Source organism: Mariniradius saccharolyticus AK6, from assembly GCF_000330725.2.
In the GTDB taxonomy this organism is placed as follows: Bacteria; Bacteroidota; Bacteroidia; order Cytophagales; family Cyclobacteriaceae; genus Mariniradius; species Mariniradius saccharolyticus.
On record NZ_AMZY02000006.1, the window covers coordinates 1 to 56,166 of the forward strand.

61 protein-coding genes and 2 tRNA genes (1 of these 63 only partly in view) are annotated in these 56,166 nt (G+C 46.8%); 33 read left to right on the plus strand and 30 right to left on the minus strand.

What is annotated here, in order from left to right; translation table 11 throughout:
* Positions 1-72 precede the first annotated feature (72 nt).
* The 9 genes from C943_RS04065 to C943_RS04105 all read right to left on the minus strand — a co-directional run bounded on the left by C943_RS04065 (position 73) and on the right by C943_RS04105 (position 7,536).
* Positions 73-726, minus strand: coding sequence for a fatty acid desaturase (locus C943_RS04065; protein WP_081610447.1), 654 nt, complete (start codon positions 724-726; stop codon positions 73-75).
* A gap of 83 nt (positions 727-809) precedes the next feature.
* The gene (locus C943_RS04070) at positions 810-1,655 is read right to left on the minus strand and encodes a 4-hydroxy-3-methylbut-2-enyl diphosphate reductase (RefSeq protein WP_008624539.1); all 846 of its coding nucleotides are present in this window, start codon (positions 1,653-1,655) and stop codon (positions 810-812) included.
* 3 nt (positions 1,656-1,658) lie between these two features.
* Complete coding sequence (locus C943_RS04075; RefSeq protein WP_008624540.1) at positions 1,659-2,369, minus strand: lycopene cyclase domain-containing protein; 711 nt, start codon at positions 2,367-2,369, stop codon at positions 1,659-1,661.
* Entirely contained in the window at positions 2,369-3,211 is an 843-nt protein-coding gene (locus C943_RS04080; protein WP_008624541.1) for a phytoene/squalene synthase family protein, read from the minus strand. The genes C943_RS04075 and C943_RS04080 overlap by 1 nt, the downstream gene beginning before the upstream one ends.
* Before the next feature lie 21 nt (positions 3,212-3,232).
* Complete coding sequence (locus tag C943_RS04085) at positions 3,233-4,714, minus strand: phytoene desaturase family protein (RefSeq protein WP_040478966.1); 1,482 nt, start codon at positions 4,712-4,714, stop codon at positions 3,233-3,235.
* A gap of 5 nt (positions 4,715-4,719) precedes the next feature.
* The gene (locus C943_RS04090) at positions 4,720-5,232 is read right to left on the minus strand and encodes an RNA polymerase sigma factor (protein WP_008624543.1); all 513 of its coding nucleotides are present in this window, start codon (positions 5,230-5,232) and stop codon (positions 4,720-4,722) included.
* Between the two features lie 217 nt (positions 5,233-5,449).
* On the minus strand, positions 5,450-6,346 hold the full coding sequence (locus C943_RS04095) for a MerR family transcriptional regulator (protein WP_008624544.1): 897 nt from the start codon (positions 6,344-6,346) through the stop codon (positions 5,450-5,452).
* Positions 6,343-6,789: a sterol desaturase family protein gene (locus C943_RS04100; RefSeq protein ID WP_040479108.1), complete on the minus strand. Its 447-nt coding sequence runs from the start codon at positions 6,787-6,789 to the stop codon at positions 6,343-6,345. The genes C943_RS04095 and C943_RS04100 overlap by 4 nt, the downstream gene beginning before the upstream one ends.
* 54 nt (positions 6,790-6,843) lie before the next feature.
* Complete coding sequence (locus C943_RS04105; protein ID WP_008624548.1) at positions 6,844-7,536, minus strand: carotenoid biosynthesis protein; 693 nt, start codon at positions 7,534-7,536, stop codon at positions 6,844-6,846.
* A 99-nt stretch (positions 7,537-7,635) separates the two neighbouring features.
* Here C943_RS04105 and C943_RS04110 point away from each other — a divergent pair, with 99 nt between their 5' ends.
* From C943_RS04110 to C943_RS04140, 7 genes are all read left to right on the plus strand, one after another.
* Positions 7,636-7,941, plus strand: a complete 306-nt coding sequence (locus tag C943_RS04110) for a DUF4286 family protein (protein ID WP_008624553.1) — start codon at positions 7,636-7,638, stop codon at positions 7,939-7,941.
* 49 nt (positions 7,942-7,990) lie between these two features.
* On the plus strand, positions 7,991-8,581 hold the full coding sequence (locus C943_RS04115) for a DNA-3-methyladenine glycosylase I (protein WP_008624555.1): 591 nt from the start codon (positions 7,991-7,993) through the stop codon (positions 8,579-8,581).
* A gap of 137 nt (positions 8,582-8,718) precedes the next feature.
* The gene (locus C943_RS04120; RefSeq protein WP_040478968.1) at positions 8,719-8,913 is read left to right on the plus strand and encodes a hypothetical protein; all 195 of its coding nucleotides are present in this window, start codon (positions 8,719-8,721) and stop codon (positions 8,911-8,913) included.
* A 95-nt stretch (positions 8,914-9,008) separates the two neighbouring features.
* Positions 9,009-9,554, plus strand: a complete 546-nt coding sequence (locus C943_RS04125; RefSeq protein WP_040479112.1) for a hypothetical protein — start codon at positions 9,009-9,011, stop codon at positions 9,552-9,554.
* Positions 9,555-9,768: 214 nt separating this feature from the next.
* Positions 9,769-10,689, plus strand: coding sequence for a transporter family protein (locus C943_RS04130; protein WP_008624560.1), 921 nt, complete (start codon positions 9,769-9,771; stop codon positions 10,687-10,689).
* Positions 10,690-10,700: 11 nt separating this feature from the next.
* Positions 10,701-12,242, plus strand: a complete 1,542-nt coding sequence (locus C943_RS04135; protein ID WP_040478970.1) for a vanadium-dependent haloperoxidase — start codon at positions 10,701-10,703, stop codon at positions 12,240-12,242.
* Positions 12,243-13,394: a DUF3179 domain-containing (seleno)protein gene (locus tag C943_RS04140; protein ID WP_040478972.1), complete on the plus strand. Its 1,152-nt coding sequence runs from the start codon at positions 12,243-12,245 to the stop codon at positions 13,392-13,394.
* Positions 13,395-13,427: 33 nt separating this feature from the next.
* Here C943_RS04140 and C943_RS04145 read toward each other — a convergent pair whose 3' ends face one another.
* The gene (locus C943_RS04145) at positions 13,428-15,059 is read right to left on the minus strand and encodes a carbon starvation CstA family protein (RefSeq protein WP_008624564.1); all 1,632 of its coding nucleotides are present in this window, start codon (positions 15,057-15,059) and stop codon (positions 13,428-13,430) included.
* A 227-nt stretch (positions 15,060-15,286) separates the two neighbouring features.
* On the opposite strand from C943_RS04145, the gene accD reads away from it, so the two are divergent.
* The 7 genes from accD to C943_RS04180 all read left to right on the plus strand — a co-directional run bounded on the left by accD (position 15,287) and on the right by C943_RS04180 (position 22,627).
* Positions 15,287-16,129 carry an acetyl-CoA carboxylase, carboxyltransferase subunit beta gene (gene accD, locus C943_RS04150; RefSeq protein WP_008624567.1) on the plus strand — a complete coding sequence of 281 codons (843 nt, stop codon included), beginning with the start codon at positions 15,287-15,289 and terminating at the stop codon, positions 16,127-16,129.
* Positions 16,130-16,266: 137 nt separating this feature from the next.
* On the plus strand, positions 16,267-17,568 hold the full coding sequence (nqrF, locus tag C943_RS04155; protein WP_008624570.1) for an NADH:ubiquinone reductase (Na(+)-transporting) subunit F: 1,302 nt from the start codon (positions 16,267-16,269) through the stop codon (positions 17,566-17,568).
* A 91-nt stretch (positions 17,569-17,659) separates the two neighbouring features.
* Positions 17,660-18,811, plus strand: coding sequence for a formimidoylglutamase (locus tag C943_RS04160; protein ID WP_008624573.1), 1,152 nt, complete (start codon positions 17,660-17,662; stop codon positions 18,809-18,811).
* Positions 18,812-19,045 carry a cytochrome b5 domain-containing protein gene (locus C943_RS04165; RefSeq protein WP_008624574.1) on the plus strand — a complete coding sequence of 78 codons (234 nt, stop codon included), beginning with the start codon at positions 18,812-18,814 and terminating at the stop codon, positions 19,043-19,045.
* On the plus strand, positions 19,042-19,884 hold the full coding sequence (locus tag C943_RS04170) for a hypothetical protein (RefSeq protein ID WP_008624587.1): 843 nt from the start codon (positions 19,042-19,044) through the stop codon (positions 19,882-19,884). The genes C943_RS04165 and C943_RS04170 overlap by 4 nt, the downstream gene beginning before the upstream one ends.
* Positions 19,881-20,696: an N-acetylmuramic acid 6-phosphate etherase gene (murQ, locus tag C943_RS04175; protein WP_008624588.1), complete on the plus strand. Its 816-nt coding sequence runs from the start codon at positions 19,881-19,883 to the stop codon at positions 20,694-20,696. Before C943_RS04170 ends, murQ begins: the two co-directional genes overlap by 4 nt.
* Before the next feature lie 92 nt (positions 20,697-20,788).
* Positions 20,789-22,627: a pseudouridine synthase gene (locus tag C943_RS04180; RefSeq protein ID WP_008624589.1), complete on the plus strand. Its 1,839-nt coding sequence runs from the start codon at positions 20,789-20,791 to the stop codon at positions 22,625-22,627.
* Positions 22,628-22,687: 60 nt separating this feature from the next.
* Here C943_RS04180 and C943_RS04185 read toward each other — a convergent pair whose 3' ends face one another.
* The 9 genes from C943_RS04185 to C943_RS04225 form a co-directional block, all read right to left on the minus strand.
* Entirely contained in the window at positions 22,688-23,278 is a 591-nt protein-coding gene (locus C943_RS04185) for a hypothetical protein (protein ID WP_008624590.1), read from the minus strand.
* A gap of 428 nt (positions 23,279-23,706) precedes the next feature.
* Complete coding sequence (locus C943_RS04190; RefSeq protein WP_008624592.1) at positions 23,707-24,186, minus strand: DUF4252 domain-containing protein; 480 nt, start codon at positions 24,184-24,186, stop codon at positions 23,707-23,709.
* Between the two features lie 15 nt (positions 24,187-24,201).
* Positions 24,202-24,732: a DUF4252 domain-containing protein gene (locus tag C943_RS04195; protein WP_008624593.1), complete on the minus strand. Its 531-nt coding sequence runs from the start codon at positions 24,730-24,732 to the stop codon at positions 24,202-24,204.
* Positions 24,729-25,166: a hypothetical protein gene (locus tag C943_RS04200; protein WP_008624594.1), complete on the minus strand. Its 438-nt coding sequence runs from the start codon at positions 25,164-25,166 to the stop codon at positions 24,729-24,731. Before C943_RS04200 ends, C943_RS04195 begins: the two co-directional genes overlap by 4 nt.
* Positions 25,156-25,644, minus strand: a complete 489-nt coding sequence (locus C943_RS04205) for an RNA polymerase sigma factor (RefSeq protein ID WP_008624595.1) — start codon at positions 25,642-25,644, stop codon at positions 25,156-25,158. Before C943_RS04205 ends, C943_RS04200 begins: the two co-directional genes overlap by 11 nt.
* Before the next feature lie 229 nt (positions 25,645-25,873).
* Complete coding sequence (locus C943_RS04210) at positions 25,874-26,086, minus strand: hypothetical protein (RefSeq protein ID WP_008624610.1); 213 nt, start codon at positions 26,084-26,086, stop codon at positions 25,874-25,876.
* A gap of 98 nt (positions 26,087-26,184) precedes the next feature.
* Positions 26,185-26,616 (minus strand): type II toxin-antitoxin system VapC family toxin, encoded by a 432-nt coding sequence (locus tag C943_RS04215; protein WP_008624611.1) that lies wholly within the window; start codon positions 26,614-26,616, stop codon positions 26,185-26,187.
* Complete coding sequence (locus tag C943_RS04220; RefSeq protein WP_040478975.1) at positions 26,613-26,861, minus strand: DUF6364 family protein; 249 nt, start codon at positions 26,859-26,861, stop codon at positions 26,613-26,615. Before C943_RS04220 ends, C943_RS04215 begins: the two co-directional genes overlap by 4 nt.
* A gap of 359 nt (positions 26,862-27,220) precedes the next feature.
* Positions 27,221-27,293 (minus strand) — tRNA-Phe (locus tag C943_RS04225).
* A gap of 106 nt (positions 27,294-27,399) precedes the next feature.
* Between C943_RS04225 and C943_RS04230 the strand changes: the two genes are divergently transcribed.
* The 4 genes from C943_RS04230 (at position 27,400) to C943_RS04245 (ending at position 32,259) form a co-directional block, all read left to right on the plus strand.
* Positions 27,400-28,734 (plus strand): 4Fe-4S dicluster domain-containing protein, encoded by a 1,335-nt coding sequence (locus C943_RS04230; protein ID WP_008624613.1) that lies wholly within the window; start codon positions 27,400-27,402, stop codon positions 28,732-28,734.
* Positions 28,735-28,835: 101 nt separating this feature from the next.
* Positions 28,836-29,627 carry a (Fe-S)-binding protein gene (locus tag C943_RS04235; protein WP_008624614.1) on the plus strand — a complete coding sequence of 264 codons (792 nt, stop codon included), beginning with the start codon at positions 28,836-28,838 and terminating at the stop codon, positions 29,625-29,627.
* Between the two features lie 171 nt (positions 29,628-29,798).
* Positions 29,799-30,290: a hypothetical protein gene (locus tag C943_RS04240; protein ID WP_008624615.1), complete on the plus strand. Its 492-nt coding sequence runs from the start codon at positions 29,799-29,801 to the stop codon at positions 30,288-30,290.
* 43 nt (positions 30,291-30,333) lie between these two features.
* On the plus strand, positions 30,334-32,259 hold the full coding sequence (locus tag C943_RS04245; RefSeq protein WP_008624616.1) for a CHU_0125 family OmpA-like outer membrane integrity protein: 1,926 nt from the start codon (positions 30,334-30,336) through the stop codon (positions 32,257-32,259).
* A gap of 109 nt (positions 32,260-32,368) precedes the next feature.
* Here C943_RS04245 and C943_RS04250 read toward each other — a convergent pair whose 3' ends face one another.
* The 3 genes from C943_RS04250 to C943_RS04260 are packed head-to-tail and all read right to left on the minus strand — an operon-like array spanning position 32,369 to position 34,203.
* Positions 32,369-32,827 carry a nuclear transport factor 2 family protein gene (locus tag C943_RS04250; protein WP_008624617.1) on the minus strand — a complete coding sequence of 153 codons (459 nt, stop codon included), beginning with the start codon at positions 32,825-32,827 and terminating at the stop codon, positions 32,369-32,371.
* Complete coding sequence (locus C943_RS04255; RefSeq protein WP_008624618.1) at positions 32,824-33,513, minus strand: head GIN domain-containing protein; 690 nt, start codon at positions 33,511-33,513, stop codon at positions 32,824-32,826. The genes C943_RS04250 and C943_RS04255 overlap by 4 nt, the downstream gene beginning before the upstream one ends.
* 12 nt (positions 33,514-33,525) lie before the next feature.
* Complete coding sequence (locus C943_RS04260) at positions 33,526-34,203, minus strand: SDR family NAD(P)-dependent oxidoreductase (protein WP_008624619.1); 678 nt, start codon at positions 34,201-34,203, stop codon at positions 33,526-33,528.
* A 60-nt stretch (positions 34,204-34,263) separates the two neighbouring features.
* Between C943_RS04260 and C943_RS04265 the strand changes: the two genes are divergently transcribed.
* The 3 genes from C943_RS04265 to C943_RS04275 all read left to right on the plus strand — a co-directional run bounded on the left by C943_RS04265 (position 34,264) and on the right by C943_RS04275 (position 35,952).
* Positions 34,264-35,142 (plus strand): mechanosensitive ion channel family protein, encoded by an 879-nt coding sequence (locus C943_RS04265; RefSeq protein WP_008624620.1) that lies wholly within the window; start codon positions 34,264-34,266, stop codon positions 35,140-35,142.
* Positions 35,129-35,467 (plus strand): MGMT family protein, encoded by a 339-nt coding sequence (locus C943_RS04270; protein ID WP_008624621.1) that lies wholly within the window; start codon positions 35,129-35,131, stop codon positions 35,465-35,467. The genes C943_RS04265 and C943_RS04270 overlap by 14 nt, the downstream gene beginning before the upstream one ends.
* Before the next feature lie 116 nt (positions 35,468-35,583).
* Positions 35,584-35,952: a helix-turn-helix domain-containing protein gene (locus tag C943_RS04275; RefSeq protein ID WP_008624622.1), complete on the plus strand. Its 369-nt coding sequence runs from the start codon at positions 35,584-35,586 to the stop codon at positions 35,950-35,952.
* Between the two features lie 35 nt (positions 35,953-35,987).
* Here the strand turns inward: C943_RS04275 and C943_RS04280 are convergent, their stop codons facing one another.
* A complete protein-coding gene (locus tag C943_RS04280) occupies positions 35,988-37,430 on the minus strand; it encodes a sodium:solute symporter (RefSeq protein WP_008624623.1) in 1,443 nt (480 codons plus the stop codon).
* Positions 37,431-37,483: 53 nt separating this feature from the next.
* On the opposite strand from C943_RS04280, the gene C943_RS04285 reads away from it, so the two are divergent.
* The 3 genes from C943_RS04285 to C943_RS04295 all read left to right on the plus strand — a co-directional run bounded on the left by C943_RS04285 (position 37,484) and on the right by C943_RS04295 (position 38,681).
* Positions 37,484-37,777: an ATP-dependent Clp protease adaptor ClpS gene (locus C943_RS04285; protein ID WP_040478978.1), complete on the plus strand. Its 294-nt coding sequence runs from the start codon at positions 37,484-37,486 to the stop codon at positions 37,775-37,777.
* 12 nt (positions 37,778-37,789) lie between these two features.
* The gene (recR, locus tag C943_RS04290; RefSeq protein ID WP_008624625.1) at positions 37,790-38,413 is read left to right on the plus strand and encodes a recombination mediator RecR; all 624 of its coding nucleotides are present in this window, start codon (positions 37,790-37,792) and stop codon (positions 38,411-38,413) included.
* A 193-nt stretch (positions 38,414-38,606) separates the two neighbouring features.
* Positions 38,607-38,681 (plus strand) — tRNA-Val (locus C943_RS04295).
* An 839-nt stretch (positions 38,682-39,520) separates the two neighbouring features.
* Here C943_RS04295 and C943_RS04305 read toward each other — a convergent pair.
* A complete protein-coding gene (locus C943_RS04305; RefSeq protein ID WP_008624626.1) occupies positions 39,521-40,462 on the minus strand; it encodes a DUF4097 family beta strand repeat-containing protein in 942 nt (313 codons plus the stop codon).
* Between the two features lie 423 nt (positions 40,463-40,885).
* Between C943_RS04305 and C943_RS21270 the strand changes: the two genes are divergently transcribed.
* From C943_RS21270 to C943_RS21275, 5 genes are all read left to right on the plus strand, one after another.
* Positions 40,886-41,623 (plus strand): hypothetical protein, encoded by a 738-nt coding sequence (locus tag C943_RS21270; protein ID WP_008624629.1) that lies wholly within the window; start codon positions 40,886-40,888, stop codon positions 41,621-41,623.
* A 286-nt stretch (positions 41,624-41,909) separates the two neighbouring features.
* Positions 41,910-42,527, plus strand: a complete 618-nt coding sequence (locus tag C943_RS04320) for a hypothetical protein (protein WP_040478984.1) — start codon at positions 41,910-41,912, stop codon at positions 42,525-42,527.
* 83 nt (positions 42,528-42,610) lie between these two features.
* On the plus strand, positions 42,611-43,039 hold the full coding sequence (locus C943_RS04325) for an SRPBCC domain-containing protein (protein WP_008624632.1): 429 nt from the start codon (positions 42,611-42,613) through the stop codon (positions 43,037-43,039).
* A 38-nt stretch (positions 43,040-43,077) separates the two neighbouring features.
* Positions 43,078-43,575 (plus strand): GNAT family N-acetyltransferase, encoded by a 498-nt coding sequence (locus C943_RS04330; RefSeq protein ID WP_008624633.1) that lies wholly within the window; start codon positions 43,078-43,080, stop codon positions 43,573-43,575.
* Positions 43,576-43,702: 127 nt separating this feature from the next.
* Positions 43,703-44,221 (plus strand): GNAT family N-acetyltransferase, encoded by a 519-nt coding sequence (locus tag C943_RS21275; protein ID WP_008624634.1) that lies wholly within the window; start codon positions 43,703-43,705, stop codon positions 44,219-44,221.
* 216 nt (positions 44,222-44,437) lie between these two features.
* Here the strand turns inward: C943_RS21275 and C943_RS04340 are convergent, their stop codons facing one another.
* The 4 genes from C943_RS04340 to C943_RS04355 all read right to left on the minus strand — a co-directional run bounded on the left by C943_RS04340 (position 44,438) and on the right by C943_RS04355 (position 50,261).
* The gene (locus C943_RS04340) at positions 44,438-46,126 is read right to left on the minus strand and encodes a serine hydrolase domain-containing protein (protein ID WP_008624635.1); all 1,689 of its coding nucleotides are present in this window, start codon (positions 46,124-46,126) and stop codon (positions 44,438-44,440) included.
* A gap of 13 nt (positions 46,127-46,139) precedes the next feature.
* Entirely contained in the window at positions 46,140-46,871 is a 732-nt protein-coding gene (locus tag C943_RS21280) for a CPBP family intramembrane glutamic endopeptidase (RefSeq protein WP_008624636.1), read from the minus strand.
* Between the two features lie 115 nt (positions 46,872-46,986).
* Positions 46,987-49,320: a histidine kinase gene (locus C943_RS21285; protein ID WP_008624638.1), complete on the minus strand. Its 2,334-nt coding sequence runs from the start codon at positions 49,318-49,320 to the stop codon at positions 46,987-46,989.
* Between the two features lie 104 nt (positions 49,321-49,424).
* Positions 49,425-50,261: an alpha/beta fold hydrolase gene (locus tag C943_RS04355; RefSeq protein WP_008624639.1), complete on the minus strand. Its 837-nt coding sequence runs from the start codon at positions 50,259-50,261 to the stop codon at positions 49,425-49,427.
* 170 nt (positions 50,262-50,431) lie between these two features.
* Here C943_RS04355 and C943_RS04360 point away from each other — a divergent pair, with 170 nt between their 5' ends.
* The 3 genes from C943_RS04360 (at position 50,432) to C943_RS04370 (ending at position 53,663) form a co-directional block, all read left to right on the plus strand.
* Entirely contained in the window at positions 50,432-51,196 is a 765-nt protein-coding gene (locus C943_RS04360; RefSeq protein ID WP_008624640.1) for a LytR/AlgR family response regulator transcription factor, read from the plus strand.
* A 12-nt stretch (positions 51,197-51,208) separates the two neighbouring features.
* A complete protein-coding gene (locus C943_RS04365; protein ID WP_008624641.1) occupies positions 51,209-52,381 on the plus strand; it encodes a helix-turn-helix domain-containing protein in 1,173 nt (390 codons plus the stop codon).
* A 97-nt stretch (positions 52,382-52,478) separates the two neighbouring features.
* Entirely contained in the window at positions 52,479-53,663 is a 1,185-nt protein-coding gene (locus C943_RS04370; protein WP_008624642.1) for an acyltransferase family protein, read from the plus strand.
* Between the two features lie 193 nt (positions 53,664-53,856).
* Here C943_RS04370 and C943_RS04375 read toward each other — a convergent pair whose 3' ends face one another.
* Together C943_RS04375 and C943_RS04380 are read right to left on the minus strand one after the other, a co-directional pair.
* A complete protein-coding gene (locus C943_RS04375; RefSeq protein WP_008624643.1) occupies positions 53,857-55,818 on the minus strand; it encodes a DUF2075 domain-containing protein in 1,962 nt (653 codons plus the stop codon).
* A gap of 7 nt (positions 55,819-55,825) precedes the next feature.
* A complete protein-coding gene (locus C943_RS04380) occupies positions 55,826-56,035 on the minus strand; it encodes a helix-turn-helix domain-containing protein (RefSeq protein WP_008624645.1) in 210 nt (69 codons plus the stop codon).
* A 94-nt stretch (positions 56,036-56,129) separates the two neighbouring features.
* Between C943_RS04380 and C943_RS04385 the strand changes: the two genes are divergently transcribed.
* Positions 56,130-56,166, plus strand: the beginning of a protein-coding gene (locus C943_RS04385; protein WP_008624647.1) for a hypothetical protein. 206 nt of this gene lie beyond the right edge of the window; the window shows 37 of its 243 coding nt (coding positions 1-37); its start codon is at positions 56,130-56,132; its stop codon lies off the right edge, out of view.

Below are 56,166 nucleotides of genomic sequence, written 5' to 3' on the forward strand. Positions count from 1 at the left end.
GTCAGCATCGAATGTTATGAATTATTTCCAAAAATGTCACCAACTATTTTTCAGTACATTGCCTTTTTGGAATTAACCCTTCTGATAAGCCTCTTTTACCTTCCACAGCCGCCACCAGGGTGTACCGGGGGAGTCGTGGTGCTCGTAGTGATAGCCAAAGAAATAACAGGAGATAAACGCCCAAAGGTGGTTTTTTGCTTGGGAATGTGAATGGTGCTTGTTGTCCGACTCACCCATATGGGGCAGGTAGGTCCCGAAATAAAACAACTGCAGCGTGGAGAGCACTGCCGGCAGCATCCAAAAAAGGATCAGATTTTCGGTCGGAATAAAAAGCTTCAGGATATTGAAGGTCACCGCCATCAGCAGAATCTGCCAAATACTGACATACTGCCGGATAAAACTCAGGTACCAAACCAAGAATTTTCCGGAAGCGTGGTAGTCGGGGTCTTTGTCCGTCGCCACAAACCTGTGGTGCTCGTGGTGCTTTGGGTACAATTTCCAGTAGAAATTAAAGGAGAATAGCACCGCCGAAAACCAGCCAATCGCGTGATTGAGGCGCTTGTTTTCGGAAACAATCCCATGCATCGCGTCGTGGGCAGTGATGAACAAACCCGTGTAGAGGTGCATCTGTACCAAAATGGCCACATAAGTCAGGGGGTGGGTCCATGAAAACTCCCAAGTCAGCAAAAAAAACAAACCCACAAACCAAAGGATAATGATCGTCATGCCGATCAAGACTCCCTTGATGCCAATGGGTTCGTAGGGTATTTTCAACGCTTTCACTTCGTAAAGATACGGGAATGCCGGAATCAGAAGGATTCGATTTTGGCTTTCACTTCTTCCATCAGCCACATAGGTGTGGAGGTTGCGCCGCAGATTCCCACCGTGTCGTTATTGGAAAACCAAGATGGATCCACTTGCTCGGGGTTGGAGACAAAGTACGTGTTGGGGTTTTTGTCCTTGCAGACGTTGTAGAGGACCTTTCCGTTGGAGGATTTGGTACCGCTTACAAACACGATCTTGTCAAATTTGTCCGCAAACTCCCGCAGTTCCTTGTCCCGGTTGGAGACTTGGCGGCAGATGGTATCATTGGTGTTGACGGATATGCCGTTTTCTTGCAGGATTTTATTGATTTCGTAAAACTTGTCGGTACTCTTGGTTGTCTGACTGTACAGGGTCAGATTTTTGGGCAAACTGGGGATATCAAGCTCACTGATGTCCTGGAACACGACCGCTTTGTTGTTGGTTTGTCCCAAAAGCCCAACCACCTCGGCATGTCCATGCTTTCCGTAGATGTAGATCTGCTCGTCTTTGTCAAAGGAATTTTTGATGCGATTCTGCAGCTTTAGCACGACGGGACAGCTCGCGTCGATCAGCGTCAGATTGTTTTTGATCGCCAATTCGTAGGTAGAAGGTGGCTCGCCATGCGCACGGATCAGGACCTTTTCGTCGTGAATCATCTGAAGTTGGGCATGGTCAATGATCTTCAGGCCCTTTTGCGTCAGTCGGTTGACCTCCTCGTCATTGTGTACGATATCACCCAAACAGTACAAATAGCCTTGTTTGTCGAGGATTTCCTCAGCCATTTCTATGGCATAAACTACACCGAAACAAAACCCTGAGTGTTGGTCGATATGTACTTTCAGATTTAGCATATGCTATAAACTTTTGACGGTTTGAATTGTTTTGCGTTGCCTAAACTTTTCATAGAAACTGATGTTCATCAGCAGCAGGATCATCGAGTAGACAGTATCCTCGATCGGAATGGTAAATATTCTGATGCCGAGGTTTTCAGCGTTGTTGTAAATGACCACAGGCTCCTCCGTAAATCCTCCCGTGAGTACACCATTGACCAACAGGAAAGGAATCAAGTGGACCAGATAGGCCAAGTAAAACCGACCCAGGTACTTTGTCTGAAAGAAAATATAATGCATTGCCAAAGTTCCAGAACCCAACAGCAAATTGACCGAGGTATACCATTTATCGAGGTTGAGCATCCCAACCACAAAAAGGAAAGGGATGAGAAACAAGGTTGTCGCCTTGGCGATAGGCTGCAAGACATCCTTTTTCACGAAGTAATTCAATACCTCGTAGATGAATATGCTGGCAAATGGCACCGCGATAAAGAACATCCATTCCTCGATTGGCAGTTCCAAAAAAAACAATCCTAAGACATACCTCGGATTAAATTCCCAAACGCCGATCACTGTGAACCAATGGTCCCACACGATGAACACAAAAGCCGTGATGGCGATTGCGGGGAAAAGGTACCTCCACTGTCTGTAATAGGTAATCCGATGCTCAAAAGACTGAGCCAGGGGATAAGAAATGGAAAACAACATCAGTGCGAGGTATAGGTACTTTTCCATCAGTTGAAGCCAAGTTTGGTTTCCACATAGGTGCCGAGCAGCAAGGATAATTTCTTCGCATTCGGGATGCGAATCCTCTGATTGGTAATAACCTTAGGGTCTAGACCCTTGATCTTGTCAAACAGCTTCTGGTAGTACAAATAAGCAACCTTTACGCCCATCTTCGCGCCGCTAGGAAGCCTTCTGATCCCATCCAACGCTTCATCAAAATCCTTCTGGATATCTTCTTCGATGAGCTGTTTGACTGATTTATCAAAACTGTTGAAATCCACACCTGGGAAATAGACTCGCCCTCTTTCCTCGTAATCGCTCTTGATATCCCGCAGGAAGTTCACTTTTTGGAAGGCCGAACCGAGTTTGCAGGCAGGGCTTTTGAGGCTTTCGTAGAGTTTTTGATCACCTTCACAAAATACCTTCAAGCACATCAGGCCTACCACCTCGGCAGAGCCATAAATATACTCATGGTATCTCGAGTCGTTGTAGGTCTTGAAATCCAAGTCCATTTCCATGCTTTTCAAGAAGGCTTCAATGAGATCCTTGTCAATCTGATAAGCATTGACGATCAATTGGAAGGCATGCAGGACAGGATTTAGGCTGATCTTGTTGTCGATCGCGGTATAGGTGTCTTCTTTGAATTGCGCTAACAGCGTCTTTTTGTCTTGGTCGTGGAAGGTATCCACGATTTCGTCCGCATACCTCACAAAACCATAGATCGCGTAAATCGGCAAATGGAATTTCTTGGCAAGGGTTTTAATGCCCAATGTAAAACTGGTACTGTAGCGCTGAGTGATCAGCTTGCTACATTCCAATGTGGTTTCGTCAAATAGGGCCCTAGCATCCATGCCTATGAATTTAGCAAAATTTTAAATTCTATGTTCTTTCATTACCTCTTTTGCAACCACATGACCTGAAATAAGGCTTGGTGGCACACCTGGTCCGGGCACGGTAAGTTGACCCGTGTAATACAAGTTGCCCACTTTCTTGTTTTTCAAAGAAGGTTTCAAGATGGCCGTCTGAAGTAACGTATTGGCCAAACCATAGGCGTTTCCCTTAAATGCATTGTAGTCAGCCTTGAAGTCGGTGTGTGCGTAGGACCTCTTATAGACAATATGGCTTCGGATTTCCTGTCCGGTGAGCATTTCCAAGCGATCCATGACGATGTTGAAATACTTCTCGCGCACTTCTTCGCCATCGGCAAGATCTGGAGCAAGTGGGATCAAGATGACGAGGTTTTCGGTTCCTTCCTTTGCCACGCTTGGATCCGTCTTGGATGCAGCGGAAAGGTAAAATAACGGTCTCTCCGGCCAGCGAGGGTTCTTGTAGATCGCGTCCGCGTGGGGACCCATTTGCTCGTCAAAAAACAGACAATGATGGGTTATATTTTCCAATTTTCTGTCGACCCCAAGGTAAAACAACAGACTCGAAGGAGCCATCACCCTTTTGTCCCAATAATTGTCGCTGTAGTTGCGGTACTCGGGCGCAAGCAAAGCGGAATCGACATGGTGGTAATCAGCACCCGCGACGACTACGTCAGCTTCAAAGGATCTTCCGTCTTTCAGGACTACATTTTTGGCGTGTCCGTTCTTCACGTTGATATGGGAAACATCGGCGTTGTATTGGAATTTGACTCCTTTTTCTTCAGCCAACAGCACCATGCCTTCTACAATCTTGAACATTCCTCCCATTGGGTACCAGGTACCAAGGGAAATATCTGCATAATTCATCAAACTGTAAAGTGCAGGGATATTTTCCGCCGTCTCCCCGAGAAACAACACGGGGAATTCCATCAGACGGATAATCTTCTCGTGTTTAAAAAACTTCCTGATATGCTTGGACATCGATTGGAATACATCCATCCTAATGACATCCGCCAACAATCCAGGACTGGCAAACTCCATCAAAGACCGACTTGGTTTATGGACCAAATCGTTGATCCCAACTTGGTATTTATAGGCTGCCTGTTTTAGGAATTCGTCCAATTTCGGACCGACACCAGGCTCTAGGGATTCCAAAAGTGCTTTGAATCGACCGTAGTCCGCTGGAATCTCCATAAACTCGTCCTTACCAAAAACGACGGTGTAGGACGGATCTAACCTGATCAATTCATAGTAGTCCGAGGGCTTTTTGCCAAAATGAGCAAAATAGTTTTCAAAAACATCCGGCATCCAATACCAACTTGGACCCATGTCATATACAAACCCTTCAGCTTCGAATTGCCGAGCCCGGCCACCGGGTCCAGCGTTTTTTTCCAATAATATTACGTCGTATCCCGATGCCGCCAGATGAGTCGCCGCGGAGATTCCAGCGAATCCAGCGCCTATCACCACTACATTTTTTTTCGGCATTTTGATCAGTTTCTATGTTGATACATATACAAATCGCCCTTCAGGAGCTTTCTGGCAATATGGATACGATTCTTCACAGTTCCAATCGGAATATTTAATTTTTCGGCGATCTCGTGGTATTTGAATCCTCTGAAGTGCATCATAAAAGGTACCTTGTATACTTCTTCGAGCTTCTCGATCGCGTTGTTGATATCGTCAATAGCAAAATCGCCAAACGCACCATTCTCCACAAGGATATCTCCAGAGTTGATATAGTGAAGATTATCTGTGGTATCCACGAAAGTGCCTCTACGTACCATCCTTTGATAGTTGGTGATGAAGGTATTTTTCATGATGGTGTAAAGCCATGCTTTCAGGTTGGTTCCTTCAGTGAATTTATCCTTGTTCGTGAAGGCTTTTACCATCGTGTCCTGCAATAGATCATTTGCATCGTCCATGTCCCTGGTGAGCTTCAACGCAAATGGCTTGAGGGAACTGGACAACTTGTTGAGGGAATAACTGAATTCTAGAGTCGTCATGGCGTTTAGCATTTTTGTTTAATCAAAGGTAGCAATCGTTAAACAAAACGCAAGCAATTTGTGGAAATATTTTTCAAAAAGATTAAACAAAATAATTCAAACTGATGCGGCCACATCGCCTATTCTGTGAGAAAAGGCAAAATTAGCCGCATTTTTGCACAAAAAAAGGTGAGAGCGGTAAGCCTCACCTTGTTTAAGATTTTGTTAAAAACGTTCATTATTTCTCAACCATCACTTCATTGATCTCTTCCACAAAATCCCTGAGTTGGCGGATATAGTGAAGGGCTCTCACATTTTTGGGGAAATTCAGATCCTGACCGACAATCTGGTATCCTGATACCACAATTTCCGAATCTTGGAAGTTTTGTGACAACTCATCCAAATATTCCTGTACGTTATCCTGGGAAGGTGAAGTCGTGATTACAGTCACGAGATACTTTGGCCTGTGCAAACGGTAAACGGCCTTTAGGTCTTCCCTCGGCGTATTTTGCCCGAGGTAAAGTACTTGATGCCCCTTTGCCTTTATTATATAGGCCGCAAACAGCAGGGAGATTTCGTGCATTTCGCCCTCCGGCAAGAAAAGTAGGAACTTCTTCCCAGTGTATTTGGAAACCTGACCGTCAATTGCGACGATAAGTTTCTGACGGATTAGGTTGCTGATAAAGTGCTCCTGCCCTGGATTGATAGCCCCTGTTTGCCAAAGGACACCAATTTTGGACAGAAATGGATAGATGATGTTGAGCATGGTCTGCTCGAATCCGAATTTGAGGATATTGGTCGAAAGTACCTTTTCCAATCTTTCCTCGTCCATTTCGACCATACAGATCGTCAACGCGTGGATTTGGTCATCATGGGTAAGGTTGCGGTCGGTCAGCCGAATGACCTCATCGCGCATTTCGCTAGGGGACATTTTGCTGATTTTACTGATTTTGAAGCCGTTGTCGTTCAACAGGGCGACATTCAGGATTAGCTTCAAATCGTCGTCATCGTAGTAACGGATATTGGTATCAGTCCTTTTCGGCTGTAGCAAATCATAACGCTGCTCCCAAATACGCAGCGTATGGGCTTTGATACCTGACAATTGTTCGAGGTCTTTGATGGAATAGGTACTCATTTGGGTGTATTTTTAAAATACTTTTTAGGAACAAAGAACAATCCAAAGGATACTGCGTCGTCTTTTTGATTGGTCGCATGGTGGGCTTGGTGTGCCCTGAATATGCCCAATAGAAAGTTGTTTTGTGGCCTGGAGAACCATTTGGCCCGGCGATGTACCATGACATCGTGGATCAAAAAGTACAAGAGACCGTACAAGCTGATGCCAACCCCCATCCAAAACCTGTAATCCAAGCTTCTGACGCCGAGAACAATCAACACAATGGCCACACTCCCGAACAACAGGGAAAAGAGGTCATTGAGCTCGAACGGTCCCTTGGAAGGCTGATGATGTGTTTTATGGATACTCCAAAGCGGGCCATGCATCAGGTATTTGTGTATGAACCACCCGGAGATTTCCATTGCAACAAAACCAAGCGCGGTGAACAATACAGCAGTTATCATATTCATTGACGTAACTCGTTCAAATTAAGATTGTTTGAAATATTTTATTTTCAATCACAAAATCAAATTTAAAATCGCAAAAAACAGGATCAGATTCAACAGGAGGAAGTCCGAAACCGCATTTGGTTTTGAAAAGCTTGTTTTCCGGTAGATGATTTGGATGATAAAGGCAACCCCAAGCCATCCCAAGTAATTTTGAACCGGAACGATGTTCCCCTCCCAAGACCAAAAGTCCAAGGAAATTGCCACGGGCTCGATGATGAAGTCAATCCCAACCATCAGTGCCGCCGCCACCAAAGCAGCGAGGATGTCATTTTGAATTTTTGTATGAAAAAAATGACCTGCCATATAGCTCAAAAGCAGCCAGTTCACCCCGATCATCAGCGGCACTTCAAATACCTGCACACCGAGAACAGGCCCGTACCAATAGCTGCCAAATGGAAATCCCGTGTGGACGCCAGAAACCTCCGAACCATAACCGATAAGAGCAGCCGCAAGGCAGAAAATACCAAAAGGCACATTCCACTCCATGTGAAACCAAAACAACACGCCCAAACTCAATAACAGGTGAAAGGGCGTCAACTGCTGGAAAAAAGGCCGAATTTCAGGAATCGACATCCCTACGATCCCAACCAAATAAAAAAGGGAGATGAGTATCTTAAACCAAGTTGTAGAACTGATACCTCGCCCTTCTTTGGCTGGTTTTTGGTTTTCCTGCTGTTTCGTTTCTACAATTGATGTATTCATTTACGCTTTACAAGGATTGGAATAATTCAGGTTGTTAAACAAGCGGGTCGTATATTTGTTGGCAATCGAAGTCCAAAAGTACAGATAAATAGACAGAATATGATCTTATACAACGTGACGGTCAATGTCGACAAGGACGCCGAAACAGAATGGCTGAATTGGATGCGGGAGACACACATTCCCGACGTGTTGGCGACGGGTATGTTTTTGGAAAACAAACTCTATCGCATCCTCCACGATTCTGAGGACGGTAGCATCAACTACTCGGTGCAGTATTTTGCTGAAAATATGGACAAGCTCAATGAATACATGCAAGTACACTCCAAAAAGCTACAGCAGGATGTCCAAATCAAGTTTCAGGACAGGGTGGTTTCCTTTAGGACATTGTTGCAGGCGGTCGAATAATCTGGCCGCTTAAATTCTCCAAATCCCAAAAAACAATCCAAAAATCATGATGCATACACACGATGCTTTCCGCTGCCCTTGGTGCCGAGGTTTTGAAGCTTATGTCCAGTACCATGACAAAGAGTGGGGAGTTCCCGTATGGGAGGATGGAAAGCAGTTTGAGTTTTTGGTTTTGGAAAGCGCGCAGGCGGGCCTGAGTTGGTCGACGATATTGAAGAAAAGAGAGGGTTACCGTGATGCCTTTGCCAACTTTGACTATAAGATTGTAGCTGAGTTTCCCGAAGGCTACGTACTCGAACTGCTACAGAATCCAGCCATCATTAGAAACGGCGCAAAGATCCGCTCTGCCATCCACAATGCGCGCTTGTTTATGGATGTACAGGCCAAACATGGGAGTTTTGTCAACTACATTTGGGATTTTGTGGGAGGACAGCCGATTCAGAACTCGTGGAGTGAATTGTCACAAGTGCCTGCCACCACGCCAGTTTCCGATCGCCTTGCAAAGGATCTCAAACAAAAAGGCTTCAAATTCCTAGGTAGCACGGTAATATATGCCCACATGCAGGCCACAGGCTTGGTCAATGACCATTTGGTCGGATGCTTCCGGCACGAGCAAGTCAGGCAATTGGCGCAAAAATAATCGAGATTCCCCAGGAGTTTCGTTAAGGCCAACCTGTTGACCTTCCCTCAGGGATCTTTTCAACATCTATCTCAAACTATGAGCTTTCGATACATCAGCAGTTTGCTGGATAGCCTTTCTTTTAAAATTTCATCGGCATGTTACATGCGCTAGTAGCCTTATTCCAGGGAATGTTTTTACTCTCCGCTGCCTTAATGCTGCTCGGGCTAATTAGGCCGGTTTGGGTGCTGTGGTTTTTGGATCGCTCCAACCGCTTGATGGTGATTAGAATCTACGGCAGTATTGGTTTGGCGTTTTTTATCCTGTGGAAAGCCTGTAGCCTACTGCCCTAATCCCTCCAAAAACCATTCTATTTCGAAAGAAATTTTCCAACTCTTTGACTTACGAGTTGATTTTCTTTACATTTCGAAAAAGTGTCAACCGAACTTTGAGGAAACCAATCGCCATATTGCTGCTTTGCTGCTTTGCATTGTACCATTTTGGGTACTATGTGGCGTATTTTTCTTTTCGCCTTCAGGTTGAAAAACACTGGGTTGACAAAATTTACAGTGACAGCTCAGCCGCCTTGGAAGAGAAAATGATGGAGATACCGCTTTCCATTCCTTACATGGTCTCAGAGGAGGAATTTCGGGTAGCCAATACGAGTTTCGAAAAAGATGGGCAGTTTTTCCGTATCATCAAACAACGCTACGTCAATGATACACTTCAGGTGGTCTATGTCCCTGATACCGCAAAACGGACCATGAACGAGACTATCAAGTTATGGGTCACATCCTTGGTCCATGATGATTTGCCAAATGGTGCTAACAACACGCTGCTCTCCAAAATCTTTGTGAAAGACTACACCCAACCGGTCAATGACTTTCAATTCAGGTCTTTCATTCCGGTCCAAAAGCATTACATAGGGTTTATTTTTTTACCTTTTGATCAATTGACCATCAACATTCATACACCACCCCCAGAGTTGGGTTGATCTTTTTTTGTGGCTTCATTTCATTTCCGAATCAATTCTGATTAGGTTCCTGTCGGCTGTTATCAACAGTGTTTGCTGGATCTATCAGGACACAGTCTTTCCTGTCGAAGGATTCAATCTCCATTCGCGATGTGGATTTTCGAGATGTTATGTAGCCTTCCCATGGCTCGGCCTTGGGATTTAGGTATAACTCATTCAACCCAACTTAATTACAATGGAAAAAATATTTCGCCTTGCTGCCCTTTTGGCAGTGTGGATAAGTTTATCCCTGCATTCCTTTGCCCAAACTCCATGGGACGAGGTCATGATGGGGAAGGGAGAAATTTGCGCGGCTTTGATGTATGAACATTCCTCTTGGGACCAGTACTGGGAAGGGACGTATCTCCGCCAAAACGCCAATATCGGTACTTTTACCCGACAGATGGGAATGCCCATGATCGCCATGGGCGTATCAAAGAAGGTAAACATCATCGCCAGCCTACCCTTCGTCCACACGAAGGCCTCCGGTGGCACACAGGCCGGGCAGTCCGGGCTGCAGGATTTGAGCATTTCGGCCAAAGTTGACTGGCTCCAAAAGCAAGTTGGTCCTGGTAGGTTGCTGTTCCTCACCAATGCCCATTTTTCCACGCCAATCGGTAACTATCTCTCGGATTATATGCCTTTCAGCATCGGTGTCGGTGCCCCCGAGCTTGGTTTGCGTGGAATCGGAGGATACAAAATGGACAACGGTTTGGTATTCCGCGCGGCGCTCGCCTACATCTGGCGGGGACAGACAGAAATCGAGCGGGATTATTACTATGAAAATGGCAGCGTCTACTCCGCGTTTATGAATGTGCCCAACGTGCTCAATTTTCACGGAGCGATCGGCTACTGGGCCTTTGACAACAGACTGAGGGTCGAGGCAACCTATCAGAATTTCAACTGCCTGACAGGTGATGACATCCGTGCCTACAATCGGCCGCAGCCGACCAACAAGATGGATTTCGGTCAGGTCGGTGCTTGGGTACAATATTTTGTCAAAGCGGACCGCGGACTTGGAGCATTGGCCTATTTCAACCAAACTGTCAGTGGAAGAAATGTCGGCAAAGCCACCACCATCGGTCTCGGCCTCACTTACCAATTCAAAGTCTATTGATTCCCATTGCCATGAAAAAAATCTACAACAATTGTATAAAGCTGTTTTTACTGGTCTTGATCGCAAGCTCCTGTATCGAAGAAACCCCGAATTACTATGAATTTGAGGGTTATGATTTCTCCAATTTGGATCCAAACGGTGGAACTTGGAAAACAATCCTTGTGACTTCACCGACACAGATAACGGTACCAGCGCCAAACGCGACCAGTTCGGCACAATACCAAGCCGAACTATCGGAGATGAAGCAAAAAATGTCTAGCCTAACGCCCGATGAGCAGGCAGCGGTGAAGTATTGGACCAACAATCCGGTCCTTAGGTGGAACGAAATCGCCCTAGAACTAGCAGCAAAGTACAACCTGATTCCTGGACCAAATGCGGATGGCACCTACACACTCCCCAATCCAGCAAATCCCCAGGGACCTCCTGCATTTCCGTTTGCCCACCCCCCTTATACCAGCAGGATGCTCGCCTACTTGAGTGTGGCGCAGTTTGATGCATTGGTGGTTGCTTGGCATTACAAATATGAGTTCAACCGGCCAGCACCTTACCAGGTGGATACGGCTATCGAACCAGCTTATGCAAAAAGTCAGCTTCCGTCTTATCCATCGGATGGTGCGACACTCGCCTTGGTTTCAAAAGAGATCTTGGTTGCCATGTTTCCCTTGGAAACCATTTACCTGGAAAGGAAATACCAGGAACACATCGCCAGTTTGATGCATGCCGGCATCAACGTCCAAAGTGATATCGCTGCTGGGGTTACAATTGCCACGGAAGTAGTCAAATTGGCTAAACAGCGTGCGTCAACTGATGGCATGGCAAAAGCCCAAACGCCAAAACCCGTTTCTGATTCCATTGCAAACGCTGCATTTGAGCGCTTTGGATGGAAATGGCAAAACATGGAAACTCCCCAAAGGCCGGTCGGACTGACGCCCCTGTTTGGAAAAGTCAAAATGTGGAATGTGCCAACTGTGGAGGAAGTAAGGCCAGGGCCTCCACCAGCACCGGGTTCCGCCGATTTCAACCGGGACGCCGAGGAACTCAAGAAATTCGCTTCCCACATGACCATCCAGCAGCGGCGGATTGCCAATTGGTGGGAGGATGGCTTGGGCTCCTACACACCGCCGGGGCATTGGAACAAGTTTGCAAAAGAGGCTATCGTGCGACATAAGCTGAATCCCCTACGTTCAGCAAGGGTTTTCGCCTATATGAACACCGCCATCATGGATGCTGGCGTCGCCTGTTGGGATACCAAGTACTATTACCATTATCCACGACCAATTGAGACTATTCCAGGATTCAAGACGATTCTGGGAACACCTAATTTCCCGGCCTACACTTCTGGACACAGCACATTCTCGGCAGCTGGAGCGGAAGTACTTGCCTACTTCTTCCCAAGTGAGGCAGCACAGTTTAGGGCTTGGGCGGAAGAAGCGGCTGTTTCAAGGCTTTATGGCGGGATCCACTACCGATTTGACGCGGAAGTGGGAACCACGCAAGGCAGAAATGTAGGTAGCTATGCAGTAAACAGGGCTAAAGCCGACGGCGCACAGTAAGTGGCAAAATATTTCTTCATAGGATTGATTGGACTGGCTTTGCTGGAGATAGCAAGAGTGTACCTCATCATGCCAATGCCGGGGAGTCAACATTGGGATTCCTTGGCATTGGCCTACTTTCTCCATTCGTACCGATGGGTGGGACGAATCGTTTTCCTTGGATTCATCTTACTCGGTGCAAAGCCGGCATTTTCTTCTTCCAAATGGCCTTCTTTGATTTTGTCTTTGGTCGTCCTTGGGGTTGTGTACCTGTTCAACTTCCGCATGACAGCGGAGAGGATGTTTCTGGAACCCAGCCAACTCAACTTCTCTTCCCTAAACTCAAAATCCCTCTCCGACAGCAGCTTGGTGATTGCAGTCGCCCATGGGGGAGAAGCGAAGGCATATCCCATCCGCTTTATTGCTTATCACCATCAAGTGCGGGACCAGATTGCAGGAAAGGAGATCATGGTTACCTACTGCAGTGTTTGTCGGACAGGAAGGGTTTTTGACCCGATTGTCGATGGACATCCGGAAACCTTTAGACTAGTCGGAATGGACCATTTCAACGCAATGTTTGAAGACAGTCGTACGGGTTCTTGGTGGCAGCAAGCCAATGGGGAAGCAATTGCAGGCCCATCCAAGGGTTCCCAATTGCCAGAGCTAGACTCCTATCAACTTACTTTGGGGAAGTTCTTTGAGCTTTTTCCGCAAGGGAAAGTGATGGATGCCGACCCAAGTTTTCTATCGAAATATGACAGTCTTGGCAAGTATGAGTTTGGAAAAAGCAAAAGCAAACTCACGGGAACAGATAGTCTATCTTGGAAAGAAAAGTCTTGGGTGGTAGGAATAAGGGTACGGGAAAAATCCAAAGCCTATGACTGGAATGACCTGAAGTCTATCGGAACCATTCACGATGTAGTCGCTGGACAACCCGTGGCGTTAATCCTATCTGAAGACCAACAAAGCTTCAAGGCTTTCCTAAGAATCGATGTGACTCAATCCATTGAAAGACTACCGGGAGACTTCCTGTCGGTCGGAAAGGACACGCTTGACTTTCGAGGCGCCAGCATCCATACTGGCGAGCAGGTCCTTTATCCCATCTACGCCTACCAAGAATTTTGGCACAGCTGGAGGACCTTCAATCCACAAACAGAAATATATGTTCCTTGAATTTAAAAAGCTTGACTACATGTTGAGCTTTTTTCAAACCCTTACTGGGCTTTCGATTTCCTTTTTCAAGCTCTTTGAAGCCAATACAATCAATGCAATCGAAAGCGCAAAAAGCAGCGCTGCGATGATGGAAAGTACATAAACTTCCTGTTGGAAATTTTTCCAGGCAAAAAGTCCCAGCGAACTCAGTGTGACTGCAAACATGAAGAACATCGGAATCGTCACAAAGGTGTTTTTGATATTTTGTTTGCTCAACCAAACCGCGATCGCCAGCAAGGCCAAGGCTGCCAACAACTGATTCGCCGATCCAAATATGGGCCATAAGGTCGCAAAGCTTCCGGAAGCCAAAAGCAAGATCGAAAGAATGACGACCACCGTGGTAGATACATACCTGTTTTGGGAAATCTTGATGCCAACGGGGCTCTTTACATCCTCAAAATATTCCTGCAAAGTAAATCTTGCCAAACGCGTGCAAGTGTCCAAGGTCGTCAGCGCAAAAGCGGAAACCGTCAGTGCGACAAAGCCAACGGCGAATTGTTCCGAAATACCGGTTGAGGCAATCATATTCCCCAAGCCTGTGGAAAATAACGCCACGGGCCCCTCGACCGATAACCTGCTCACATATTCAGACCTTGTCAAAATAACCACTGCGCCGACTGAAATGATGGCCAAGAAAGATTCGATAAGCATTCCCCCAAATCCCACAATTTTTGCATCGCCCTCCTTGTCCAATTGCTTCGAAGTTGTACCTGAGGCCACCAAGGAATGAAATCCGGATATCGCTCCACAGGCGATGGTCACGAACAATACCGGAAACAGGTATCCCAAATTATCAGCGCTGATATGGACGGTCGTTTCCATTTTGATTTCTGGGTTGGAAATGAAAATACCGACTACCGCAAAAATGATCAGACCATACAATAGGAAGCTGTTGAGGTAGTCCCTGGGCTGAAGCAAAAACGAAACCGGCGTCACGGATGCAAAAAACGCATAGCCCAACAACAGGTACACCCAAACTTGGTAATCCAAGGCGAAAGGAAGTTGCATACCGAGGTAAACGAAATAGTACATCAGTACAACTCCAACAACGGAATTGATCACAAAGGCTGTTTTGTTGCTGCCGGTAATCTTGCTTACAAAGCCAAATGCGATTGCCAAAAACATGAATAATATCGAGGCAGATGCCACGCCCGCGTTGGTCACAAAAGTCTTGGCGATAATGTCTGTGAAGACACCGATCACCAGTATTAGCGTGGAAAAGCTAAAAAGAATAAACAACTGCTTTCCCCGGTAGCCGATATTTCTTTGGATAATGACCCCGATGGACTTCCCTTGGTTTCTCAACGAAGCCGCCATACTGCCCAAGTCATGCACCGCGCCGAAGAATATACCCCCGACCAAAATCCATATTACCGCCGGAATCCACCCAAACGTCACTGCAATGATTGGCCCCACGATCGGACCGGCGCCCGCTATAGATGCAAAGTGATGGCCAAGCACAACGATGGGCCTGCTTGGAACATAATCCACCCCATCCGAAAACTCATGGGAGGGCGCTTTTCTAGCATTGTTGAGGCCAAACCTTTTGTAGACCAGATTGCCGTAGCTGAAATAAGCGCCAATCAGGATGATACCAGCAAGTATAAGTAGCGTAGTTAATGCCATGCCATTGGATATTTTGGAACCTGAATTTCCTGCTAATCTTCCAATTTGCAAATGAATATTTCAATAATCCCAAAAATGGACGAATAAGGGGCAATCTTGGGGCTGAAGTCTAAGTCTAGGCGACTCTTTGTCGGCAAAGCGCAAGTTTTTCCGTAGATTTTATTTAATGGAGAATACCTCTAAATTTGTACTCCCCGAAAGAAACCTTTCAGCAAAAACAACTTACTATGGCTTGGTTCAAAAGGACTGATAAAGGAATCAAAACCTCCACGCAGGAAAAAAAGGATACCCCGGATGGGCTTTGGTTCAAGACACCACAAGGAAACATCATCCATACCCGCGAGCTCAAAAACAACGCCTTTGTATGTCCTGACGACGACTATCATGTAAAGATTGGGTCCAAGGAATATTTTGAATTACTTTTTGACGATAACCAGTTTGAGGAATTGGATGCCAACGTGAAGTCTGGTGACCCGTTGAATTTTTACGATACCAAATCCTATAAAAGCAGAATTGCTGATACCATCAAGAAGACTGAACTCAACGATGCGGTAAGAACAGCGGTTGGGAAAATGAACAAGATCGATTTGGTGGTGGCCTGTATGGATTTCAACTTTATCGGAGGATCGATGGGTTCTGTTGTTGGGGAAAAAATTGCCCGGGCGATCGACCATTCGCTAAAGTACAATATTCCCTTCCTGATGATTTCCAAGTCTGGGGGTGCGCGGATGATGGAGGCAGGATTCAGCTTGATGCAGATGGCCAAGACTTCCGCCAAGTTGGCGCTGTTGGACAAGGCGGGTATTCCTTATATATCCTTACTCACAGATCCTACGACTGGGGGAGTCACTGCCTCCTATGCCATGTTGGGCGATTTCAACATTGCTGAACCAGGATCGTTGATCGGGTTTGCGGGGCCACGGGTAATACGTGAAACAATTGGCAAAGACCTGCCCAAGGGCTTCCAAAGTGCCGAGTTTGTATTGGAACACGGTTTCCTTGATTTTATCATCGACAGACGTCAGTTGAAAAACAGATTGACAACCTTGCTAAACCTTCTGAAGAATTAGAAGTTATCCTTTTCTATATACATCCACGCCCTTTGTCAAAATTCAAGTTTGCTTTGGCCGTTTGTATGGATTAATAAATATATTTGTGAGCCCAAGCGGGCACCTGTACCGAAAATCAAAAGTAAATTTATCATTAAATGGGTTCAGTAATTATTACATCGATAGTAGCGTTTACGGTGATTATCCTGCTACTCGTTTTTATCCTGTTGTTTGCCCAGTCCAAGTTGGTGGCTTCAGGTGATGTAAAAATCATCATCAACGGCGACGAAAGCAATCCAATTGTCACTTCTGCAGGATCATCCCTGCTGAGCACGCTTGGCAACAAAAAAATCTTCCTCCCTTCTGCATGTGGTGGTGGGGGTACCTGTGCCATGTGCAAGTGCGTGATCGAAGAAGGTGGCGGTGAAGTACTTCCAACCGAAGAAGGTCACTTGAGCCGGGCAGAAAAACAAGGGAACGTGAGACTATCCTGCCAGGTTAAAGTGAAGCAGGATATGAAGATCAGAATTCCAGAGGAAATCTTCGGTATCAAGAAATGGGAATGCGAAGTCGTTTCCAACTACAACGTTTCTACTTTCATCAAGGAATTTAAGGTAAAACTCCCAGAAGGCGAGACTCTTCATTTCGAGTCCGGCGGCTATATCCAAATCGACGTTCCTGCCATCACGGTCAACTTCAAGGATATGGACATTACACCACATCCTGAGTTGGGCCACCCTGCAGATGTTTATAAGAGTGATTGGGACAAGTTTGGCCTTTGGTCCTTAGTGATGAAAAATGACGAGGAGCTCTTCAGGGCTTACTCCATGGCAAACCACCCTGCGGAAGGAAACATCATCATGTTGACCATCAGAATTGCTACTCCGCCATGGGACAGAGCAAACAACAAGTGGATGGATGTAAATCCTGGGGTTTGTTCTTCTTACGTTTTCTCCCGAAAACCAGGCGACAAAGTAACCATTTCGGGTCCTTATGGTGAATTCCACATCAACCCAACACAAAGAGAAATGATCTACATCGGTGGTGGTGCCGGCATGGCTCCATTGAGATCACACATCTTCCACCTTTTCCATACAGAGAAATCCTCCAGAAAGGTCTCCTATTGGTATGGTGGTAGATCCAAAAAAGAACTCTTCTATGTGCCTCATTTCAGGAACATCGAAAAAGACTTCCCGAACTTCAAGTTCTACATCGGTTTGTCCGAGCCGCTTCCTGAAGACAATTGGAAAATCAAGCAGTCATTGGACGGCGAAGGCGACGGCTACGTAGGCTTTATCCACCAGGTATTGTATGACAACTACTTGAAAAACCATCCCGAGCCAGACGAAATCGAGTACTACCTTTGCGGTCCTCCATTGATGAACGCGGCAGTTCTGAAGCTGCTTGATGATATGGGAATTCCAAAAGAAAACATCAGATTTGACGACTTCGGTGGTTGATCCACCCTAAAAAGAGTCCCGCCAACTGCGGGACTTTTTTATTTCCCTCTGGATTTTTTGACTATTTTTGGATAGCATTTGCCTATCCTCTATGAATATCAAATCCTATTTTGAGCCTGTCCCGGATTTTCTTTTTCAACAAACCTTCAGCCACAACTCATTTTTCAACTTTATCCACTACTATGGAGAGACATTCCCAGACTTGAAGGGCGTGCAGATTGCTCTGATCGGTTTGACAGAAACTAGGGGTATGAAGCGGCCGGAGAGCATGGAACGGGCTGCCTTGGAGATCAGGGAAAAACTCTACCACCTCAAGAAAGGGCACGGACTTTATAAGATCGTCGACCTAGGTGATCTCAAACGTGGCGAGAGCTATGAGGATTCCATTCGTTTGATTCAAGAGGTGGGTGAGGCCTTGCTGAAGAGGCAAATTCTTCCAATTTTCTTCGGTGGATCCCATGACCTTGACTTGGGGCAATACCTGGCCTACGAAAACATAGAGAAACTTGTATCCTTGGTTACTGTCGATGCTAAGATCGATATGGAAGAAGAAGGTCTGCCCTTTGAGAAACATTCCCAAGACATCATTCTCCATCAGCCAAATTTCCTTTTCAATTACAGCCATTTAGCCTATCAAAGCTTTCTCGTGGATAAAGACCTAATGGGGGCTTTGGAAAAGCTTTATTTCGAACACGTCAGGCTCGGACAGACCAAGGGCCATTTCAAGGAAATCGAGCCCATAGTCCGCAATGCCGATTTGATGAGTTTCGACGTGTGCGCTATCCAATCCTCGGATGCACCCGGTGCCGCAGATGCGCAGCCGTTTGGCTTGACTGGAGAGGAAGCCTGCCAGATTTGTAGGTTTGCCGGTTTGAATGAAAAACTGTCCTCGATGGGCATTTATGGCTATCAACCTTACTATGACGATAGCCGCAATAAGACCGCTTCCGTCATCGCAACGATGATCTGGTACTTCATCGAGGGATTCTATGATAGGAAGGATTCGCTATCATTCAAGGGGAGCGATTATGTCAAATATACCGTATCTTTGGACTCCAAACCCTCCATTTTGGTGTTTTACAAAAGCAAACGCAGCGAGAAATGGTGGATGGAAATCCCCAAACAGGATGCCGATAAGTTTGACCGGGCCAGCATTATTCCCTGCAGTTACCAGGATTATCAGATGGCCCAAGCAGGAGAGGTTCCCGATCGATGGATCAATGCCCAAATCAAGCTTTTGTAAATGAAACCTGTCACGAGGCAGCAGTTGGCCCTGAGAAATGGGCAGGACAAACCCGAGATCTGGATCGCCTACAAAGGGACCATCTACGACGTTACCAAGTCCCGACTCTGGAAAAACGGCAAGCATTATGAACATTGGGCAGGGCAAGACCTTACAGAGGAGCTGAAAGACGCTCCCCACACAGAAGAAGTTTTTAAAAGATTCAAAGCAATAGGCCACCTAATCGAACCATGATACTCATCGCAGACAGCGGAGCCAGCAAAACAGATTGGCGGATTCTTTCGGATAAAGGCGTTGTCGGACAGCATAGGGGAATTGGCTTTAACCCCAACTACCAGACCGCCGAGGAAATGTCCAATGAATTGCAGGATGAATTCCTGCTCAAGGCCCAAGACGATATCGAAACGATCTATTTCTATGGTGCTGGCTGTACTTCCCCCAAAAACCGCTCTCAAGTTGAACATGCGCTTCGCAGGATTTTCAAAAGGGCTGAAATAAATGTCGACCATGATATGATGGCGGCTGCAAGGGCGACCTGCGGGCACCATGCTGGAATTGCCTGCATCTTGGGCACTGGTTCCAACAGCTGTGATTATGACGGTGAATACATCATAGCCAAGCGTCCGGCACCAGGTTATATTTTGGGCGATGAGGGAGGTGGCGCCTACATCGGACGGAAATTTCTGCAGGATTTTATCCATGAGGAAATGCCCAAGAAAATCCGGGAAAAGGTCCTCGAGAAGTTCCAGCTCGACAACCAGACAATCATCGAGCATGTCTACCAAAAGCCATTCCCGGGGCGTTACATGGCGAGCTTTTGCCGCTTTATTACCGAGCATATCAACGACCCCTATTGCTACATGCTTTATTACCAATCGTTTCAGGACTTTTTCAGAAAGCATGTCATGAAATATGACGACTATAAAAAGAAGGAAGTCAACTTCGTGGGCTCCATTGCCTTTTATAACAGTGACATCCTGAGAAATGCCGCCTACGATGTAGACATCCACGTAAATTTGATTATCGAAAGTCCCATCGAAGGGCTGACGCTTTACCACCAAGAATTATTATGAGCACCACCGAAAGTTCCTCCCTCTACGACAACCTCGAAAAGATGGATGTCGGCACCCTTTTGCACCATATCAACGAGGAAGATAAGAAAGTCGCACATGCTGTCGAAGGGCAGCTAAAAGCAATCGAGGCCTTGGTCTCCCACATCGTTCCAAGGATGGAAAAAGGTGGCAGACTCTTCTATATCGGCGCAGGTACAAGTGGAAGGCTAGGAATCCTGGATGCATCCGAATGCCCTCCTACCTATGGCGTCCCGTTCGACTGGGTGGTGGGCATTATCGCGGGTGGTGATCAGGCGATTCGGAAGGCAGTCGAAAATGCCGAAGACGACCCAAACCAAGCTTGGCAGGATATCCAGGCCTTTGGTTTTGATGAAAATGACACCGTAATCGGTATCGCAGCTTCAGGCACCACTCCCTATGTCATCGGCGGTGTAAAGGCGGCCAGGGAAGCAGGTCTCCTAACTGGTTGCATTACCTGCAATAGCAATACACCGCTTGCGGCAGCCGTGGAATATCCGATCGAGGTAGTGGTTGGGCCCGAATTTGTCACGGGAAGTACGCGCATGAAAGCAGGCACGGCCCAAAAACTCGTCCTGAACATGATCTCTACTACGACGATGATCAAGCTAGGTAGGGTAAAAGGAAATAAGATGGTGGACATGCAGCTTTCCAACGCGAAATTGGTAAAAAGGGGGACCAAGATGATCATGGAGGCCACAGGTTTGGATGCTGAGCATGCCAGCTCCCTTTTGCTGGAACATGGCTCGGTACGCAAGGCGGTGGAAGCATATTCCAATACTTTCAAGGGCTGACATATTAATCCGAAACTTTGGGTAACTTTGCATCCCTTTTAAAATCAGGGAATTAAAAACAATACAGATACAGCAGCGATGCTGCAATTACAATGAGAAAAGACGATAGAAATTACGGTTCAAAAAAAGATTTTGGCTCTAAGGATTCAGGCAAAGGAAAATCCGACAAAAAGAAGGGATTTTCCAAGGATGATTCCTTTGGAAAGTCAAAATTCTCAGGGGGTAAGGGAGACAGCTGGTCAGATAAAAAATCAGGATTCGGCAAAGGCCGCACCGACTCGAAAGGCGGAGACAATGCGGAAAAATGGCTTTCAAAGTTTGAGGGCGGAGAAGGTAAAAAGCGGGATTGGGAAGACAAAAAGCCACGCTTTGGAAAAAGCGATGAAAGACCAAGTAGAGGTCGTGGAAGAGATGATTCGGGGGAAAAGCGGTTTTTCAAATCTGACGAACGCGAAGGCTCCAAGCGTACTTGGGAAGACAAAAAACCTAGATTCGGCAAAGACGAAGAGAGGCCAAACAAAGGCCGCAGCAGAGACGAATCGGGTGAAAGGAAATTTTCCAGATCCGATGATCGGGAAGGAAGAAGAAAGGATTGGGAAGAGAAAAAGCCACGATTCCGAAAAGATGAAGAAAGACCGGCGAGAGGGCGAGGAAGAGAGGAAGGACCGGAGAAGAAGTCATTTAGGTCTGATAACCGCGAAAGCGGAAAGCGATCCTGGGAAGACAAAAAGGATTTTGAAAAACCAAAATCCTACGGAAAATCAGGAGACAGATACCGCGATTCTGGTGAGGGCGACCGTCCAAAACGGTATGAAGACAAGCCAAAGCCTGAATGGAAAGAGTCCCGCGGAGAGGATAGAACTGAGCGGAAAGGTAGTTTCGAAGAGAAGCGCATCAAGCGGTTCTTCAAGGAAGATGAGGAACTTCCCAAAGAAAAACTGGCAAAGCCGGACTTCAGCAAGTTTGGCGCTGGAGATCAAGAAGAAAAACCCCGAAAATTCCCCAAAGCAGACAAGGATGAGGCGGAAGAGGGAGATTTCAAAACTGTCTACCGAGGTAGAGGTAAGGATGAAAAGCCTGTGTATGCCAGAGTTCCAAAATCGGAAATAGAAGACCGAACAGAACGGTCTTCCAAAAAAGCATATTCAGCTGAAGCACCCGAAGAGCGGCCAAAGTACAATTTGGAAAATCTTCAAAAGGGCAAAAAAGGCAAAGATGATGAGGTTTTCCGTCTCAACAAGTATATCTCCAATTCAGGGATCTGCTCCAGACGTGAAGCGGACGAACTGATCAAAAAGGGCGAGGTAATGGTAAACGGCGAAGTAGTAACTGAAATGGGCCATAAGGTGCTGCGTTCCGACAAGGTGACCTTCAGGGGAAAACTCATCCGTCCCGAAAAGCCTGTCTATATTCTCCTCAACAAGCCCAAGGATTTTATCACTACGACCGATGATCCGATGGAGCGCAAAACGGTCATGCAATTGATCGAAAATGCTTGTGAAGAAAGGGTCTTCCCCGTAGGAAGACTAGATCGGAATACGACTGGCCTGTTGCTGTTTACCAACGACGGTGAACTGGCAGATAAGCTATCGCATCCATCAAATGAGGTAAAGAAGATTTACCAAGTAACCTTGGATAAACCGCTGACCCACAAGCATGAGGAGGAAATCTTGGAAGGCTTCACCCTCGAAGATGGCCCTGTCAATGTCAACGACATGCAGGTGCTTTCAAAAGACCGGACCATCCTAGGCCTTGAAATCCACTTGGGCAGAAACCGGATTGTGAGAAGGATTTTTGCACATTTCGGATATGACGTCGTAGCACTTGACCGTGTCCTGTATGCGGGTCTGGACAAAAAGGACCTGCCACGTGGAAGGTATAGATTTCTGTCCGAACAGGAGGTGATTCGCCTCAAGTTCCTCAACAAATAGCAAATGTAAAAGGCTGTTTCGAACCCGAAACAGCCTTCATTTTTTCCGCCCCTTGAGCAATTACTTCGCAGCCAAGAGTTGCGTGAACCCTTCGTCTGTCTTCACAAAGAACTCAAGCTTCGCTCTTGGGCTTACGCCTTCCATTTTGTAGAGCTTCTGGAAGCCATTGACATCAGAAACGTGTTCCTCATGGATCAGTTTGTCGTTTTCGAAAACCAAAATCTCGAGGTTGACCGCTGACAACCCGTTGTACAACAATTTGAACTTGTTGTTTTCGACCTTCTCCACCATGGAGAATGCGATTGGCTTGCTTACAGGGGTGCCCATATCGAGCATATACTGATCGATCACTTGGTTGTTTTCAAGGATTTCGACTGCGTATTTGCCGGGAACAAGGTTGACAAAATCATAAGCCTTTGCAAATGGCTTGTCCGCAACAATCTTGTCCTTCTGTACCAAAAACTTGTTGGCATCGTAGATTTTCACGGTGACAGGTGCCACAGGATTCATACTGTAGATCAGTTGAACCTTGGTGTTGTCCACTTTTCTGACAGTAACACTCGCACGATCAGGATCAACAGAACCTGAGACATTTGCCATGGCGGTCGCCGACACGCCAAGGGCAAGGATAAAAGCTTGTAACTTTTTCATGGTAATAAATAGTTAATAGGTTTGAGAATTCTAACTTTTGCTAACCCCTGGGAAACTGAATTTCCAAACAATCATCGGGGGGCTATTTGGGGGCGGATCAAGTGGGCCAGTCGATTGACTTCGGGACAAACATAGAATACGGGATTCTTTATTGCAAATATTTTAATAAAAATTAATATCTATTACAAAATAGACAACAAAATAACTATTTTGATATCATATTTACATTTGTCAAATATTCTATCGGAATCGATCGCAAAGAACTGGATAATCTGATTTCGAGGGATCTGGCCAAATAATATTTTTTCTTGAATATCTTCTGGCTGTATTTGATCCTGCCTCCCAAAGTTCCGGAAAATAAAAAAAGGACCCGGCCTGACGCCTGTCCTTTTCTTAAAAGTGGTAAGTTGGTTTAGGGAATATCTGCGTTACTTCGAACCCTTTCCCGCATCGGCTAAGGTTTTGGAATCAAAAGACCCGAGCAATTCGACGACGATCATTTCGCCTTCTTTGTCATTGACCATTACAACAACATCGCTGATGACATTGTTGCCTTTGGTGAAAATCAATACGCTGTTGCCTTTGTCCCGGGTTTCCATCAGAAGTTCATAGCGCTCCTTTTCCAGGGATTTCTGCAGGGCTTTGAATTCTGTTTCGGCTGAACCTACGTTCTCCGGAAGTTTGAAGAGCTTTACCTTCTCGAGGGATTTCACGATTCCCTCCATGTTTGCCTCGTCAAGCTTCACGTTGAAGCCTTCCGCAAAGTTCATAAAGTTGCCGCCGATGTCCATATGGAAGAAATCATCGTTGGTTTTGTATTTTTGGTAGAGTGCGTCGACGCTTTTACTTTGGGCGAAGGCAAATTGTCCAACGAGGGACAGGCTGAGAATCAGGATAAGCTTTTTCATGGTATAGAGGTTGGTTTATTTTTTTCCTTTTTGGTATTCGTTCATGCCGGGCATATTGGTTTTTTCGGCGAGGATATTCAGGTCTTGGTAAGTGAAATTACCCAACATGCTGAGGAGGGTAAAACTCTCGCCCGAACCCGAAATCATGAGGAGCTCTTTGACCATGCCGTTTTCCTCACGCACCATAAACTTCGTATTGGAGCCCTTGTCGGCCACGTCCATCAGGTCCTCGTATTTGTTTTTGGTTAGCGTACCCATGGCTTCGTTGTACAAGGATTTACCGTTGCCACTTTCCGTGGAAAGGATTCTGATTCCTTTCACCTTGGATATCAGAACGCCTAGTTCCTCGGCTTCCTTGTCATTATCCGAGGTCGCGGCGGATTTGAGAAATCCCCCGGCCATCTGCATCATTTTGGGGCTGATGTAGACCCGCGAGAAGTTGTCGTCTTCCATGTATTTGGAAAAAAACTTCACGATCGCATCATCCTGTCCGTGGGCGGCACCCACCGAAAAGACAAACGCCAGTAAAATCAGGTACTTTTTCATGGGTTATCGGTTTTGGCAGGAATCTGAAATATTTCCTGCGTGGTGTTGAGATGTTTCATTTCTTGCATGATCTGCATCGAGGAAGTCCCCTTCTGCATGTTTTCCTGGATCAAGGCCAAGGCCTGCATGACCTGTTCATAGGCTTCACGCTCTGCCTTTTTTGTTTCATAGCGCTGATAGGCCGCCCCGGCCACGGCCATGACAAGGAGTGAAGCAGCAATTTTCTTCCAATTGGCCCAGAGCCAAACTTCCTGCTTCGGCATCGTCATTTCGGAAGGTTTCATGGCCGCAATGGACTCGAGCCCGAGGAAGAATTTCTTCTCTTCAGCATAGCCCTCGGCCTTGCCGAGCAGCGTTTTGAGCTCAGCTTCTTCTGCCAAGTCGGTCTCCGCTTCCCAGTATTTTTCCAGTAATTTTTCCAATCTATCGCTCATGTGCGTGTTGGGTCAAATAGTTTCTCAATGATTTCCTGGCCCTGTGGAGGTTAACTTTGACCTGCTCCATGGAAATCTCCAGGTACTCGGCGATCTCCTCGTAGGTCAGTCCCTCCACTTCCCTGAGTTGGAAGATCTCTCGTTGCTTTTCGGGTAGGGATTCCAAAAAGGCGAACACCTGCTTCACTTCCTCGGATCGCCCTTCTTCTCCGGTTTCGATCGCCTCGGGTTCCAGATTCCCAAGCGGTTCGATGCGCTGGGCTTTCCTGAAATGCTGCAGGCTCTCGTTTTTAAGACTCCGGACCAACCAACCGGTCGGGTTTTCCATATTTTGAAGCTGCTCTTGGTACCGCCACGATTTCTCGAAAACAGTCTGCAACAGGTCCTGCGCGACATCCCGGTCCTTGACCCAGAGGTACGCCATGCGGTACAGCTTGTTTTTGAGCGGCCAGATACTTGCTTCAAAAAATGTCTTCATTCGCGTAGATGATGCAGGGAAAATCTAAATGTTACAGCAAGTTGGGGAAAAAATGGAGGGAATTTATGATTGGGGGATTGGTTGTTGGGTTATTGGTGATTCGTTATTGAGTTTTTGGTTATTGGGCGAAGGTCTGGGGCTAGTTGGTGGATGAGGCCACTGGCGAGCGCGATTAATACTTTCTCGAGATAGTCCATCAAATTCAGTGGAAATCGAGGGTTCTGCCTATCTAGACCGAATCAATTTTTTTGAAGGTCACCGTCTTCTCCTTCATTGATATTTTTCCGACTTGATACCCGAACTCGGCAAGTTCCTTTTTGCAATTCAAAAATGAATGGTCTATATCCATCCCGAGGATCTCGCGTATTTCATCAAAACTCAGTTTCATTTGGGATTTTCCCTCCTTCTGGACAAACTCCCATAGGGGATTGTATTTGCTCATTGATTACTGGGATCGTTTGTCAATTCTTATGTGATGTGGACACTTGCCTAACAAAGGCGCATACTCAGGAGTAATCTATCAAAAAAATTCTCGCCAGGCTACGTTTGGCTGGTATTATCTATCAACGTGAGCGCTTCCCTCGGAGTCATTGTTGGTATTGAGCTTGTCCTAAAATCCTTGGTGTCGCGCGTGACAATACAGTCGATAATCGGTAATGCTTTGGCACAATGATATTGGATCGCATCTTCAAAATCTCTAAAGTCTGATTTCAAAGCTTGTCTGATTACTTCTTTTGAAACGTCAATGGCCTCGGTCCAGTCTTGTAGTTCAGAAAGTATATTTATTGCGTCAGCATGCGAACTGGTCTGTCTGATGATGTAGTAAATGTTGTTGTAAGAAACTGTGGCGAGATAAATGGTGGCTTTTTTGTTGAGCGCATGATTGAACAGTTTTGCCGCATCGATGGAAAAGGGCTTTCTGTCTGCCAAAAAGTCAATCAGCACATTGGTATCTAAAAACAAATGCCTCATAATTTATATTTTTTTGAAAGGGCTTCAGTAAGTGACTTTTTGTAATCGAAATCTTCCGGCAATTCAATCGCGCCCATCAGTTTCAAAATCCTAGGAGAGATTTCCTCTTGCATGTTGTCTTGTGCAGTCAAGGTCATCAGGTAATTTTCAACAATTTGTGAGAGGCTCTTTCCATTGTTCTTTGCAAATTCCTTCGCAGTAGCGATCACGGAATCGTCTATTGTAAGCGTCAATTTAGTTGTCATAACACGTGTAGTTGAGTTTATAAAGATACGTATATATTGGAAAAATGTAAACTATCCCACCCATGATGCCGAATTGCCGCCCACGCCAATATTGAACTGAGGCCCACTTCATGATTCATTATTCGGCGTTCAATATTCTTGATCCTGAATTTACTTGAATATCGAATTTCGAATGTCCAAGTCCGAATATCGAACAGGGGCCCCCTCCTTAGACTCAATCTAAATTATCGGAAAAAATAGTATGCATGCCTACTATTTTATATTTTGCACTGTCAAAAAAATTGGATGAAAGGTCAAGGAAATACCGCCAAAGCGTTCACCAAAGGGCATAAAAAAAGTCCCGAGATCCTCGGGACTTGTGGTGATGAGTGGACTCGAACCACCGACTCACGGATTTTCAGTCCGATGCTCTACCAACTGAGCTACATCACCGTTTCCGTTAAAAGTGTTGCAAAGGTAGATATTTGAAACATTCATGCAAGGTATTTGATCAAAAAAAGTAAGTCGATACCCATCAAAAACGCTTAATTCTAACAATATGAGCATATTACCCCAGCTGGCATTTATTCTGGTCCTTGGGATTGCAGGCTACATTTTGTCCAAGCGCATCGCATTTCTCCGCAGGAATATCCTCCTCGGAAAGGGAGAAACCCGCAATGACCAAGCCGAGAAGCGCTGGAAAACCATGTTGCTTGTGGCTTTTGGACAGCAGAAAATGTTCAAGCGCATGGTTCCCGCATTCCTGCACCTATTGATCTATGTAGGCTTCCTCATCATCAATCTGGAAGTCCTTGAGTTTGTCATCGACGGGATATTTGGCACCCACCGCATCTTCCATCCGGTGCTAGGCAAAGCCTACACCGTTGCCATGAATGCCTTTGAGTTTTTGGCAGTGGCGGTATTGGTTTCCTGCGTGGCCTTTTTGGTCCGGAGGAATGTCATGAAAGTCGAGCGCTTCGTGAAGCCCGAACTGAAGGGATGGCCGGCCATGGATGCCAACCTGATTTTGGTCATTGAGATCATCTTGATGGTTGCCATACTCAGCATGAACGCTACCGACCAAATCCTTGCCCAAAGAAACCATCCGCAGTATGTTTTGTTGGATGGGCTTTTCTTCAGCGGATTGATTCAGCCAATATTCCAAGGAATGGGCGACGGGGCTTTGGTGGCTATCGAACGTATCGCCTGGTGGTTCCATATTGTGGGGATTCTCGCCTTCGCGGTCTATGTGACCTATTCCAAGCACTTGCATATTTTCCTCGCGTTTCCCAACACCTGGTATTCCAACCTGAAGCCCAAAGGTGAAATCGAAAACATGCCCGCCGTCACCAAGGAGGTCAACCTCATGTTGGGTTTGGCAACGGATGGCGGCAGCGAGGCACCTGCCGAAGTCGGGAGGTTTGGTGCCAAGGACATCAATGACCTCACCTGGGTCAATATCCTCAATGCCTACAGCTGCACCGAGTGTGGAAGATGTACTTCGGAATGTCCTGCCAACCTGACGGGCAAGAAACTTTCCCCCCGAAAAATCATGATGGATGTCCGCGACCGTGCCGAGGAAGTGGGCAAAAGTCTGGATACTGGAGGTAAAGGCTTGGAAGATGGCAAATCGCTCTTGGGCGATTATATCAGCAAAGAAGAAATCAACGCCTGCACTTCCTGCAATGCCTGCGTCGAAGCCTGCCCGGTCAATATAGACCCGCTTTCCATCATCCTCCAACTCCGCAGGTATGTGGCCATGGAGGAATCCGGCACCCCAGCCCAGTGGAATGCCATGTTCCAAAATATCGAAACGTCTTTCTCGCCCTGGAAATTTTCCCCGTCGGATCGCTTCAACTGGGCAGAAAAGGTTAAGAATGAAGAAATAAAATAGACAATAGACATGAGATATGAGACGTGAGACTGCCAAAACTTCAGCGCTCGCATCTGGTTTCTAGTCTCAAATCTCAAATCTCCCATCTCAAATCTCCAAACATGTCAACATACACAGTCCCTACCATGGCCGAAATGCTCTCCCAAGGAGAGAGCCCTGAAGTATTGTTTTGGGTTGGTTGTGCCGGTTCTTTTGACGAACGGTACAAGGCCGTTACGGTCGCTTTTACCAAGATATTGAACAAAGTCGGCGTCAAGTTTGCTGTCCTCGGACCTGAAGAGTCCTGCACGGGCGATCCTGCCAGAAGGGCCGGGAATGAGTTTTTGTTCCAAATGATGGCCATCAATAACATCCAGGTGCTCAATGCCTATGAGGTCAAAAAGATCGTTACTGCCTGCCCCCATTGCTTCAATACGATCAAAAACGAATACCCGCAATTGGGCGGCAACTATGAGGTCATCCACCATTCACAGTTTCTCCAGCAGCTAATCAACGAAGGCAAGATCGTGCTCAAAGGCGGCGGTGGGTTCAAGGGAAAAAAGATCACCTTCCACGATTCCTGCTACCTGGGCCGCGCCAACGACGTCTATGAGGCACCCCGTGAGGTCATCAAAGCCCTCGATGTGGAATTGGTAGAGATGAAGCGCTGCAAGACCAAAGGCCTCTGCTGCGGGGCGGGAGGTGCACAGATGTTCAAGGAACCCGAGCATGGCAAAAAAGACATCAACATCGAGCGCACCGAGGAAGCATTGGCCACTGGTGCCTCAGCCATCGCCGTCGGCTGTCCTTTCTGTCTCACGATGATGATGGACGGTGTGAAAAACAAAGAAAAAGAATCCGAAGTCCAAGTGTTGGATTTGGCCGAATTGCTGGCCAAGGATATGGGAATTTGAATGTAAACCCAATGCTGGTGAAAATGTCTTCTGGCCATACGCTGGGAGACATTTTCCGTTTTTGGAATAGATTTTCACACATTCCTACATACACTTCCGCATATTTTCCGTTATCCATTCGGAACCTTTCGCCCAATTCGGATATTTGGAAGATAGACAAAAGCAATTAATATGTACATTCCATTTGATCAGATGCCTGCGCATGCCCGCGTGTGGGTTTATCAAGCAGACCGGAAGTTGAACGAAGATGAGTTGACGACGGTCAAGCGGACCTTGGAGCGTTTCTGCGGACAGTGGAATACGCATGGCGCAGGAATGCCGACTTCATTTGACATACGGTTTGGTCAGATACTCATCTTGGCAGTGGACGAAAGCCAACTCGGCGCAAGCGGCTGTTCGATCGACTCCTCCGTGCGGACGCTCAGGGACTTGGAAGAAACCCTGCATATAAATCTGCTCGACCAAGGAAAGGTTTCATTTTTCAAATCCGACAACCAACTTGAGGTGTTGCCGTTTTCAGGTATAAAGTCTCGGGTAGCCGCGGGGGCAATCCAATCGGAATCCTTGGTACTCAATCCAGCCGTAGCAAGGAAATCAGATTTGGACTCCGTCTGGATTACCAAGGCGAAGGATTCCTGGCTTGGGAAATTCTTTCAGAATTAATTTGATTAATGTTCTATATTTAAAGTTCAGATTTCTGTAGACCATGAAGCGAATTTCGATATTGTTGCTTGCCTTTTCCGTTTGGCTCGCCGGCTGTACGAGTCTGATACAGAAGGGGCAGGGACAGTTCCAATCGGGCGAATATCAAGTTGCTATCGGTACATTTTCCAAGGTGTTGGAGAAAGACCCCGACAATAAGCAGGCTAATTTGTATGTGGCTGAGAGCTATCGCCTGAGCAACAGGATTGAAAAATCATTGGATTATTACAAAAAGGCAGCATCCCTAGAAGAGACCTTCGATACTTACTACAAATTGGGCCAAGCCCAGAAAAGCCAAGGTGAATACGCCGCAGCAAAGGAATCATTCACCAAAGCCAAAGGGTTGACATTGGATGATGGCTACATCAGACTGGCGGAAAGGGAAATCGCAGGGATGCAAAAAGTAGCCGAAATCAGCGATTACTATCCCTACATGCAGGTAGAAAACTACAAACTACTCAACACGCCACTTGCAGAATATTCTCCAGTCGTTCACAAAGGCTATTTGTATTTTACCAGCAATAGACAATCAAGCACGATATACAATGCAACTGGCACTCCGGTCATGAAGCTATTCCGAACCAAAGCCGATGGTATCAAGGTCGATGTACAAAGCATTCAGCCGCTGCCGGAGTTCCGCAATGAGGAAAACCTTAACCAGGGCTCCTTGGTGCTCAGTCCTGACGGGAATACGATGATTTATTCCAGGGCCAATTCAGGAAGCAAAAAAGATTTGCCGGATACACACTTATTTGCCTCCTACTTCAGAGGCGGAGGGTTCACGATGCCGATTTGGATGCCTATCAACGAAGATGAGTTTTATGCCAATCAGACAGCTGCTTTCAGTCCCGATGGCAATGAACTTTACTTTGCCTCCATCAGGCCGGATGGTCAGGGCGGATTGGACTTGTACCGGGCTACTAAGTTGGCCAATGGGGATTTCGGCAACGCCGTCAATATGGGAGCCCAAATCAATACACCTGGCAATGAGCATTTTCCCTACGTGGCACCCGATGGCAAATTGTTTTTCGCTTCGGATGGGCATCCCGGATTTGGCAAAATGGACCTTTTTGTCGCGGAGCGCACGGACAAAGGCTGGGAAGTGAAAAACCTAGGCCCCAACATCAATACTACAGCGGATGATTTTGGGATTTTCTTCACCAAATACCCTATTGAAGGCTTCCTATCCTCCAATCGTGAGGGGGGCTTGGGCGATGACGATATCTACTTCTTTGAAGACAAATCCCCCAAGCCCAAGATCGTCAACGTATTTCTCAACGTGACTACCAAGGAAGGAAAGGAAGACGGGACAGAAGCGGTTTTGCCACAAACCAGGGTGGTGTTGTATGACTCCAGCAACAAGAACATTGGGGGTGATTTCTCCAACCAAAATGGCCGCCTTCGATTCACTTTGGCACCCAATGAGAACTTCTCGATCATCGCATCCAAGAGCGGATATTTTTCCAAGAGCATCACCTATTCTACTTTGGGCAAGACACCTCGGGTAGAAGACCTCGTTCAGGACGTCACCAACGTCATGCTGGATACCACGATTGTGCTGGACAAGTTGATCTTGGAAAAAGCAATCGTTCTTGACAATATCTATTACGACCTCGACAAAGCGGATATCCGTCCGGATGCGGCTATTGAGTTGGACAAATTGGTCAAAATCCTGAAGGACAACCCTAGTATCCGCATTGAGCTTTCTTCACATACAGATTCACGCTCGAGCGATGCATATAACGATAACCTTTCCCAAAGAAGGGCAGAATCAGCAGTCGCCTATATTGTGTCACAAGGTATAGATGCCAGCAGGCTCGTGGCCAAGGGCTATGGCGAACGCCAGTTGATCATACAAAATGCCCAGACTGAGGAAGAGCACCAGGTCAACAGAAGGACCGAATTCAAGGTGATCGAGATCAAAGAGTAATGATTATGTGAAATATTCACTTCGCTGGGATTCATTTCTAGCCAGCATTCAGCAATAAAAAAAAGGAGGTTTCGGCCTCCTTTTTTATTATGTTTTTATTGACAAGACCCTAGTCACAGCCTTGTTTACGTCGGGTATCGATGATGTAAGTGATTTTCCAACCTTCTGCGGTTTTGATCAATTGGAAAGAATTGACGCCGCAGTGGCTGAATGCATCATTGACATAAAACCTGTATGGGGTCCAAGCAGCCGCCATGTCCCCGTCGATTTTGACCTGATATTCCAAAATCCGCTCATCCAATTGGGTGGTTGCGGGTGTATTTGAAATACGGTTGACGAAATCCTGGACAGAATTTGATCCCAGCTTTGCCCCCTCTTCTCCCGCTATAACTGTCTGCATGCTGGCTTCGGGATGGAATGCAGCTTGGAGTAGCTCCGTGTTTTTGGTCTTCATCCCCTCAAACAACGAAGCAATGACTTTCTCGACTTCCTTCTCTTCTTGGGCGAAGGCAGGTGCCGCCAGCGAAACCAAAAAGAATGCTGGGAGGATTGTCTTCAGGTATCTCATTTCTTTTGTACGGTACCTCCCGTTCCGGTCTTGACATCTATGGTACTTGGATCTCCACCGTAGAATATCTTCGCTGCAGTGGCCGCCGAACCGGTGATGGCATCAGTCACGTGCAGTCGGATCGTAGCCGCAGTATTGGCTTGAACGGTCGCATCACTTACCTCCAAGCGTGTACCGTCGATTTCCGCACTGGTAAATGATTTTGCCTCGACTTGGTCGACGCTGCCACGAACCATGATTTTTGAGCTGGTTGCGGCTTCGACGCTGAGTTCTGTTGCTTCGATCTCTGCATCAATAAACCCACTCGTAGCGGCAAATAGATACGCTGATTCGGCTACGATTTTGCTTTTCGCCACTACATGAGAAGAAGTGTGGGACTCGATTCCTTGGATATCCTTGTAAGTTACCACGACCCTCACGTTGAAGTTCTTGAAGTTGCCGCGGGCAAGTCTGACTTCCAAGGTCCCACCCACGATCGAGGTCTCGACATTGCCGACGTCAATGCCCGAGGCGCTGACTTCAGCCTTGTTTTCTTCCCCTTTGACCAATTCGACCTTGATGGAGTTGGATACTTTTACCGCGTCAAAATTGCCAAGGTTCCGTGTGTCTTTCTGGGTTTGTGCCAAAGCGAATACGCCTGACATCAGGAAGAGAATGATTGCAAGTAGATTGGTTTTTGTCTTCATTTTTAGTTGGGGTTAAACGCCTCCGTATAGTTTAAAGGTTGTGTTTCTGATCGCAGGATTGTTGGTCGCAAAGTGCATGGTTTCCGCAATTTCCGCAGGGCTGACCCATCTGCTGAAATCTGCATCCGGCATGGCCTTTCTGTTGGGTTCGGTGTCGATGATATTCGGAACAAAGACATGTACACGGATTTTGCTTTCTTTGGTTTCTTCCGCTATCAAAGAGGCGAGCTCTATCACCAGGCCTTTGCTCAAGGAATAGGCCACTGAGGATTTCCCCGCAGCGGGTTCCAAAGCAGGCCTTGCCCCTACCAACAGAAATGTCCCTGCATCTGCCTTTTTCATTAAGGGTAGAAAAAACCGTACCATATTGTAAGCAGAGAAAAAATTGAGGCGGATCATTTTCTCAATGTCAGCTTGGGATGTTTCCTCGATCTTTCCCATTGCAAAACCGCCCACCAACAAGGCAACGGCGTCGAGTTCCCCATATTGGGAATTGTATTCGGCGGCAAAATCCCTCACCGAGCTTTCATCGCTTACATCTACCGCGTAGGTATCGTCGGCATCTTCCACGATATCCTCCGATTCCGGAAGTACCGTCGCTATCACTTTGTAACCTTCACGTTTGAATTTTTGCACCACGGCCTTCCCAAGATTACCTGCACCCCCTGTGATGATGATGTTCCTTTCCATATTTCACTTATTTTTACCCAAAATTAACATTCCTAGTCCAAAGTCATTTTCAAATTTCCGATGCAGATTTCGAGTTCACCTTTTCAACTGATTGAATCCAGGAAAAAACGCAACTTCGTTATCAAGCTGATTCTTTACCTGACACTGTTGGTCGCTGCCAGGTCAATCCCCGCCTATCAGGAGCTTTTGGACAAATTTACCGGAATCAGCAGCCTCCACGGCGCTATCCTGTTTCTGCTTGGCGGCAATATCCTGATTTCCTTGGCGAGGATTTCCGTCGTCAGGTTCTACATGCGCAAGGCAAAGGACGAACGGACCCACGGCAATTTCCTGCTGGGAATCGCCTGGATTTCCAATATACTGAATTCCGTCATCATTTTGATCTCCATCATGCTGGCCTTCGACATCCAGCCGTTGGAGTTCCTGACCGGGCTGACCATCGTCGCGGCGGCGATAGCGATCTTGACGAAGGACTACTTTACAAACGTCATCAATGGGTTGATACTGATGTTTACCGACCAGTTTTCCCTGGGAGACACGATCAAAATCGGCGATCAAACCGGCATCATCGATGATATCACTTTACTTAACGTTGTGATCAAGAAAGACGACGGACAGCGTCACATTGTACCCAACAACCTTATCCTCAACACCCAAGTGACCAATTTGGGCCAACTCGACCACAAAAACATAGAGTTTGTCATGGACATAACCCATGACAAAAAACTGGAAGTGGAGCGGCTGCAGGAATTACTTGAAAAAAGGTTTGAACAGGAAATCAAAGATGGGAAGATATTGACGATCAAACCCAAGCTGATGGAAATACAGAAGGACTTCAGCAAGATCAAAGTCACCCTGGAAGTACCGATGGACCAGGATCCATCCGTTGAAAGCCAGCTTCAGGAATTTTTATTGAAACTGAGTCATGGCGGGTACTAAGGAAAACTACTTTGATTTGGTGTACCAAGTTGTACGCCTGATTCCCCGGGGGCGCGTGACATCATACGGCGCCATCGCCAACTATCTTGGTATCAAGAGCGGGGCAAGAATGGTGGGCTACGCGATGAACGCAGCCCATGCCCACTTGGATGTCCCGGCACACAGGGTCGTCAACCGTGTGGGCGTTTTGACGGGCAAGCATCATTTTGCTACTCCCACCCAAATGCAGGAAAGCTTGGAAGCCGAGGGTGTGAAAGTGGAAAACGACAGGATTCTCGATTTTGAAAAGGTTTTTTGGGATCCCAATACTTTGACGTTAGACTGAAAAAAACCTCCTTTTTTGGTCCCTGGTCATAAAAACCTGATTTTTTCAACACTTTTTGGCCCGATTGTTTAAAAAGTGTATGCTTTTTGTAAGAATCCGTAAAAAACAGTCTGATTATGGATTACGCGCTCAAAAGCCATATTGCCGAAAACCTGCGCAAGCACCGGGTGCTAAGAGGTTATACCCAAGAGTACATCGCCGAATTTTTGGGCAAGAAGGACTATACGGCTTATTCCCGCTACGAGCAGGGCCGCTCCAACCTCAAGATGGAAGATGCGATCAAGTTGGCGGATCTGTATGAAGTGGATGTGCAGGAATTGATCTCCGTCAGTCCATCGGTCAACCACCACAACGGCGAAAACGGCAAAAAACCAAGCGGCATGGTTTCGGTGTTGGTGGATTTGGATGGCACAAGCGACAAGTTGGACAGCCATATCCAACGCCTCAAGAAAATCAATGACCTGATTGCGAAGCAGGAGATTTGATCGGGGAGGAGGAAAATTCGACCGGAAAAAGTAGGCTATCGCTTTCTCGCGAGATAGAGTCCAAAGAACATCAACAATCCATTTAGAATAAGGACCTCAAAGCCAAATTTGTATCCCCAAAGCCATTCTTGGGAGTTTTTTGAAATGATGTAGGCGATCAGGGGTGCAGCAACCGCCAAGTAGGGAACCCATTTGTCCTTCACCTGCATTTTGGTAAACAAGCCAAAGGCATACAAACCCAATAACGGCCCATACGTATAGCCCGCAATCACAAATACCGCGTTGATGACGCTTTGGTCATTGATCCAGCGGAAAAATAGGATGGCAAAAAACATCAGCGCCGTAAATCCGATATGCACCCGCTTGCGCACGGCAACCTGTTTTTCCTTTGGATACCTTTTCTCTATCTCGAGAAAATCAAAACAAAACGAGGTCGTCAGGGCTGTCAAGGTGGAATCCGCACTGGAATAGGCGGCCGCAATGATGCCCAGGACAAATACGATTCCCACAAAAGCAGAAAAATACTGGGTGGCAAGCATCGGATACAGATCATCCGTCTTAGAGGGGATCGGAATACCTTTTACTTCGGCGTATTGGTACAAGAGTACGCCAAGCGATAGGAAAAGCAGGTTGACGATCACCAATATGACGGTAAACCAAAACATGTTTTTCTGTGCATCGCCGATATTGCGGCAAGTCAGGTTCTTTTGCATCATGTCTTGGTCGAGACCGGTCATGACAATCGTGATGAATGCACCCGATGCAAACTGCTTGAAGAAGTTGGTACTTGAGCGCCAATCCCAGTTGAAAACCTCTGACCTGGGGTCGGATACGACGGCCTCCAGAAACAAGCCAATGCTGGAAATTCCGATTTCCTTTCCAATCAAATAGATACTGATGACTACCGCCAAGAGCATGAAAAGGGTCTGCAGGGTGTCTGTCCAGACCACCGTCTTGATGCCACCGCGATGCGTATACAACCAAATCAAAGAAACCGTGATTAGGACCGAAACCCAAAAGGGGATTCCGAAGTTGTCAAATAGAATCAATTGAAGTACCCCTGCCACGAGGAATACCCGGATGGAGGAGCCCAAAGTCCGGGAAAGGATGAAGAAAAAAGCACCCGTCTTGTAGGACCAAAACCCGAACCTATCGTCCAGGTAGGAATAGATCGAGACCAGGTTGAGGCGGTAATACAGTGGCAGCAGCACCTTGGCAATCACAAAGTAGCCGAGTGTATAGCCGATGACTATTTGGAAATAGTGAAAACTTGTGTTGCCGACTTCCCCGGGTACGGAAATGAATGTGACGCCGGAAAGTGAGGCACCAATCATTCCGAAAGCCACCAAAAACCAAGGGGACTGACGATCGCCGGTAAAGAATGTATCCTTCGAGATATTGCGCGAAGTGAGGATCGAAATCAGAAAAAGCATGGCGAAATACACGCCAATGACAATCAAAACCGTTGTGGAGTCCATTTTGGGCGGGGAGTCGATTGCGCTAAATTGTCCATAATAATTAACTTTGCAAAATGAGCCAATCTGTTGAAACCTATCCAATGCTAGAGGAAGTCGAGTTGTTGCTCGAAGAGCTTATCGATACGGATGAGTGCGAGTTGGTGGTATTCAATGACGACATCAATACCTTTGAGCATGTCGCCAAGGTATTGGTCAGGGTCTGCCAACATACTCCCGAGCAGGCAGAACAGTGCACATTGATCATCCACTACAAAGGCAAGTGTACCGTGAAAAAAGGCAGCAAGACCAAATTGAAACCCATGTGCCAGGCTATTCTGGATGCGGGCATTCAGGCTGCGATTATCTAAAGACTATCCTCAGTGAATTTCCCCTCCAAGCTTATCGAAAATGCCGTGAATGAAATCAGCCGTCTGCCCGGTATAGGGAAGAAGACTGCGCTGCGGCTTGTCCTGCACTTGCTGAAGCAGAAGGAAAACACGACTATTGAGTTGGCCGATTCACTGATCGCTTTGCGGACCAAGGTAAGGTATTGCCAGGTGTGCCACAATGTGGCCGAAGGGGAAATCTGCGATATCTGTAAAAGCCACCGACGTGACAAGTCGATCATTTGTGTCGTGGAAGACCTCCCGGATGTGATGGCAATCGAAAATACGGGACAATTTCAAGGCCTTTACCATATCCTTGGCGGGGTGATTTCCCCGATACAGGGCGTTGGTCCAGATGATCTCAAGATAGAGTCCCTGATCAAAAGGGTGTTTGAATCCCAATCAAGCGGAGAAGCGGTCCAGGAAGTGATATTGGCCTTGCCTGCCACCATGGAAGGAGATACGACTGCGTTTTTTATCACCCGTCGACTCAAGGAAACCGGCATCAAGGTCAGCACGATTGCCCGTGGGATTCCTGTCGGAGGCGAATTGGAGTATACCGATGAGGTTACCTTGGGAAGGAGTATTTTGACTAGGGTAAATTATTCCCTGGATTGAAAAAAGCCTTTGTGCAAACAAAACAGGTTTCTATATTTGAACTCCCATTCGGAAACAGTCATTGGGATCTAAGCTCATCCACGATAGCTATCGGGAGGTTTAGAGCGCTGCGGGTTTATTTCTTTATTGGGATCTTAGCTCATCCACGATAGCTATCGGGAGGTTTAGAGCGCTACGGGTTTCTTTCTTTATTGGGATCTTAGCTCAGTTGGTTTAGAGCGCTGCTTTGACAGAGCAGAGGTCATGGGTTCGAATCCCTTAGATCCCACTTTCTTTTTGCTTTGACAGAGCAGCAGTCATGGTCCACGATGGCTATCGGGACGAATCCCTTAGATCCCACATTTTTTCTCGCAAAGACAGCAGAGGCGCAAAGAACGCAAAGGAGCAGTGATCAGTTGGCAGTAGCAGTTAGCAGGGATATCTTGGCGGCATTAGCGTCTTGGCGACTTGGGGTGCATGAGCGGTTCTCGCAAAGACAGCAAAGGGGAAGAGAACGCAAAGGGTCAGCGATCAGTTGGCAGTAGCAGTTAGCAGGGATATCTTGGCATTATTCGCGTCTTGGCGACTTGGCGTGCAATCATTTCTCGCAAAGACAGCGAAGGGGCAGAGAACGCAAAGGGTTAGTGAGCAGTTGGCAGTAGCAGTTGGCAAGCATTCAAGGTGACATTTATTCGTGCGTCCGTGGCTATTTTTTCTACCATTGATATACTGGTGATTCGTCACCCTGAGGAACGAAGGGTCTCCTCAATTTAGGAGATGCTTCTCCCGTACGGCTGTCGGGATCCGCAGGCTACGGTTCAGCATGACGGGACGCAGGCTAATCTCCTCTCCGTAAATGCCAAATTTTAAAACCACGCAATGGCAGTTGGCTGTAGCAGTTGGCAGATATCTTGGCGGTATTAGCGTCTTGGCGACTTGGCGTGCATCATTTTTCTCTCGCAAAGACAGCAAAGGGGCAGAGAACGCAAAGGTTCAGTGATCAGTAGTCAGTCCCAGTTGGCAGAGTTATCTTGGAGTTATTCGCGTCTTGGCGACTTGACTTGCATCAGTCCATCAGCACCCTTTGCCCCTTATTTTTCTTTGCGAGCGGTGTAAACGCTAAAATCCTCATCTACTCTCAATCTTAATCGACCCGCCGGATGTCTCCAAGGTGACGGGCACGCCGCCTCCCTTGACCGTGCCACGAATGGAACCATCCGTGCGTACGCCCTCAAAATTTGCAAGCTGGGAGGAGACACTTCCCCCCTTGGCATCCAATTGCATGCCTTGGCCTGCTGGCAGGGAAACGGAGATACTACCCCCGCTTGCCTTCATCGAAACCTCATCGGAGAGCGCCAACAAGGATGCCTTGATACTCCCCCCACTTGAATTGGCCACCAACTTTCCAGACACCTCGGTTAGCGTGATGCTGCCACCCGAGGAGTTTACCTGTAGGCTGCCGGAAATTTGCTCCACCTTTACGGACCCACCGGAGCTGTCCAAGGTCAAATCTCCCTGAAAATTGCTGGCAGTGAAACTTCCCCCCGAGCTTTTGGCCGTCATGCTACCGCCGCAGTCGCTTATTTTGATGCTGCCGCCGCTGCTTCGGAGGGTATGTTCGCCCGACACTCCGGTCAAGGCGATGGAACCACCGCTGCTTTGGAAGCTGGTGGACATGTTTTTGGGAACCTTGACCTGCAGGTCAAACTGGAGGTTGTTTTTCCAGTTGCCCATGTTGGATTTCTTGGATTTGATCGAAACGTAGACGGTTGAGCCTGTTTGGACCGCATCGACTTCATAATCGGCGAGCTTGTCCTGAATGGTTGCGTCCATATGGTCAACTGTCTTGCCGTTTTGGCGGACAAAGACCTCCACATAGACTTTATCCTGCTCCCAAGCAGAGACATTCATGCTGGAGCCAGCGGATTGGATATCGAGTTGCTGGACGCCCTTGCCGGCAAACTCCTTGGCCAAGTAAGGGTCTTGGAATTTGTCAAAGGCTTCGAATCCCCAGGTCATCAGGGGCATGGTCAAAAGGTAGGCTGCGAGTACAAACTTGATGGTTTTCATGGCAATGTCGAAAAAGCGTTGGTTACATCGTTCCTTATTCCAAAGCGGTGCCAAGAACGTTATGCCCCAAATTGGCTTGCTGAGGCTGTTTTCCCATCACCGCCTGTTCGAAGCCATCAATTTTTGACCGCAGGCGGACGGTGGGGAAAGCGCCTGCACAAACTGGACAATCCAAAAAAACAGAGACTGAATAATTTGGAATTAGTTATCAATTTACTATATTTATCGTCATCACCCTGTTGGTGGCGAGTCAAATGCCGCTAAGTACCCTTTATGGTACGCCTTAGTAATAGGTCACCCCTTCCGTATACACGGAATATGGTTAGGTGATACACGGAATATCCTTAGCTGATACACGGAATACCACTAACTGGGTATAGAGACATCATTAGGACAAACATAGATTTAGAATAGAGCAAGGTTATGGCAAAGGTGATTGGAATACCGCTATTTGTGGGGACGGTAGGGAATCTTACTATCTACAAGACCAAAGACGGTATGTTGGCCCGGCAAAAGGGCGGCCCATCGCGGCAACAGGTGAAGCATTCGAAGCAATTTGAAAACTCCCGTCGGGCATCGGCGGAGTTTGGCGAGGCATCGCGGTATGCTGGGAAGCTAAGGCGGGCGGTATGGCCCATCCTGTACCCGATGCGCAGTCAGTCGCTGAACGGGCGGCTGACGGCCAAATTCCGTCAGGTGCTATTGGCAGACCCGGTCCATGGCAAGGGGGAAAGGAAAGTCCTGAGTGGGAATCTTGGACTGCTGCGGGATTTTGAGTTTGGGGACGATTACCATGTCACCGGACAGCTGCGTGGCCTTCCCAAGGTATCCGCTGGGGATGTGGTGCTACTTGACTTCGCTGGTCTGGGTACGGTCAAGCGCGTGGCGGGGGCACAGTATGTGCAGGTAGTCGCGGGCCTTGTGGCCTTGCAAGAAAAAACCGACTCCTGGCCCGAGTGGCATTTTTCCCAGCCACTGCCCCTCGACAGTCCCCTCAGTGAATTGGACCTACGCGAAATCCCGATTCCCCCGGTCCCAGCCGAAACTCCCCTGCTACTCGTCCTCGGTACCCGCTATTTCCAATCCTTGGCCCAAGGCAGCTATCCTTTGACAGAGGGTGTGGCGGTGAGGGTGGTTGCTATTTTGGATGAAAGGATTTAGGAAAATAATGGCAGCCAAGCTGCTAGAATAGAACTTTTTTGACTTTCTGGGCCTGTGAGCTATGCCCCAAATCGAGATATCGACGTGTCAGGGGCATTGAGTTTACATATTTTTTTCAGAAAATCCGTGACCCCTGATGGTGGAATTGATATTACCGCATTTTCATTGGTCGTCAAAAATTCAGGCTTCAGTCGGGATTTTATTGGGCTGGTCCAGACTTTTTATCCCAGGTCATTTGCCTGATCTACTTTTGGATCATCATTTAAAAACAAACAAACTACACACAATGAAAAAGTCAATTTTAACACTTGCAGCTCTTTTGAGCATGGGAATGATGACCGCTTTTGGGCAGGAATCAATGACGCAATCGGTAAAGCCAGTAGGCTTTTATGGACAGGTAATCAACGAATTCATTTTTACGAAAAAAGCATCTCCTGTTAGGAACCATTACAGCATTGGTACCGAATTGGGACTTAGATTTCAGGACAAAGTATTCGTAGGGTTGTACTACACCAACTCCATCGTACCGACAGATCTTTGGAGGCAAACGCCGAACAATGCATTGGACATGAAGCAGGTGCATTACGGTCTATCAGCAAGCTACGTGCAAGATTTCGGTGGGCTTTTCTATGGAAAAGTTGGATTGAGGGCTGCCTACGCCGATATCAAGCAAGATTACACGATCACCAAAGAGAACGGCACCGTAGTCAACAAAGCAGAAAGCAGAACCAATTCAATCGCGCTGTCACCTGATTTGAGAATCGGTGCGCACATCACACGCTGGCTCGATATCGAGGCGGGCGGCACTTACCGCGTTAACGTCAGAAACCATGAAAAATGGGGCATTTCGACCCAGGATTTCAATGGCTGGGGCGGTACACTTTCTGTAAAGGCAAAATTCTAATCCCTTCCATCACCAACCTAGCCGGTTCATTCGAGCCGGCTTTTTTTATCCCCATCTTTCCAACTATCAAAACAATTAAAGCGATGCATCATATTGAAAGCATGATCCGGATCTATGCCCCCTGTGAAAAGGTCTGGCAGGTCCTGACTGATTTTGAATCCTATCCAAACTGGAATCCATTTATCAAGTCGATCTCAGGAGAACTGAAACTAGGCCGGAAACTTCAGGTCAAAATTTTGCCGCCAAACGAAAAAGAGATGTCATTTTCGCCGACAATAATTCGGACTTTGGCAGGCAGGGAAATTCGGTGGTCTGGCAAATTTCTTATCAAAGGGCTCTTTGACGGGGAACATTACTTTGAACTGGAACAAATTGATGAGCACACCACGCTCTTTGTCCAGGGGGAATACTTCTCTGGGCTTTTGGTCGGCCTGATGTCCGGCATATTGGAAAAAACCAAAATGGGCTTTCAACACATGAATCGGGCGCTGAAGAAAACATGTGAATCCTAGGCAAAATGCAATCGAACAAAAAAACAAACTTTAGGAAAATGAAAACAATGATAGAGCCAATGAATCCGAATCATTGGAAGGAGGTGGCAGCCATCTACCTTGAAGGCATCCAAACCGGCAATGCCACTTTCCAGCAACAAGTCCCCACTTGGCAAGACTGGGATAGGGATCACCTCAGAAAAGGCAGATTCGTTTACCTTGTTGAAGAAAAAGTAACCGGTTGGGCGGCATTGTCCCCCGTATCGGGTAGATGCGTATATGCCGGTGTGGCGGAAGTCAGCGTCTACGTGGCGGAAAATTTCCGCGGAAAGAAGATTGGACTTCAACTATTGGAACACCTGGTACGAGAAAGCGAAAAAGAAAATTTCTGGACATTGCAGGCGGGCATTTTTCCCGAAAACATAGGAAGTATAAAAATCCACGAGAAACTCGGATTTAGGATCGTCGGATTGAGGGAAAAAATCGGAAAAATGGAAGGTAAATGGCGTGATACACTGCTGCTGGAAAGGCGTAGCAAGGTAGCCGGGATCGAATAGGTTGTATTTCGAAGACAAAACGAAACCGTGGCAAAAACAACTTGGCCAGCCAAATTATGACTTGAACTACCATCAACACCAAAAGCTCCTTTCAGGGGCTTTTTGGGTTTACAAACCTTGCTCAACCATGAAGATTGAACTTGATCCTGACTTTTGTCTACACCCACTCCAGCCTTCATACGCAAAATCCCTGTTTGGAATTTTGACAGGTCACCGGAGCCACTTCTCCCGCTGGCTGCCCTTTGTAAATGACCTCTTTAGTATCGAACAAACAGAAAAATACATCCGTGAATCCCAGCTTCTCTGGGCAGCGAAAAGGGACTTTTCTTTCGCTATCCTCAAAAACAATCGAGCAAGAGGGCTGATCTCAGCCAAGGACCTCAACTGGCTTGAAAAAAGCACCGAATTGGGCTATTGGCTGGATCCGACCCTCCAAAACAAGGGAATCATGACCAATGCCCTCAATTGTCTGATCGAATTCTTGATACGGGAACATGGTTTTCGAACCTTTTGGATCAAATGTGCCCAAAGCAACCTCAGTAGCCAAAGGGTGGCCATCAAGGCCGGATTTGCGCTGATGGGAGTCGAGAGCAGAGAGGGTCGGGAAAACGCGGAGATTTTCCACATCTATTGTCGCGAAGCGTAGCTTTCCCTTAGGTTGAATCGAGCGCCCACCTCGAAACTCGGCCTCCGATGGTAATATGTTTCCTTTATATGGTGTCAAAAACTCCCATGAGGATCATATCCTCATGGGATTTTCGTGAAACCTGAAAACCGGATAATTTACCAACCCAGCTTCCTGAAATAAAAAATTCCCCCCTGAAGCAGGAGGGAATTAGTCACCATGTATACCAACTTTAACTTATGTCCTCTTTCTGAAGTACAGGTTCCTCAGCCTTCCCACATCCTTAATATGGAATCCCGTTGCCCTCCCTTTGCTGTTGACTTCCCATTTAATCACGCCCAATTCCCGGGTCCTGAAGGTAGTGCCCTCTATGGCTATCAGCTCAACTTCACGAAATCCCGCATACTTCAGCAATGTTTCTGGAAGGATCAGAAATGGTTTCCCGTCCCGCTCTTTGACCTCATAGGCCACATCCAAACCACGGCCCTCATAGATTCCCAAAAGTTGGGTCTTTGAGGGGCTCTGGACTTTTTGCCGTTTTGGGTTCAGCATTTCGGCGGGGTCTGATTTCTTTCCTTGGATAAATTGCAGGGTTTGGACACCATTCTTACCGGTAAAGACGACTTGTCCGTCAAATTCCCTAAAAAAGAACTCAGCTTCCGATTTTGGGACTAGCTGAAAGGGCGGAGCATCCGGCAGATAAATGAACAGCCCTTTTTCTTCCCACTTGATTTCAAACTGGACCCCATCCCAAAAGCGGTATTCCCCGGCATATTTTTGAGTGACTTCACTTGTCAGTTCGATTTCGACTTGTACTTCTTTCTCCGAATGCCGTGCGAAATCAGCCGTGAGGTATTTGGCAATCGCAAGGGCGATGGCACCGGGACTTCTGGGTAAATTATCAGAATTGGCAAGCACACTGATTCCCAATTCTAACTCAGGCAGGTAGATGACATAGGAGGCGTAACCTGGCACACCTCCTCCATGGGCGAAGGCCTGCATTGAATTGATCTCCCTTTTTTCAAGTCCATAGCTGTAGTCGATGGCTTTCCCGCTAGGCAAAGCATAGGAAGCACCAAACATCGGATGTATAAAATGTCCTTCCACCTGATTGGAATGCAATAGATACTGCATCCAACGCATGAGGGAAGGAAGATTGAGGTAGATATTGGATTCTCCTGTGATCGTGGTTTGCTCGGGATATCTCTGTTCAAATCCTTCCTGAATCTGATGATATGGAATGGCTCGACCAGGAACTGATTTGCCTAGCCTATCCAGGACAATCCCCTGAATACCCATGGAGGGAAAAAGGGACCTTTCGAAGAAATCAGCATAGGAAAGCCCGCTTTGCACTTCGATCAATTGACCCAGAAAGAAAAATCCAGAATTGGAATAAAGAAAATCAGCACCTGGACTGAAGTTTAGACTTCTATACCTCCTATGCAGTCTAAGCTCGTCCATTTTTCCCCACTCAGACTCAAGGCTTCTGCCCGCAAAAACCCGCAGGTTATCCGAAGAGGGAATACCTGAGGTATGGTGCAGCAATTGCATCGGCGTAATCTGTTTGGAATAGGGGAAACCGCTGAGGTATGAACTGACGGGCGCGTTGAGGTTGATTTTTTGCCTTTCCTGAAGGTACAAAATCCCAAAGGCCGTAAAATGCTTGGACACGGAAGCAAGGTTGAATAGGGTGTTGGATGAGATGGGCGTCCGATTCCCAAGATCCGCAAGACCCTGGTAATGTTCGAGTACGATCTCGTTTCCAATCGTGATTCCCAGCGCAAATCCGGGTTCGTCATTTCCCGGCTTTTTGCCAATCAAAGAGTCGAGGATGCCGGCATGGATGGGCGGTAGTTTTTTGTTGCTTTGAGCCCAAACCAGTTGGACAAAAAGGATAGCAAGGAAGAGCAAAACGGACTTTTTCATGTTATGGGTTGGTTTAGAAGATGAAGTATGTAATCAGGTGGAAACCCATGTGGGTCAGGATCGCGAGGATCAGTCCGAACCTCCAAAAGGCAAAGCCAAAGCAGAGTCCGGCCCAGAAGTTGCCCCCAAGGATATAGACCAGTGTCCAGATGCTCGGAGAGAACACTTCATTGAAAAGCGCTGGCAGATGGCCCGTAGCAAAGAGCATCGCAGTCAGGATATTGGCAATCCAAAACTGGATATGGGAGTTGGGTCGGTTGAATTCCTTTAGGATCCAAAGGAGCATTGTCATGAGGCCATAGCGCATGAGGATTTCTTCGGTAATCCCACCGTAAAGCACCCGGGTCCAAACAGGCAATCCGGGTCCTTTGATCACCTCTTTGAAGGCGGGATCGAATCCCCAGCAAGTTCCCAAATAGATTACCATCACGCCGAGCGAGGAGATTGCCGTCAACACCAAAAGTGGATGCAGCAGGTCCTGAAAGACCGACAGCATAGGCTTGTCTTTTTTCGCATCAAGTATCGGCAGCCTGATACCCGCCGAGTCCTTCAGCAGCGTGCCGATCGTGATGCTGATGATCAATAAAAGCGTGGGATTGACCAAAGTGGCCCAACGGACGGTGCTGGGATCCATTTTTAACCCAGGGGGAAGCGTCGGTGGAGAAACCCAAAGTAGGGAAGCTATGCCCACTACACCCAAGCCAAACAGGCTGATCGCAATTCGGAGATTTTTTGACTTTCGCATGGAAAATAAATTCTCCACGAAGCTACCTTTACCGCAAGGCCTGGTCTAATTTATCCCGACGGGCACCCGATTAATCCTACCCAACCCGAAAAAAACGGCGACGAACCCAAACCCGCTATTCCCCAATCAGGGGGATGCGGGCTACAAAAAAATCGCCTTCCGTTCCAAATTTGGGCGTGTCCGCCGATAGGATCAGGTATCTATTTCGGATGTTCTTCAATCCCAAGCCTGTAGAAGGGGCCTGATTGATCCGGACCTGCAGGGAATTTTTGACAACGAGGTAATGGTCTTCGATTCCGATAAAGATTTTCAAAGGTTCATCTTTCGAAATCCTGTTGTGCTTGACGGCATTTTCGATCAAAAGCTGCATCGTAAGCGGTGCGATCTGCATCGAGTAGAAGCGCTCAGGAATATCGACCGCGAGTTGGATCTTGTCTTCAAAGCGGATCTTGAGCAGGAAAATAAACGAGTTGACAAAATCCAGTTCCACTTTCAAGGGTACCAGGGTATTGTCCTTTTGCTCAAGCAGGTAGCGATAGGACTTGGCCAACTGATCGATAAACTTTTCAGACAAATCCGCATCCACATGGACCAAGGAGCTCAACACGTTCAGACTATTGAAAAGAAAGTGCGGATTAACCTGGTTTTTCAGTGATTCAAATTGGGCCAAGGCCATGCCTTTTTCCAATTCTTCCCGCTGTGAAAGAATCCGATCCGTGATGTCCCGATTACTCCAGATTCGTCCCACAAGCTTACCATCCTGAATCTGTGGCGCCGAGTAAACTTCAAGTACCTTGCCGTTGTGAAGATTGAGGGTCATGGTGAAAACAGCCTCGCGGTTTTCCTTGAGAATCCCAAACCCCCGTTCGAATTCTTCCTTATTGGTGACTTTGGGTTGGACCAGCCTGCTGATCTCTTCCACACCCAATCCGACTGGATTTTGCTCGAGATCCCAAAGTGAAAGAAATATCTGGTTGGCATAGACCACCATGTTCTCGAGATTGGCTAGGAGAAACCCTTCCGCAGAGGAATCGATTATGGCTTGGTTAAACGAAAGGGAAGCCCGTGTCGATGCCTCGGCCTCCGATCTGGCGAGTGAAGACGTGAGTATCTCGCTGCAAAGCTTGAGGAACCTGATGTCGTCTTCTGACCAGTTCTTGGGTTCAAATAGGGCATCATAACCTATCATTCCGACTAGTTCGCCATTGATCCGAAGCGGGAGAAGCAAGATGCCGACTGTCCCGTCCGCTTCAAAGGCTTGGCGGCATTGCTCGGCCTCGGGGGGCATTTCGTCCAGGGTTTTGAAATTGAGGATTTTGTTGGCCCGCAGCTGTCCAAAGGTCCACTCCATCGCATCGATCGGGATTCCCTTTTGGTAGTAGATAGATGGAATTTGATCCCCTTTCTCGCTTCGCCATTCGTGGAGACAGTTCCAGTAGTTTTTCTCCCGATTCAGCTGGTACACATAGACCCTGTCCACGGCAGAAAACTTCCCCATATTTTCCAACATTTTCTCCAGGGCTGACTGGAAATCCATCCTCAAAAACGAACCTGAGATGGAGCTGGTCAGTTCATAAAGTTCCTTCTGCCTCCGGATCAACAGCTCTGTTTCGTGCCTGCCGGTGATGTCCCGATAGGTGACAATCAGCCCCTCGATCATGGGGATTTTTCTTCCGTCAGAGATTTTGACTTCGAACATTTTGACGGATCCGGCCTTCGTTTTGACGCGGAATTGGTCAAAATGGACTTGATTGGCCCCTCCCTCCAAAAACGATCCAAACCGGCTTTTTACCCCTGCTTTATCCTCCTCCAATATCCAGTAAAACGGGGGAAACTCCGTCAACTCCGAAATGGCATATCCCATCTGCGTCGTAGCCGAGGGACTTGAATACTTGATCCTTCCATCTGTGTCCCAGACCTGAACGATGTCCTCGACGTTTTCGATCAGCTGCTCAAAGTAGTTTCCCAGTCGTGTAACCGTATCCTTTACTTCCTTTTCCCGAAGGGCTTCCAAAAAATGGATGATATTGAAGCCAGTGAACAATACCGAAAACAGCAAAAAGGATATCAGCGTGTTGATAAAGATCGCATTGTTTCCTGGGAAGGGTGATTGGTACAGCAGTTGGAAAAAATAGGAAGAAACCATCACCACCAAGAAACTGCATATCGATCCCAGTCCGGCAGAAAGCAGCACGCGCTTGAGGGGTTTTTCGAGCCAATTGAAAAAGCGCTCACCGACTTGGGTCACCCAAACCGCCGACTTCCAAATCAGGAGCACGATAATGACGTTTGCGAGGAAATTCTGGAAAAGCTCCAAGGCATTGAATTGGGCGAAAAAATACTGGTTGACCAGAATCAGAAAGCCAAAACCAACCGCGACGGCGATTTGGAGCTTCCATGAATACATGGTGGTCTTGGAGCGACTTGATTGGAGCGTGAACAGCGACATGGACTGAATTTCTGACTTAATCTCGGGAAGTTATTGATATTTGGAATTGAAAAAAACCCAAGCCCGAATGGGGATGGGTTTCACCTGTGGCAGTGTTGGCGTAGTCAATTCATAATCCGGGCTTTGATTTCAGCAATCACCAGATTGGGTTGGTCGAGGTGTACGTAGTGGGAACTTTGTAGTTGAATGTGTTTGGAATTGGGGACCGATTGTACAAATTGGCCATGCAGGAGACTTTTGAGCTGCATGTCCTCGGGCGTTTCTTCGGGACTTGGCTTGAGGGCAGTGATTACCGTCACCGGAATTGGGGGAAGCTTGGATGCCTTTACCTGCTCGGCGGTTTTGAGGGAGGATATAAACTCCCGCTTGCTGCCCTTTTCCAATCCCATCTCTTCCGCAATCTGCGCCAAAAGCTGCTCCGGCGTCATTCCTCCCAAGTCCGCCTCCTTCAGGGCTAGGATTTTATCCTCCAAAGTATAGTCAAGCAGCACCATACCAGATACCAAGTGGGGATACTTTCCTGCAAAAATCCGTGCATAGAGCCCTCCGACGGAATGGCCTACCAAAAGATAGGGCGGGGCCAATTCACTCTTTTCCAGAAGTTGCTTTAATTCGAGCGCGACATCGAACCCTGTGGAAGCATGCCCGGCTGGGGTGGATTGTCCGACACCGGCCCGGTCGTAGGAAAGCGTCTGATACCGCTTTGCCAATTCACTTTGAATCTCGCTCCAGGTGGTGAGTCCGTCACCAAGGCCGGAAATGAATACAATGGATGGACCGGATTTTCCCTGGGTCTTGGTGTAAAGCCGATACCCCTCAAGGTCAACCCATGAGATTTTGGATTTGGGCACAAATGGATCGTTATCAATCCTCAGCGTGCATGAAGCAAGTGCCAACATCAGCATGGCGGTGGCGAACAACAAAAGCGGTCTGTAGCTCATCGTGGTTTGGTTTAGAAGTATGGGCCAAAATTGGGTCAGCCTTACCTGCCCAAAAAGTAAAAGACGACGAGTGCCCAATTTTCCCTACCGAACCCGGAATAAGTAGCACTAAGCTTTGCGGGTAGGATTAATTTTGGGAATCCATTATTTTGTGGTTCAATTGTTTTGGTATGAACGTAGTAATTGTTGAAGATGAGCGTCTTGCCGTCGATCGTGTGAAAGGATTTTTGGAGAAATACGATGCCCAAATAGAGGTCCTTGCAGATATTCCCTCTGTCAAGAAAGCAGTGGAATGGTTTTCTTCCCATCCTTTTCCGGACCTGATTCTGCTGGACATCCACCTGGAGGACGGGCAGAGTTTTGGGATCTTTGACCAGATTTCGGTCGACTGCCCGGTGATTTTCATTACGGCATTTGACGAATACCTGATCAAGGCCTTTAAGCTCAACAGTGTGGATTACCTACTCAAGCCTGTCAACTTTCAGGAGCTCAGCCAGGCCCTGGATAAGTTTAAAAAATACCATGCCCCCAAGAAATCCTTCTCTCTGGCAGATATCCAACAAATCCTCCATCCCCTCATCGAGTCCAAGCAAAGCTACAAAGAGCGCTTTTTGGTAAGTTCGGGGAGCAAGATCCTGACCGTGCCCGTCGAGGAAGTGGCTTACTTTTATTCTGAGGAAAAAATCAGCTTCCTGGTCAACCGACAAGGACAACGTTTCCCTTTGGATCTATCACTGGACAGGTTGCAGGAGGTATTGGATCCATCCAAGTTTTTCCGGATCAACAGGAAATTTATCGCCAGCCTCGAGAGTATTTCCCAAATCCATAAATACTCCCCTACCCGTTTGAAGCTCGGTCTTTTGCCCGATCCCAAACAGGAGGTATTTGTCAGCATCGAGCGCTATTCCCAGTTTAAGGATTGGTTGGATCGGTAAAATAAAGAATGGATGGACCCGCTCAATCTTCCTCCTTTACGAATTGACCTTTTCAGTGTCTTTATTTTTTTGGGCCTGATGCAAGCCATTTATTTGGGGCTGGTTTATGTGGTCTTCCCCGCAAAAAGGACCCAAAGCTCCGTCCTACAAGGCCTGCTGCTTTGGAGTATGGGTGGTTTTCTCTTGGAGATCTTCCTGATGTACTCCGGGCTTATCCCCCATGCCTGGTTTCTCGTGGACTTTTCCGAGCCCTTGGGTTTTTTGATCGGGCCGCTGTTTTATGGGGTGATCCTTTGCCTGACTCGGGGGACGGTACCGGCAAAGTACTGGATCCATGGGGTACCCTTTTTTGCCTATACCTTGTACATGGTCCCCTTTTGGGCACTGCCGGATGTAGCCAAATACAATGCCTGGATAGCCGCCTACCATCCCGATCTTCCACGCTTGGACTATTCATATCCCTATCCGACGGACCCGTTGTTGATCCGGGAATTCATCACTCCGGTCACGCTTTTTTCCGTGGCCGTCTATGGCTTGCTCTGTCTCCGGGCGGTTTTCGGATTTTTCTCCAGCCAAAACGCCTCGATCTGGAAGCCTGTCACCGAGGCACAAAAGCGGTTGCGCCTTGTTCCGTTTATTCTGGTGACGGTTTTCATTTTTGTGACCGTGGTGAAAATCTTCAACATGGAGGATACAGGCGACCATTGGTACGCTGCCTACATTGCGTTTACGGTTTACCTCACCAGTTTCCTGCATATCCGCAGTTCCAACCTGGAGTATGCGGATCTAAAGATCCCCGAGAAATACCAAAGCTCCCGCTTGGATGCGGAGACGCAGCGTGAACTCATCGACAGAGTGAAACAGATTTTGGAGAGGAATCAGCCCTACCTCCATCCCGACTTTTCATTGCCGAACCTGGCCAAAGAAGCCAAAACGAGTGTACATGTGCTTTCACAAGCCATCAATGAGGGCTTTGGGAAAACTTTTTTTGAACTGACTGCCGAGTATCGGGTGCGGGAGGCCTGCCGGCTGCTGAAAGGTGAGGAAGGTGCCTACCTGAAAATGGAGGAAATCGCCGAACGGGTAGGCTACAGTTCCAAATCCTCCTTCAATACGGTATTCAAAAAGCAGGTGGGCATGACGCCTTCCGAATACCGAAAATCGGCCCAAAACGGGATTGTTTAGCGTTCGACTTTATCAGATCGAACGCTGACTTGATAAAATCAGTCGTCGGACGGTCGGGGATTTTGGAGGTTTGTCCCATCAAAACCAAAAAAATCCCATGGAAACACACGCAATTCTCAGACGACACGACCTGGACTGGCTCCGGTTTTTTGCCATTATCCTTCTCCTCTTTTACCACACGGGCATGTGGTTCAGCACTTGGGGCTGGCATGTCAAGAATGAGGAGACCAGCCTAATATTCAACTATTGGATGATCTGGTCCCATGACTGGAGGATGCCGCTGCTGCTATTTATCTCCGGTGCCGGGACCTTTATGGCTTTGGGCAAGCGGACCAAGACCCAATTTGTCAGGGAGCGCTTCAAGCGGCTGTTTGTCCCCTTGGCATTTGGAATGTTTGTGATTGTACCTCCCCAAATCTATTATGAGCGGATTCAGGAGTTTGCCAGTTTCTGGGAGTTTTACCCTACCACCTTTGAATTTGAGCCCTATCCCCAGGGGAACTTCAGTTGGCACCACCTTTGGTTTATTGCCTATTTGTTGGTCTTTTCGATTTTGATATTGCCGCTGTTGGCATTTTTGCGGAAGCCTGCTTCAATGGAGTTTAGGAACTTGCTGGAGCGGGTATTTACCCGGCCGGCAACTGCGCTTTTGCTTCCCGCGGGGATGATTTTGCTGAGCCAGTTTTTACTCAGACCCTATTTCCCGGACGAAACGCATGATTTTCAGGATTGGGCCTACTTCGTTTTCTACTTTCTGTTCTTTGCCTTTGGATTGATTTTCTACAGCAACCCGAGGCTGTGGGAAAGTCTAGGCAAAAACCGCAAAGTCTTTCTCGCGGCGGCCGTCCTGATTTTGATTCCTTTTTACGGAATCTACCTGCATTTTAGGAATGTGTGGAGCCTGCCAATCGGTGCGGAAAACGTAGAGATTTTCTTCGATGTAACCTCTATTTTCCTGAGTTGGTTTACGGTCTTGGCCATCATCGCCTATGGTCAGTTTAACCTCAACCGGCCACATCCTGTCCTGAAGCATGTCAATGAAGGGCTGTATCCTTTTTATATCCTGCATCAGACCGTGATCATTGTGATCGGCTATTACATCTGTCAGTGGGATTGGAGCATTGGGATGAAATATTGGACCATCGCCTTGGGGACTTTGGGAATCTGTCTCGGGATTTATTTCGGACTGATTAGGCCTTTTGACCCCATACGGTATCTATTTGGGATGAAGCCGCAGCCTGCAAATCGGGAGCATAAGCCCAAGCCCGTGCTGGTTCCGTAGCGGTATTCCACCACCCCCTCACCCAAGAAAGATGATCTCTGGGAGAGGGGGGAATCGTTCCGAGTTAAAAAATCGGGACAATTCCCTTCAAACTGAAAAATACCTTAAACAGGGTATTTTTTCGTATTCGTAAAATTAAGTTCTTGCGAGTATTCCCTTTTTCTTTCAACTTGGGGAAACTTCGACCCGATTTTTAGACCTCGATGATTCCGCAAGATTTCAAAAAGTTATAGGTTGAGTCATAGAGTTTTTTCGGTCTAGTCAGGTCTAAATCATCTCCATGGGGAATCAAAATAATTAAACCTTGGCGAGCCCGAGTCAACAAGACCCGATAGGCATTTCTTAAATAAGATTTATCTATTTCACTTGCTATATTTTTCCAACTTGTTCCTTCAAAAGTCTGATAATTCCATTCTCCATTTTCGAAGTAAAAATTTATATCCCACGCTAGGCAAACATAATCAATTTCAAGCCCTTGTATATCGAACTCGGTAGCGACCAGTTCCAAATAGTATGAAGAACGAACATCAGATGAATTGTTTAAAAACCAATCTTCAGCAGTAATTTCGTTTTTTACGTTGATTCCAAGCGGCCTTAATCTTCTTGCTCCTGAGCTACTAACTAATCCTATTCTTTCAGTTCCTTTTGCACTCTTTCGAAGCCATTCTTTTGCGACATCAAAATTCCTTGTAAGACAAATTGGATACAATGAATTTATCTCCTGTAAAATTGATCTTGCCTGAGCAGAATCTCCATCAATTAAATGTTGAACGAAACTTGATATTTTTTCTGACCGAAAAGAACGAACCGAAACTGATAAATGAAGTTCGGTTGCGGAATTTCCGTTTTGTCTGAGCCATCCTTTTAATGTCTCCTCACTCAAATAATTGTTGTCATTAGTTATCAGATTAGAAAAATAAATATGCCAATTCGGGTAATGATTTTTTAAAGCAATCATCCATTCAGAAAGGCCCGCCTCGCCTGTATTTATTTCTTGTCCACCTCCCACTAAGCAAATTATTGTACAATAACCTATATGTCGGTTCATTACGTCAATTAAAAACTCAGGCTCGGACATATTAAAGTCCATACCTTTGGATTTCATGAATGAGGCGGCTTTTTCCTTTGTCCAAGCCCTTTGAGCTTCATCAAAAACTACTACTCTCTCATCTGGAGCTTGACTAGAATTAAGATTATCGTCACGAAAATGGTGAATGTTCTGGATAAATGCATTTGCCTTTATTGCAGATCTTTTTTTGGTTAATTTCTCGCCCCTCTCTTTTGCCTGAAGAACTTCATCTCTAATCAATGCTTCCCTTAAGACATAGACTAAGGGGCCATTCCCGGAAAGAAAAACCGCATTCTCGTCTTCATGAGCTTTCCTTCTTTCATTCGCAATATTTAATCCAGCCAAAGTTTTACCAGCACCTGGGACGCCCGTCAAAAAACAAATAGATTTAGAATTGGTCGCTTTAGATTTCTCAATAATTTGATTGATGAATTCAGTCGTTTTTGAAAGGTTTATTGCTCCAGCATCACTTCTTGAAATTTCAGAAACCGAGTGTCCTCTATATAGCGCTTGAGATGCTTCTATGATTGTTGGGGTCGGTTTGTAAATCGAGCTTTCCCATAGAGACGGGTTAATTTTACCTCCATTGCTAAATGTAAGGACCTGATTAATTACATAATTAAGACTTCTTTGGTTTACTTTCAGTGGTTCAAATAGATTATCATTAATCTCAAAATGATTTTCAATTATCTGTGCTTTGGTGGAAACCAAAATCGGAACGATTTTCTCGTGATGACTGCCTTCGTGAAAATTTTGTAAGTCTAAACAATAATCCACAGTCTGTTCTATTGCGTGCTTCTGGTATTCAGTTTCTCCGACCTTGAACTCAATGACAAAAATGAAGTCTTTAATTATCAATATATTATCAACTCGTTTTCCCATTCTGGGGATAGAGAACTCAAAATAGATTTGACCATTTTCTAAATTCTTTAATTGATTCTTCAGAATTTCAATTTGTCTTATCCAGGCATTCCTTTGCTGATTTTCGACAGCAAAATTGTGATGCCTCATCAATAGTCCAAGTATCCTGTTAACATCGTCATCAAGGAAACCGGAAAATGAATTTGAATAGTAACTCCTTGACATTGAAAAGTTATTTTAATTCAAAAAACTCTACCACTGGCGTCTTCAATGCTTCGGCAATTTTGAAAATCGTTTCAATCGATACATTCCTTTTTCCGTTTTCAATATCAGAGATATAGGTCCTGTCCAGTCCAGCCAGATCAGCCAAACTCTCTTGAGACACACCATTCTTTTTCCGGATTTCTCTGACTTTTTTGCCGTATTCAGCCTTAACGTCCATCCTGCAATCTGAAAAAATGTGGCCTATCGTACCACCGACTATAGTCTACAAAAGGTTAAAAACTGCTTATATTTACATTAAACCAAACTCGACCATGAACAAAATCATCCCCGTCTCCACAGAATACCTGC

Bases quoted from the DNA above. Each gene is read 5' to 3' on its own strand.
- C943_RS04065 (WP_081610447.1), bottom strand. From the start codon at position 726: ATGACGATCATTATCCTTTGGTTTGTGGGTTTGTTTTTTTTGCTGACT.
- C943_RS04070 (WP_008624539.1), bottom strand. From the start codon at position 1,655: ATGCTAAATCTGAAAGTACATATCGACCAACACTCAGGGTTTTGTTTC.
- C943_RS04075 (WP_008624540.1), bottom strand. From the start codon at position 2,369: ATGGAAAAGTACCTATACCTCGCACTGATGTTGTTTTCCATTTCTTAT.
- C943_RS04080 (WP_008624541.1), bottom strand. From the start codon at position 3,211: ATGGATGCTAGGGCCCTATTTGACGAAACCACATTGGAATGTAGCAAG.
- C943_RS04085 (WP_040478966.1), bottom strand. From the start codon at position 4,714: ATGCCGAAAAAAAATGTAGTGGTGATAGGCGCTGGATTCGCTGGAATC.
- C943_RS04090 (WP_008624543.1), bottom strand. From the start codon at position 5,232: ATGACGACTCTAGAATTCAGTTATTCCCTCAACAAGTTGTCCAGTTCC.
- C943_RS04095 (WP_008624544.1), bottom strand. From the start codon at position 6,346: ATGAGTACCTATTCCATCAAAGACCTCGAACAATTGTCAGGTATCAAA.
- C943_RS04100 (WP_040479108.1), bottom strand. From the start codon at position 6,789: ATGATAACTGCTGTATTGTTCACCGCGCTTGGTTTTGTTGCAATGGAA.
- C943_RS04105 (WP_008624548.1), bottom strand. From the start codon at position 7,536: ATGAATACATCAATTGTAGAAACGAAACAGCAGGAAAACCAAAAACCA.
- C943_RS04110 (WP_008624553.1), top strand. From the start codon at position 7,636: ATGATCTTATACAACGTGACGGTCAATGTCGACAAGGACGCCGAAACA.
- C943_RS04115 (WP_008624555.1), top strand. From the start codon at position 7,991: ATGCATACACACGATGCTTTCCGCTGCCCTTGGTGCCGAGGTTTTGAA.
- C943_RS04120 (WP_040478968.1), top strand. From the start codon at position 8,719: ATGTTACATGCGCTAGTAGCCTTATTCCAGGGAATGTTTTTACTCTCC.
- C943_RS04130 (WP_008624560.1), top strand. From the start codon at position 9,769: ATGGAAAAAATATTTCGCCTTGCTGCCCTTTTGGCAGTGTGGATAAGT.
- C943_RS04135 (WP_040478970.1), top strand. From the start codon at position 10,701: ATGAAAAAAATCTACAACAATTGTATAAAGCTGTTTTTACTGGTCTTG.
- C943_RS04145 (WP_008624564.1), bottom strand. From the start codon at position 15,059: ATGGCATTAACTACGCTACTTATACTTGCTGGTATCATCCTGATTGGC.
- accD (WP_008624567.1), top strand. From the start codon at position 15,287: ATGGCTTGGTTCAAAAGGACTGATAAAGGAATCAAAACCTCCACGCAG.
- nqrF (WP_008624570.1), top strand. From the start codon at position 16,267: ATGGGTTCAGTAATTATTACATCGATAGTAGCGTTTACGGTGATTATC.
- C943_RS04160 (WP_008624573.1), top strand. From the start codon at position 17,660: ATGAATATCAAATCCTATTTTGAGCCTGTCCCGGATTTTCTTTTTCAA.
- C943_RS04165 (WP_008624574.1), top strand. From the start codon at position 18,812: ATGAAACCTGTCACGAGGCAGCAGTTGGCCCTGAGAAATGGGCAGGAC.
- C943_RS04170 (WP_008624587.1), top strand. From the start codon at position 19,042: ATGATACTCATCGCAGACAGCGGAGCCAGCAAAACAGATTGGCGGATT.
- murQ (WP_008624588.1), top strand. From the start codon at position 19,881: ATGAGCACCACCGAAAGTTCCTCCCTCTACGACAACCTCGAAAAGATG.
- C943_RS04180 (WP_008624589.1), top strand. From the start codon at position 20,789: ATGAGAAAAGACGATAGAAATTACGGTTCAAAAAAAGATTTTGGCTCT.
- C943_RS04185 (WP_008624590.1), bottom strand. From the start codon at position 23,278: ATGAAAAAGTTACAAGCTTTTATCCTTGCCCTTGGCGTGTCGGCGACC.
- C943_RS04190 (WP_008624592.1), bottom strand. From the start codon at position 24,186: ATGAAAAAGCTTATCCTGATTCTCAGCCTGTCCCTCGTTGGACAATTT.
- C943_RS04195 (WP_008624593.1), bottom strand. From the start codon at position 24,732: ATGAAAAAGTACCTGATTTTACTGGCGTTTGTCTTTTCGGTGGGTGCC.
- C943_RS04200 (WP_008624594.1), bottom strand. From the start codon at position 25,166: ATGAGCGATAGATTGGAAAAATTACTGGAAAAATACTGGGAAGCGGAG.
- C943_RS04205 (WP_008624595.1), bottom strand. From the start codon at position 25,644: ATGAAGACATTTTTTGAAGCAAGTATCTGGCCGCTCAAAAACAAGCTG.
- C943_RS04210 (WP_008624610.1), bottom strand. From the start codon at position 26,086: ATGAGCAAATACAATCCCCTATGGGAGTTTGTCCAGAAGGAGGGAAAA.
- C943_RS04215 (WP_008624611.1), bottom strand. From the start codon at position 26,616: ATGAGGCATTTGTTTTTAGATACCAATGTGCTGATTGACTTTTTGGCA.
- C943_RS04220 (WP_040478975.1), bottom strand. From the start codon at position 26,861: ATGACAACTAAATTGACGCTTACAATAGACGATTCCGTGATCGCTACT.
- C943_RS04230 (WP_008624613.1), top strand. From the start codon at position 27,400: ATGAGCATATTACCCCAGCTGGCATTTATTCTGGTCCTTGGGATTGCA.
- C943_RS04235 (WP_008624614.1), top strand. From the start codon at position 28,836: ATGTCAACATACACAGTCCCTACCATGGCCGAAATGCTCTCCCAAGGA.
- C943_RS04240 (WP_008624615.1), top strand. From the start codon at position 29,799: ATGTACATTCCATTTGATCAGATGCCTGCGCATGCCCGCGTGTGGGTT.
- C943_RS04245 (WP_008624616.1), top strand. From the start codon at position 30,334: ATGAAGCGAATTTCGATATTGTTGCTTGCCTTTTCCGTTTGGCTCGCC.
- C943_RS04250 (WP_008624617.1), bottom strand. From the start codon at position 32,827: ATGAGATACCTGAAGACAATCCTCCCAGCATTCTTTTTGGTTTCGCTG.
- C943_RS04255 (WP_008624618.1), bottom strand. From the start codon at position 33,513: ATGAAGACAAAAACCAATCTACTTGCAATCATTCTCTTCCTGATGTCA.
- C943_RS04260 (WP_008624619.1), bottom strand. From the start codon at position 34,203: ATGGAAAGGAACATCATCATCACAGGGGGTGCAGGTAATCTTGGGAAG.
- C943_RS04265 (WP_008624620.1), top strand. From the start codon at position 34,264: ATGCAGATTTCGAGTTCACCTTTTCAACTGATTGAATCCAGGAAAAAA.
- C943_RS04270 (WP_008624621.1), top strand. From the start codon at position 35,129: ATGGCGGGTACTAAGGAAAACTACTTTGATTTGGTGTACCAAGTTGTA.
- C943_RS04275 (WP_008624622.1), top strand. From the start codon at position 35,584: ATGGATTACGCGCTCAAAAGCCATATTGCCGAAAACCTGCGCAAGCAC.
- C943_RS04280 (WP_008624623.1), bottom strand. From the start codon at position 37,430: ATGGACTCCACAACGGTTTTGATTGTCATTGGCGTGTATTTCGCCATG.
- C943_RS04285 (WP_040478978.1), top strand. From the start codon at position 37,484: ATGAGCCAATCTGTTGAAACCTATCCAATGCTAGAGGAAGTCGAGTTG.
- C943_RS04305 (WP_008624626.1), bottom strand. From the start codon at position 40,462: ATGAAAACCATCAAGTTTGTACTCGCAGCCTACCTTTTGACCATGCCC.
- C943_RS21270 (WP_008624629.1), top strand. From the start codon at position 40,886: ATGGCAAAGGTGATTGGAATACCGCTATTTGTGGGGACGGTAGGGAAT.
- C943_RS04320 (WP_040478984.1), top strand. From the start codon at position 41,910: ATGAAAAAGTCAATTTTAACACTTGCAGCTCTTTTGAGCATGGGAATG.
- C943_RS04325 (WP_008624632.1), top strand. From the start codon at position 42,611: ATGCATCATATTGAAAGCATGATCCGGATCTATGCCCCCTGTGAAAAG.
- C943_RS04330 (WP_008624633.1), top strand. From the start codon at position 43,078: ATGAAAACAATGATAGAGCCAATGAATCCGAATCATTGGAAGGAGGTG.
- C943_RS21275 (WP_008624634.1), top strand. From the start codon at position 43,703: ATGAAGATTGAACTTGATCCTGACTTTTGTCTACACCCACTCCAGCCT.
- C943_RS04340 (WP_008624635.1), bottom strand. From the start codon at position 46,126: ATGAAAAAGTCCGTTTTGCTCTTCCTTGCTATCCTTTTTGTCCAACTG.
- C943_RS21280 (WP_008624636.1), bottom strand. From the start codon at position 46,871: ATGCGAAAGTCAAAAAATCTCCGAATTGCGATCAGCCTGTTTGGCTTG.
- C943_RS21285 (WP_008624638.1), bottom strand. From the start codon at position 49,320: ATGTCGCTGTTCACGCTCCAATCAAGTCGCTCCAAGACCACCATGTAT.
- C943_RS04355 (WP_008624639.1), bottom strand. From the start codon at position 50,261: ATGAGCTACAGACCGCTTTTGTTGTTCGCCACCGCCATGCTGATGTTG.
- C943_RS04360 (WP_008624640.1), top strand. From the start codon at position 50,432: ATGAACGTAGTAATTGTTGAAGATGAGCGTCTTGCCGTCGATCGTGTG.
- C943_RS04365 (WP_008624641.1), top strand. From the start codon at position 51,209: ATGGACCCGCTCAATCTTCCTCCTTTACGAATTGACCTTTTCAGTGTC.
- C943_RS04370 (WP_008624642.1), top strand. From the start codon at position 52,479: ATGGAAACACACGCAATTCTCAGACGACACGACCTGGACTGGCTCCGG.
- C943_RS04375 (WP_008624643.1), bottom strand. From the start codon at position 55,818: ATGTCAAGGAGTTACTATTCAAATTCATTTTCCGGTTTCCTTGATGAC.
- C943_RS04380 (WP_008624645.1), bottom strand. From the start codon at position 56,035: ATGGACGTTAAGGCTGAATACGGCAAAAAAGTCAGAGAAATCCGGAAA.